At 35.7% G+C, this 57,671-nt stretch carries 55 protein-coding genes (2 of these 55 only partly in view); 28 read left to right on the top strand and 27 right to left on the bottom strand.

The window, feature by feature from the left end; genetic code table 11:
* The 8 genes from atpA to AC6CHH_RS04640 form a co-directional block, all read right to left on the bottom strand.
* Positions 1 to 165 carry the start of a F0F1 ATP synthase subunit alpha gene (atpA, locus tag AC6CHH_RS04675; RefSeq protein ID WP_498280234.1) on the bottom strand. The gene continues 1,410 nt to the left of window position 1, outside the view, so only the first 165 of its 1,575 coding nucleotides appear in the window; the start codon lies at positions 163 to 165; the stop codon falls past the left edge of the window.
* A gap of 58 nt (positions 166 to 223) precedes the next feature.
* Positions 224 to 769 (bottom strand): ATP synthase F1 subunit delta, encoded by a 546-nt coding sequence (gene atpH / locus AC6CHH_RS04670; RefSeq protein WP_498280232.1) that lies wholly within the window; start codon positions 767 to 769, stop codon positions 224 to 226.
* A gap of 30 nt (positions 770 to 799) precedes the next feature.
* Entirely contained in the window at positions 800 to 1,300 is a 501-nt protein-coding gene (locus AC6CHH_RS04665; RefSeq protein ID WP_498280230.1) for a F0F1 ATP synthase subunit B, read from the bottom strand.
* 108 nt (positions 1,301 to 1,408) lie between these two features.
* A complete protein-coding gene (gene atpE, locus AC6CHH_RS04660) occupies positions 1,409 to 1,597 on the bottom strand; it encodes an ATP synthase F0 subunit C (protein ID WP_028070619.1) in 189 nt (62 codons plus the stop codon).
* 39 nt (positions 1,598 to 1,636) lie between these two features.
* A complete protein-coding gene (gene atpB, locus AC6CHH_RS04655) occupies positions 1,637 to 2,725 on the bottom strand; it encodes a F0F1 ATP synthase subunit A (RefSeq protein WP_498280228.1) in 1,089 nt (362 codons plus the stop codon).
* An 86-nt stretch (positions 2,726 to 2,811) separates the two neighbouring features.
* The gene (locus AC6CHH_RS04650; protein WP_498280226.1) at positions 2,812 to 3,225 is read right to left on the bottom strand and encodes a hypothetical protein; all 414 of its coding nucleotides are present in this window, start codon (positions 3,223 to 3,225) and stop codon (positions 2,812 to 2,814) included.
* Positions 3,218 to 3,445 (bottom strand): AtpZ/AtpI family protein, encoded by a 228-nt coding sequence (locus tag AC6CHH_RS04645; RefSeq protein ID WP_498280224.1) that lies wholly within the window; start codon positions 3,443 to 3,445, stop codon positions 3,218 to 3,220. Before AC6CHH_RS04645 ends, AC6CHH_RS04650 begins: the two co-directional genes overlap by 8 nt.
* Before the next feature lie 33 nt (positions 3,446 to 3,478).
* Positions 3,479 to 5,716 carry a helix-turn-helix domain-containing protein gene (locus AC6CHH_RS04640; protein ID WP_498280222.1) on the bottom strand — a complete coding sequence of 746 codons (2,238 nt, stop codon included), beginning with the start codon at positions 5,714 to 5,716 and terminating at the stop codon, positions 3,479 to 3,481.
* 111 nt (positions 5,717 to 5,827) lie between these two features.
* On the opposite strand from AC6CHH_RS04640, the gene AC6CHH_RS04635 reads away from it, so the two are divergent.
* The 3 genes from AC6CHH_RS04635 (at position 5,828) to purU (ending at position 9,338) form a co-directional block, all read left to right on the top strand.
* Positions 5,828 to 6,334 carry a cupin domain-containing protein gene (locus tag AC6CHH_RS04635; RefSeq protein ID WP_498280220.1) on the top strand — a complete coding sequence of 169 codons (507 nt, stop codon included), beginning with the start codon at positions 5,828 to 5,830 and terminating at the stop codon, positions 6,332 to 6,334.
* Positions 6,335 to 6,609: 275 nt separating this feature from the next.
* Entirely contained in the window at positions 6,610 to 8,496 is a 1,887-nt protein-coding gene (locus AC6CHH_RS04630; protein ID WP_498280218.1) for a DNA topoisomerase IV subunit B, read from the top strand.
* Complete coding sequence (gene purU, locus AC6CHH_RS04625; RefSeq protein WP_498280216.1) at positions 8,496 to 9,338, top strand: formyltetrahydrofolate deformylase; 843 nt, start codon at positions 8,496 to 8,498, stop codon at positions 9,336 to 9,338. The genes AC6CHH_RS04630 and purU overlap by 1 nt, the downstream gene beginning before the upstream one ends.
* 204 nt (positions 9,339 to 9,542) lie before the next feature.
* On the opposite strand, the gene AC6CHH_RS04620 is transcribed toward purU, so the two are convergent.
* The 3 genes from AC6CHH_RS04620 to AC6CHH_RS04610 are packed head-to-tail and all read right to left on the bottom strand — an operon-like array spanning position 9,543 to position 11,995.
* Positions 9,543 to 10,439, bottom strand: a complete 897-nt coding sequence (locus tag AC6CHH_RS04620; RefSeq protein WP_498280214.1) for a class I SAM-dependent methyltransferase — start codon at positions 10,437 to 10,439, stop codon at positions 9,543 to 9,545.
* Positions 10,440 to 10,495: 56 nt separating this feature from the next.
* Positions 10,496 to 11,254, bottom strand: coding sequence for an ABC transporter ATP-binding protein (locus AC6CHH_RS04615; protein WP_498280212.1), 759 nt, complete (start codon positions 11,252 to 11,254; stop codon positions 10,496 to 10,498).
* 6 nt (positions 11,255 to 11,260) lie between these two features.
* Positions 11,261 to 11,995, bottom strand: a complete 735-nt coding sequence (locus AC6CHH_RS04610; protein ID WP_498280210.1) for an MlaE family ABC transporter permease — start codon at positions 11,993 to 11,995, stop codon at positions 11,261 to 11,263.
* A 220-nt stretch (positions 11,996 to 12,215) separates the two neighbouring features.
* Here AC6CHH_RS04610 and AC6CHH_RS04605 point away from each other — a divergent pair, with 220 nt between their 5' ends.
* Together AC6CHH_RS04605 and ispG are read left to right on the top strand one after the other, a co-directional pair.
* Entirely contained in the window at positions 12,216 to 13,124 is a 909-nt protein-coding gene (locus AC6CHH_RS04605; RefSeq protein WP_498280208.1) for a toast rack family protein, read from the top strand.
* 29 nt (positions 13,125 to 13,153) lie between these two features.
* Positions 13,154 to 15,157 carry a (E)-4-hydroxy-3-methylbut-2-enyl-diphosphate synthase gene (gene ispG, locus AC6CHH_RS04600; RefSeq protein ID WP_498280206.1) on the top strand — a complete coding sequence of 668 codons (2,004 nt, stop codon included), beginning with the start codon at positions 13,154 to 13,156 and terminating at the stop codon, positions 15,155 to 15,157.
* A 38-nt stretch (positions 15,158 to 15,195) separates the two neighbouring features.
* On the opposite strand, the gene AC6CHH_RS04595 is transcribed toward ispG, so the two are convergent.
* Positions 15,196 to 15,981, bottom strand: a complete 786-nt coding sequence (locus tag AC6CHH_RS04595; RefSeq protein WP_498280204.1) for an META domain-containing protein — start codon at positions 15,979 to 15,981, stop codon at positions 15,196 to 15,198.
* Positions 15,982 to 16,226: 245 nt separating this feature from the next.
* Between AC6CHH_RS04595 and nuoH the strand changes: the two genes are divergently transcribed.
* Genes nuoH through AC6CHH_RS04545 form a run of 10 tightly spaced genes read left to right on the top strand, consistent with a single transcriptional unit; the run spans position 16,227 to position 26,762 of the window.
* Positions 16,227 to 17,300, top strand: a complete 1,074-nt coding sequence (gene nuoH / locus AC6CHH_RS04590; protein ID WP_498280202.1) for an NADH-quinone oxidoreductase subunit NuoH — start codon at positions 16,227 to 16,229, stop codon at positions 17,298 to 17,300.
* 31 nt (positions 17,301 to 17,331) lie between these two features.
* On the top strand, positions 17,332 to 17,865 hold the full coding sequence (locus AC6CHH_RS04585) for a 4Fe-4S binding protein (protein ID WP_498280200.1): 534 nt from the start codon (positions 17,332 to 17,334) through the stop codon (positions 17,863 to 17,865).
* On the top strand, positions 17,865 to 18,410 hold the full coding sequence (locus tag AC6CHH_RS04580; protein WP_498280198.1) for an NADH-quinone oxidoreductase subunit J family protein: 546 nt from the start codon (positions 17,865 to 17,867) through the stop codon (positions 18,408 to 18,410). Before AC6CHH_RS04585 ends, AC6CHH_RS04580 begins: the two co-directional genes overlap by 1 nt.
* The gene (nuoK, locus tag AC6CHH_RS04575) at positions 18,407 to 18,715 is read left to right on the top strand and encodes an NADH-quinone oxidoreductase subunit NuoK (RefSeq protein WP_498280196.1); all 309 of its coding nucleotides are present in this window, start codon (positions 18,407 to 18,409) and stop codon (positions 18,713 to 18,715) included. Before AC6CHH_RS04580 ends, nuoK begins: the two co-directional genes overlap by 4 nt.
* Positions 18,712 to 20,718, top strand: a complete 2,007-nt coding sequence (gene nuoL, locus AC6CHH_RS04570; protein WP_498280194.1) for an NADH-quinone oxidoreductase subunit L — start codon at positions 18,712 to 18,714, stop codon at positions 20,716 to 20,718. The genes nuoK and nuoL overlap by 4 nt, the downstream gene beginning before the upstream one ends.
* A 1-nt stretch (position 20,719) precedes the next feature.
* Positions 20,720 to 22,327: a complex I subunit 4 family protein gene (locus tag AC6CHH_RS04565; RefSeq protein ID WP_498280192.1), complete on the top strand. Its 1,608-nt coding sequence runs from the start codon at positions 20,720 to 20,722 to the stop codon at positions 22,325 to 22,327.
* 9 nt (positions 22,328 to 22,336) lie between these two features.
* Positions 22,337 to 23,827 carry an NADH-quinone oxidoreductase subunit N gene (locus AC6CHH_RS04560; protein WP_498280190.1) on the top strand — a complete coding sequence of 497 codons (1,491 nt, stop codon included), beginning with the start codon at positions 22,337 to 22,339 and terminating at the stop codon, positions 23,825 to 23,827.
* Positions 23,828 to 23,852: 25 nt separating this feature from the next.
* Complete coding sequence (locus AC6CHH_RS04555) at positions 23,853 to 24,452, top strand: DUF4254 domain-containing protein (RefSeq protein WP_498280188.1); 600 nt, start codon at positions 23,853 to 23,855, stop codon at positions 24,450 to 24,452.
* A gap of 9 nt (positions 24,453 to 24,461) precedes the next feature.
* Entirely contained in the window at positions 24,462 to 25,484 is a 1,023-nt protein-coding gene (locus tag AC6CHH_RS04550; protein ID WP_498280186.1) for a glycosyltransferase family 9 protein, read from the top strand.
* Positions 25,485 to 25,523: 39 nt separating this feature from the next.
* Positions 25,524 to 26,762, top strand: coding sequence for a glycosyltransferase (locus AC6CHH_RS04545; RefSeq protein WP_498280184.1), 1,239 nt, complete (start codon positions 25,524 to 25,526; stop codon positions 26,760 to 26,762).
* Here the strand turns inward: AC6CHH_RS04545 and AC6CHH_RS04540 are convergent, their stop codons facing one another.
* Positions 26,763 to 27,569, bottom strand: a complete 807-nt coding sequence (locus tag AC6CHH_RS04540) for a glycosyltransferase family 2 protein (RefSeq protein WP_498280182.1) — start codon at positions 27,567 to 27,569, stop codon at positions 26,763 to 26,765.
* 134 nt (positions 27,570 to 27,703) lie between these two features.
* Between AC6CHH_RS04540 and AC6CHH_RS04535 the strand changes: the two genes are divergently transcribed.
* Positions 27,704 to 28,510: a glycosyltransferase family 2 protein gene (locus tag AC6CHH_RS04535; protein WP_498280180.1), complete on the top strand. Its 807-nt coding sequence runs from the start codon at positions 27,704 to 27,706 to the stop codon at positions 28,508 to 28,510.
* Positions 28,511 to 28,513: 3 nt separating this feature from the next.
* Positions 28,514 to 29,323, top strand: coding sequence for a glycosyltransferase family 2 protein (locus AC6CHH_RS04530; protein ID WP_498280178.1), 810 nt, complete (start codon positions 28,514 to 28,516; stop codon positions 29,321 to 29,323).
* 3 nt (positions 29,324 to 29,326) lie between these two features.
* Here the strand turns inward: AC6CHH_RS04530 and AC6CHH_RS04525 are convergent, their stop codons facing one another.
* Genes AC6CHH_RS04525 through AC6CHH_RS04515 form a run of 3 tightly spaced genes read right to left on the bottom strand, consistent with a single transcriptional unit; the run spans position 29,327 to position 32,786 of the window.
* On the bottom strand, positions 29,327 to 30,484 hold the full coding sequence (locus AC6CHH_RS04525) for a glycosyltransferase (RefSeq protein WP_498280176.1): 1,158 nt from the start codon (positions 30,482 to 30,484) through the stop codon (positions 29,327 to 29,329).
* Between the two features lie 20 nt (positions 30,485 to 30,504).
* The gene (locus AC6CHH_RS04520) at positions 30,505 to 31,758 is read right to left on the bottom strand and encodes a glycosyltransferase (protein ID WP_498280174.1); all 1,254 of its coding nucleotides are present in this window, start codon (positions 31,756 to 31,758) and stop codon (positions 30,505 to 30,507) included.
* Positions 31,755 to 32,786, bottom strand: coding sequence for a glycosyltransferase family 2 protein (locus tag AC6CHH_RS04515; RefSeq protein ID WP_498280172.1), 1,032 nt, complete (start codon positions 32,784 to 32,786; stop codon positions 31,755 to 31,757). The genes AC6CHH_RS04520 and AC6CHH_RS04515 overlap by 4 nt, the downstream gene beginning before the upstream one ends.
* Positions 32,787 to 33,089: 303 nt before the next feature.
* Between AC6CHH_RS04515 and AC6CHH_RS04510 the strand changes: the two genes are divergently transcribed.
* The 3 genes from AC6CHH_RS04510 to AC6CHH_RS04500 are packed head-to-tail and all read left to right on the top strand — an operon-like array spanning position 33,090 to position 36,126.
* The gene (locus tag AC6CHH_RS04510; RefSeq protein WP_498280170.1) at positions 33,090 to 33,575 is read left to right on the top strand and encodes a SixA phosphatase family protein; all 486 of its coding nucleotides are present in this window, start codon (positions 33,090 to 33,092) and stop codon (positions 33,573 to 33,575) included.
* Positions 33,576 to 33,596: 21 nt separating this feature from the next.
* On the top strand, positions 33,597 to 35,606 hold the full coding sequence (locus AC6CHH_RS04505; RefSeq protein ID WP_498280168.1) for a thioredoxin domain-containing protein: 2,010 nt from the start codon (positions 33,597 to 33,599) through the stop codon (positions 35,604 to 35,606).
* A gap of 19 nt (positions 35,607 to 35,625) precedes the next feature.
* Entirely contained in the window at positions 35,626 to 36,126 is a 501-nt protein-coding gene (locus tag AC6CHH_RS04500) for an FKBP-type peptidyl-prolyl cis-trans isomerase (RefSeq protein WP_498280166.1), read from the top strand.
* 82 nt (positions 36,127 to 36,208) lie between these two features.
* Here the strand turns inward: AC6CHH_RS04500 and mnmC2 are convergent, their stop codons facing one another.
* Entirely contained in the window at positions 36,209 to 36,874 is a 666-nt protein-coding gene (gene mnmC2 / locus AC6CHH_RS04495; protein ID WP_498280164.1) for a tRNA (5-methylaminomethyl-2-thiouridine)(34)-methyltransferase MnmC2, read from the bottom strand.
* Positions 36,875 to 36,934: 60 nt separating this feature from the next.
* On the opposite strand from mnmC2, the gene AC6CHH_RS04490 reads away from it, so the two are divergent.
* From AC6CHH_RS04490 to AC6CHH_RS04470, 5 genes are all read left to right on the top strand, one after another.
* Complete coding sequence (locus tag AC6CHH_RS04490; RefSeq protein ID WP_498280162.1) at positions 36,935 to 38,167, top strand: dicarboxylate/amino acid:cation symporter; 1,233 nt, start codon at positions 36,935 to 36,937, stop codon at positions 38,165 to 38,167.
* A 124-nt stretch (positions 38,168 to 38,291) separates the two neighbouring features.
* Entirely contained in the window at positions 38,292 to 38,711 is a 420-nt protein-coding gene (locus AC6CHH_RS04485; RefSeq protein WP_498280160.1) for a cytochrome c maturation protein CcmE domain-containing protein, read from the top strand.
* 21 nt (positions 38,712 to 38,732) lie between these two features.
* Positions 38,733 to 41,198, top strand: a complete 2,466-nt coding sequence (gene ccsA / locus AC6CHH_RS04480; RefSeq protein WP_498280158.1) for a cytochrome c biogenesis protein CcsA — start codon at positions 38,733 to 38,735, stop codon at positions 41,196 to 41,198.
* A gap of 2 nt (positions 41,199 to 41,200) precedes the next feature.
* Positions 41,201 to 41,974: a Rossmann-like and DUF2520 domain-containing protein gene (locus tag AC6CHH_RS04475; protein ID WP_498280156.1), complete on the top strand. Its 774-nt coding sequence runs from the start codon at positions 41,201 to 41,203 to the stop codon at positions 41,972 to 41,974.
* Positions 41,975 to 42,155: 181 nt separating this feature from the next.
* On the top strand, positions 42,156 to 43,709 hold the full coding sequence (locus AC6CHH_RS04470) for an FMN-binding glutamate synthase family protein (RefSeq protein WP_498280154.1): 1,554 nt from the start codon (positions 42,156 to 42,158) through the stop codon (positions 43,707 to 43,709).
* A gap of 6 nt (positions 43,710 to 43,715) precedes the next feature.
* Here the strand turns inward: AC6CHH_RS04470 and AC6CHH_RS04465 are convergent, their stop codons facing one another.
* Entirely contained in the window at positions 43,716 to 44,216 is a 501-nt protein-coding gene (locus AC6CHH_RS04465; RefSeq protein WP_498280152.1) for a MarR family winged helix-turn-helix transcriptional regulator, read from the bottom strand.
* 92 nt (positions 44,217 to 44,308) lie between these two features.
* On the opposite strand from AC6CHH_RS04465, the gene AC6CHH_RS04460 reads away from it, so the two are divergent.
* Entirely contained in the window at positions 44,309 to 44,704 is a 396-nt protein-coding gene (locus AC6CHH_RS04460; protein WP_498280150.1) for a hypothetical protein, read from the top strand.
* 6 nt (positions 44,705 to 44,710) lie between these two features.
* Here AC6CHH_RS04460 and AC6CHH_RS04455 read toward each other — a convergent pair whose 3' ends face one another.
* Together AC6CHH_RS04455 and AC6CHH_RS04450 are read right to left on the bottom strand one after the other, a co-directional pair.
* Positions 44,711 to 45,487 (bottom strand): amidohydrolase, encoded by a 777-nt coding sequence (locus tag AC6CHH_RS04455; RefSeq protein WP_498280148.1) that lies wholly within the window; start codon positions 45,485 to 45,487, stop codon positions 44,711 to 44,713.
* A gap of 71 nt (positions 45,488 to 45,558) precedes the next feature.
* On the bottom strand, positions 45,559 to 46,536 hold the full coding sequence (locus AC6CHH_RS04450; protein WP_498280146.1) for a polyprenyl synthetase family protein: 978 nt from the start codon (positions 46,534 to 46,536) through the stop codon (positions 45,559 to 45,561).
* A gap of 32 nt (positions 46,537 to 46,568) precedes the next feature.
* On the opposite strand from AC6CHH_RS04450, the gene AC6CHH_RS04445 reads away from it, so the two are divergent.
* Together AC6CHH_RS04445 and AC6CHH_RS04440 are read left to right on the top strand one after the other, a co-directional pair.
* Complete coding sequence (locus AC6CHH_RS04445) at positions 46,569 to 47,807, top strand: glycosyltransferase family 4 protein (protein WP_498280144.1); 1,239 nt, start codon at positions 46,569 to 46,571, stop codon at positions 47,805 to 47,807.
* 5 nt (positions 47,808 to 47,812) lie between these two features.
* Positions 47,813 to 48,142 carry an iron-sulfur cluster assembly protein gene (locus AC6CHH_RS04440; protein WP_498280142.1) on the top strand — a complete coding sequence of 110 codons (330 nt, stop codon included), beginning with the start codon at positions 47,813 to 47,815 and terminating at the stop codon, positions 48,140 to 48,142.
* A gap of 46 nt (positions 48,143 to 48,188) precedes the next feature.
* On the opposite strand, the gene AC6CHH_RS04435 is transcribed toward AC6CHH_RS04440, so the two are convergent.
* The 7 genes from AC6CHH_RS04435 to uvrC all read right to left on the bottom strand — a co-directional run.
* The gene (locus tag AC6CHH_RS04435) at positions 48,189 to 49,073 is read right to left on the bottom strand and encodes a hypothetical protein (protein WP_498280140.1); all 885 of its coding nucleotides are present in this window, start codon (positions 49,071 to 49,073) and stop codon (positions 48,189 to 48,191) included.
* 28 nt (positions 49,074 to 49,101) lie between these two features.
* Positions 49,102 to 50,367: a hypothetical protein gene (locus AC6CHH_RS04430; RefSeq protein WP_498280138.1), complete on the bottom strand. Its 1,266-nt coding sequence runs from the start codon at positions 50,365 to 50,367 to the stop codon at positions 49,102 to 49,104.
* A gap of 6 nt (positions 50,368 to 50,373) precedes the next feature.
* Positions 50,374 to 52,380: a hypothetical protein gene (locus tag AC6CHH_RS04425; RefSeq protein WP_498280136.1), complete on the bottom strand. Its 2,007-nt coding sequence runs from the start codon at positions 52,378 to 52,380 to the stop codon at positions 50,374 to 50,376.
* 7 nt (positions 52,381 to 52,387) lie between these two features.
* Positions 52,388 to 53,071, bottom strand: a complete 684-nt coding sequence (locus AC6CHH_RS04420; RefSeq protein ID WP_498280134.1) for a hypothetical protein — start codon at positions 53,069 to 53,071, stop codon at positions 52,388 to 52,390.
* 155 nt (positions 53,072 to 53,226) lie between these two features.
* Complete coding sequence (locus AC6CHH_RS04415) at positions 53,227 to 53,859, bottom strand: response regulator (RefSeq protein ID WP_498280132.1); 633 nt, start codon at positions 53,857 to 53,859, stop codon at positions 53,227 to 53,229.
* Positions 53,859 to 56,099, bottom strand: a complete 2,241-nt coding sequence (locus AC6CHH_RS04410) for a sensor histidine kinase (RefSeq protein ID WP_498280130.1) — start codon at positions 56,097 to 56,099, stop codon at positions 53,859 to 53,861. The genes AC6CHH_RS04415 and AC6CHH_RS04410 overlap by 1 nt, the downstream gene beginning before the upstream one ends.
* Before the next feature lie 439 nt (positions 56,100 to 56,538).
* Positions 56,539 to 57,671: the 3' portion of an excinuclease ABC subunit UvrC gene (gene uvrC, locus AC6CHH_RS04405; RefSeq protein ID WP_498280128.1), read on the bottom strand. The gene runs 679 nt beyond the window's last position; only the last 1,133 of its 1,812 coding nucleotides appear in the window; its start codon lies off the right edge, out of view — the gene reads right to left on this strand; its stop codon occupies positions 56,539 to 56,541.

Genomic DNA, 57,671 nt, shown 5'->3' with positions numbered 1-57,671 from the left:
TTCAACCAACTCACCTGATTGAACTTTGGTTAAGCCGTAAATGCGTGCGATACCATCACCAACTTGTAGTACAGTACCCACTTCTTCTAACTCGGCCGCTGACTTAAAGCCTGACAATTGCTCTCTTAGAATTGCCGAAACTTCATCTGGTCTTACCTCTATCATTGTTTAAATTCGTATAAGGGGTTTTTGATTCTATTATTTCTTATTTCTTCACCGTGGCCTAAATGCCTTGGTTCTGGAAATGTCTCTCCAATTTATTTAATTTACCTTGGATACTTACATCCAATTGTCTATCGCCAACTTTAACGATAAAGCCTCCTATCAACGATTTATCTACTTTATTTTTCAGAATAACCTGAGCGTTGATTTCTTGAGAAATTTGTTGGTTTAGAGCACTTAGATTAGCCTCCGTTAGAGGAATTGCCGAAACAACTTCAGCATGAACAATTCCTTTAAGTTCATTGTACTGGCTAATAAATTCTATAGCGGTTGGATAAACAATTTCAGAACGGCCTTTCCTAACCATAATGGCAAAAAAACTTAATATCTCTTCATTTACTTTATCTTTAAATAAAGCATTCAAGATCGCTTGTTTCTTATCTGTTTTAATAATTGGGTTATTAAGTACCGCTTGTAGTTCTGTATTGGATTTCAAAATCCCAACAATACCTTCCATATCGGCTTTAACAACATCCAGATTGTGATGTTCACTGGACAAGTCAATTAATGACTTGGCATATCTTGAAGCTACTTTAAATACTGACATACATTAATTATTAAATTTGGTGACCTTAAGTTAGTTTAATTTAACATCCTTCAACAAGTCAGATACAAGTGACTCTTGCTTGTTTTGGTCTTCAAATTCTCTTGTTAATACTTTACGTGCAATTTCTAAAGATAAGGTAGATACTTGATTTTTAACCTCAGCCATAGCTCTTAATTTCTGATCTTCAATTTCACGCTTAGCCTGTTCTATTAATTTACTACCTTCTACTTGCGCAAGATTTTTAGCTTCAGATACGATTTTATCTTTCAGTTCTTTCGCTTCCTTTAGGATTAAATCACGCTCTTCGCGAGCTTGTTTTAATAACTGTTCGTTCTCATTAGTCAAACGTGCCATTTCTAACTTTGCATTCTCTGCAGAAGCTAGGGCATTGGAAATTCCTTTTTCGCGCTCTTCTAAAGCATTCACAATTGGTTTCCAAGCAAATTTTCCTAAGATAAAGATAACTATCAATAAGATGATTAGTTGCCAAAAGAACAAACCATACGAAAAATCATTTATTAATTGCTCCATTTATATTTCTATTATTATATTTTAATATTTCTAATTTCTTGTTTTTAGTTAAACATAACTCGCAACCAACCGTTGCAAGTTATGTTTGTACTTTTAAATCAACTTGGATTATTTACCTAAGATTAAAGCACCGAATGCTAAACCTTCAACTAAGGCACCAATGATGATCATCGCAGTTTGAATTTTAGATGCTGCTTCTGGTTGACGAGCGATAGCTTCCATAGCTGAACCACCAATTTTACCTAGACCTAAACCTGCACCGATAACGATTAAACCTGCACCAATTAAATTGTACATAATGAAATTTATTTATAAAAATTTAACAAAAAATTCGAATTAATGATGTGCGTGTTCTTCTACCGCCATACCAATAAACAGGGATGACAACATGGTAAAAATAAACGCTTGCAAAAAAGCAACTAACAATTCTAAAAAGAATAAAATAAGTGTCAGTAATAATGAAACACCTATACTACCCCCAACCGTCAATTGCTGTTGAAATAAATATATAATTGCAATCAATCCCATAACAACAGAGTGACCAGCAGTAATATTCGCAAACAAACGAAGCATTAATGAAAAAGGTTTGGTAAACATACCCAATACTTCGATTGGCGCTAAAACAAATTTAAATGGAACAGGTACCCCTGGCATCCAAAAAATATGTTTCCAATAATCTTTATTCGCCTTAAAATTAGTGATAAAGAAAGTAAACAATGCCAAACAAAGGGTTACAGTAATATTACCCGTAACATTAAAACCCAGTGGGGTTAAACCCAATAAATTTAATAAGAAAATTAAGAAGAAAACAGTCAATAAATAAGGCATAAATTCCTTATAACGATGACCTATATTGGGAACAGCCATCTCATCACGCACATACAAGACTAAGGGTTCAAGGACTCTTCCGATTCCCTTTGGAAGATTATTTGCACCTTTCTTATATGTCTTGGCTAAACCAATAAAAGCAATAAATAACAATACCGCAGCTAAGATTAATCCAACAACATTTTTGGTAATTGAAAAATCCCATGGTTTTTGGTTAACTGGGTGATGTTTCTGGTCATAATTGATTGTACCAGCTGCATCTGTTTTATAGATTTTACCATGATACAATTTATAGTAGTTGCCATTTTTCTCGACAACACTTTCACCATGATTAAACTCTGCGGCAGAAAAAACTTTTAAGCCCCCATCAATTAAGATTACAGGCAAAGGGAATCCAAAATGCTCCCCGCTTTTTTCATTTTTAAAAAAATTAAAATAATAATCATCCTTTAAGTGATGTTGGACATGAGCATTAATTTTTTCAGATTGAGACTGTGGTACCGAACCGTTATCATTTTCTGAAGCAGCTGAATAAAAGGGATTAGCAGTGATCAAAACCACTGTGAACAATAAAAGGACTTTCTTAAGACTCACCATTTTATAATGTTGAATTATGACAAATTTTGCGCAAAAATACAATTTTATTTTGCATAAGTCTGCATTTGTTTAAACTTTTTAATAATTTACTTTTTAACCTCTAATTCTTGTTGATTTACAATATAATATGCAACGAAGGCATCATAGAATAAAAACAGAAAAAAAACAGCAACAAAGTTTAATTCAATGAATTCATTTTCTAACAAGTTCAATCCCGCTTGGATATAGATATAGCTCGCAATAGCTTTCAAAAATAAGCATATCATAAAGGCAAATCCAATATGCTTAGGCATCGCATAATCTACACCGATTAACATAAATAGCATAATCAAAGAATTGAATGCACATATACTATACATACCCAGTAAACTATACCCGGTGCCAATCCACCAATGATCCAAATCAGAACTACTCCAATCTCCCAAAATCATGGTATGCAGGCCAAAACCTACTCCAGTTACTAGGACAAGTATCAGGATAAATAAAAGATATTTATTCATTTTTATTGATATAGTTTACTTGTTTAATAAATTGATATAAAGAAATTCCAACACCTAAAAGCGTCATACCCTTCATCCACCATTCTCCATTGGCATGGAACCGTTCGTCCAACCAATTGCCAAGCCAATAAAAAAGGTAGATAGTTACTCCCATTTGAATAGGCATGGTGGTAAAAATCAACCATTTATTTACTTTATTATCAGAATTAAATTTCTTCAATCTTTAAAACATAGGTGATTCTCACAAAGATAATTAAATAAGGTTATCCTCCACTTTATTCGATTTTTTTATTTCCATGTATTTTTGCGCAATTCGTATTTGTGGATAGTCTACTTTAGGTCTCATCAGTTGTTTAATTTCAGTAGCCGATGCGCCTGGATTTTTTTCCAAAACAGTCACAATTTGATTCAATTCATCTTCAGCTAATAAATCAGTCACATCCACTTGCTCGCCGATAAAATGAATTAAGTGACCATAAATTGTCCCCACAACCATATCTCTTTTGCGAGCGATTTCATCAATTTCAAGTCCATCCAAATACATATCCAGAGTGATTTCTTTCGTATCTTTTTCCTTCTCCTCGACTTGCTTTACTAAAAATTCATCCTTCGGTTTGTTCCAAGATAATAACTCACCGGTAAGTTCCTCATTATTTTTATTTAGGGCCTCGGCAATGGTCTGACTATGCTTCAATTGCTCAAATTTCCGCTTAAAGTCGAGCAGAACGCTTTTCAAAGTTCCTATGTATTTCTTTGTTCTTTTCTTTACTTGCCATTCCTGAATATGCATCTGTAAAGGAACAAGACATTCTTGTTCAAAAGTAGGTAGAAACCAAGCAACTGCCGCTTTAGAACGTTCACAAATCTTATCATAATCTATTTGATCCGGGGTCCCTAACATTTTATACAATTGGGTTATAAATTTATTTGCCACACCCTCTTGATTCTTTAGTCGATCAGCTAATTCCGTTAAGAATTCGATTGCTTCTTGCTTTCCTTCGATTTTTTTCTCTTGCTGCTCAAGAATTAACCCTTGAACCTCTTCAGTCAAGTTGCTCCAACGAAAACTGTGTAACAAAATCTGACCTAAAAACCTTTTCTGACTCTCCTTTAAAATTGGGTCTAAGTCACCAACGCTCTCCATATTCCGCATAAATTCAACAACCTGGAAATCAGTCCTAATAGCATGGTTAGTAATCTTCGATCGTAACACCAAACCGTCAAGACCAGTCAACCTACTTAAGGCTACATATACCTGTCCAGCAGCAAAAGAGGTCCCGGCATCGATGATCGCCTTTTCAAAGGTTAACCCTTGACTTTTGTGAATCGTAATTGCCCAGGCAAGCCGTAAAGGAAATTGCGAAAAAGTTCCTAGAACTTCTTCTTCTATTTTATCTTCTCCTTTATTGTAAGAATAGCGAATATTTTCCCATGTTTCACGTTTAACAATAACGTCTTCTTGCTTTCCCTCAGGAAAACTAACCACGACTTGGTGATCTATCAGGTTGATTTCCTTTACTGTTCCTATCTTTCCGTTAAAATATCGTCTCTCCTCTCCAACGTCATTCTTAATAAACATAACTTGCGCGCCCTCCCTTAGACTAAGACTATCTTCGGCGGGGAACATATTGGCTTGGAATTCGTTTTTTATAATGGATTTTATTTGATGAAGTTTGGTATCCAATTTCATCAACATATCTTGATTAATTTGATCTGCCAATCGATTATGCGAGGTCAGGGTTATATATTGTTCATTTTTGGGTGCCACAAAATCCGGGCTATAATAGCCATTGAGTTCCTCTAAATCTTGATTGGTAGATTGATTATTTCTTATCTTGTTCAAGATCTCAATAAACTTTTCATCTTGTTGTCTATAAATCTTTTTTAATTCGATTAACACTGCAGGCTGTTGTTTGAAAACCTTTGCATCAAAGAAAAAAGCACTTTGATAATAGTTTTTCAAAACCTGCCATTCACGATCTTGCACTACCGGAGGTAACTGATAAAGGTCCCCTATAAATAAGAGTTGTACCCCGCCAAAAGGACGCATGTCTCTTCTTACACTTTTTAGTATAACATCAATAGCATCCAGTGTATCTGCACGAACCATAGAAACCTCATCAATTACCAAAAGCTCCAGTTCTTGCAAAATTGCCCGTCGGTTTTTAGTTAATTTTATTGTACTAAAAAGCCTATGTTTATTATATATAAATTGATCCTTGTCCTCCCATTGCAAAGGATAATCTTCAATGAAAACGCCGAATGGCAACCAAAATAGCGCATGCAATGTCGTACCACCAGCATTCATAGCTGCAACACCAGTAGGAGCAGTTATCGCCATTTTTTTATAGCTGTTTTCACGAATAAATTTCAAAAATGTTGTTTTCCCTGTCCCCGCCTTTCCTGTTAAAAAAATTGGTTGTTGAGTTTGATTGACAAAGGCAACGGCTTGGGCGAACACATTATTGGTAGTATCAAAAGTTAAAGACATACAGATTGTTATTGACCTGCAAATATAAGGCAAATCCTGCAATCGACTTTCTGAATTTGCTTGTTTTAATTCAAAACTTATCTTATCTTCACTCAAGCAAATAAAGTTACCATGACATATATTGACAAAAGTGAATTATTCCAAGAAATAGAAACAAAAATTACCGAAAAAGGCTTTAAGATTGAAAGCGTAGATCAAAATAGACCTTGGGGTGGTTTTTTTGTTATTAATGAAGACCAGGCTCAAGAATTTGCTAATCAATATTTTGAAGGCCTAGATGTAAAAGATTTACAAATATCCGGTAAATTAAGTCCAAAAATACTTGTGGTTGGACCAAATAAGCGTTTATCATGGCAATATCATCACAGAAGAGCTGAGATCTGGAGGGTAATCCGCGGTGAGGTAGGCGTTGTAACGAGTCCTACCGATGAAGAACATGAATTAAAACTATTAAAACAAGGTGATACCATCAGACTCTCACAAGGAGAGAGACACCGTTTAGTTGGATTAGATACTTATGGAGTGGTTGCTGAAATCTGGCAACATACAGATGTCGCTAACCCTTCAGATGAGGACGATATTATCCGTGTTCAGGATGATTTCGGAAGAGACATTTAATTAAAAACATTTTGAATTTAGAAACCCAGCCCTAGAGTTAAACTCCAGAACTGGGTTTTTGTTATAGAACTCTAGCGCAACAAAAACGTTTTTAAACATCAACCTAAAGAGCTTATCGTTCTACAATCTCAAACCAAGAATACATTGCGCAATTTATTCAATCACTTGACAGAATTGCTGGATTTTTCACGCTTTTTAGAATGTGCAAAAGTGTTGTGCAAAAGTCGATTAACTTTTTTATATTTTTGTGATGTTTCAATCATACTAAAATACTTATGACAACATATAATGAAGACAGCATCCGTTCCCTGGATTGGAAAGAGCATATCCGTCTAAGGCCAGGAATGTACATCGGTAAATTGGGAGATGGGTCTGCTTATGATGATGGTATATATGTATTACTCAAAGAGGTGGTAGATAATTGTATTGATGAGTTTGTGATGGGAGCAGGTAAAATTATTGAAATTTCAGTAAATGAGAACAAGGTTACTGTTCGGGATTTTGGAAGAGGAATACCAATTGGATCCGTAGTAGATGTAGTTTCAAAGATCAATACAGGCGGTAAATACGACAGCAAAGCTTTCCAAAAATCTGTCGGTTTAAATGGTGTAGGTACCAAAGCCGTAAATGCCCTCTCTAATCAATTCACCGTACAATCTTATCGTCAAAATATCACACGAATTGCACAATTCTCAAAAGGTGAATTAATTCATGATGAACAAAAAGATACAACCCAACGGAATGGGACCTCGGTAACCTTTTATCCAGACGATAGCATTTTCCGAAATTATAAGTACAGAATGGAATTTGTTGAAAACATGATTTGGAATTATGTTTTCTTAAATTCAGGTTTGACCATAAGTTTTAATGGACAGAAATTCATTTCAGAAAATGGACTTAAAGATTTATTAGAAAGGAATGTTGAAACTGATGGAATGCGCTATCCGATTATTCATTTAAAAGGCGACGATATTGAAATAGCAATGACCCATGGGCAACAATACGGTGAGGAATACTACTCCTTTGTGAATGGTCAACATACCACCCAAGGTGGAACTCATCAAGCAGCCTTTCGGGAAGCACTAGTGAAAACCATTCGTGAATTCTACAAAAAAGAATTTGAAGCATCTGACATTCGTTCATCCATCATCGGCGCTATAGCAATCAAAGTACAGGAACCTGTCTTCGAATCACAAACCAAAACAAAATTAGGCTCTCAGAGTGTCGGACCTGATGGTCCTACAGTGCGGACTTTTATAAATGACTTTATAAAAAAAGCGTTGGATGATTATTTGCATAGAAATCCATCGACAGCAGAGGCCTTACAAAAACGTATATTACAGTCTGAGCGTGAACGTAAAGACATCGCAGGTATTAAAAAGCTCGCAAACGAAAGAGCTAAGAAAGCTTCTCTACACAACCGTAAATTAAGGGATTGTAAAGTTCATTTTTCGGATAAACATGAACGAAATCAAGAAACCACTCTTTTTATAACCGAGGGCGACTCAGCAAGTGGATCCATTACTAAATCACGTGATGTCCAAACCCAAGCTGTCTTTAGTTTAAAAGGAAAACCTTTAAATTCCTATGGTCTGACAAAAAAAATAGTCTATGAGAATGAAGAGTTTAATCTTCTTCAACATGCCTTAAATATTGAAGATGGTATTGAAGGTCTTAGATACAATCACATCGTCATTGCAACAGATGCCGACGTAGATGGAATGCATATTCGGTTATTGTTGATGACTTTCTTTTTGCAATTCTTCCCTGATTTAGTAAAAGCAGGACATGTCTCCATTCTTCAAACTCCATTATTTAGGGTGCGAAACAAGAAGGAAACCATTTATTGTTATTCAGACGAAGAACGAATCAATGCAATTAATAAACTGGGAAACAAGCCAGAGATTACCCGATTTAAAGGATTAGGTGAAATTTCCCCTTCCGAATTTGGATTATTTATTGGCGAAGATATGCGTCTAGAACCGGTTATCCTTTCTAAGGACAATAAGCTTTCTCAGTTATTAGAATATTATATGGGCAAAAACACACCCGATCGTCAACAGCATATTGTCAATAATCTTCGCATTGAGTTAGATATAGAAGAGGAACTGGCAAAACAAAAACTTGAAGCTGAAAAACAACTCCTATTAGAGTCCGAATAATGAACAATCAAACACTTGTCCTTATCCAATGCCAAGATAGAGTTGGATTGGTTGCTCTAATTGCCAATGTATTGGCTCTAAACCAATTAAACATCGTGACGATGCGGGAATTTGTTGATGAAATAAACAACAAATTTTTTGTCAGAGTAGTTTGTACTGGAGCCTTAGGTGATCAAAACAAACTTCATGATGAATTGTTAAACAAACTTCCTAAAGGAGCACAGTTAACAATAAATCCAGATTTAAATAAGAAATTGATCATTCTTGTCACCAAAGAACACCATTGCTTAGCCGATATATTGATCCGTCATTTTTTCAAATCTATGCAAGCAGAAGTTGTCGCCGTGATTGGGAATCATGCTCTTCTACAGGGTTTTACTGAAAAATTCAACATTCCATTTCATCACATTTCACATCTAGATAAATCTAAAGAATCCTTTGAAATCGAGTTAGCAGAAATAATTAAAAATTACTCTTGCGATTACATTATTTTAGCGAAGTTCATGCGTATTTTATCTGCCCATTTTGTCGCTAAATTTAAAGGTAAACTCATCAACATTCATCATTCATTTTTACCCGCATTTATTGGTGCCAACCCGTACAAACAAGCTTTTGAAAGGGGAGTTAAAATTATCGGTGCCACTGCGCATTTTGTAACCAACGATCTTGATGAAGGACCAATTATTGTTCAAAACACCAAATCCATTGATCATAGTTATGATGTAAACCGTATGCGGATAGCTGGTACAGAAATAGAAAAGGCAGTCTTGAGTCAAGCCATCCAACTCCTCTGTGAGGATAAAGTTATGCTCCAAGGTAACCGAACCGTAGTTTTTAGATAACAATCAGGCATGACCACCATTTGATTGAAACAAATCATCAATAGATGGTATCATTTTAAGAGTATTTTGCGGAAACTTCCTCGTTAAAGAAATATCGGCTATTTACGTACTAGAGATGCGAATCATGACTCTACATTTCTATCCTATCAATTGATTAACAAAATAACCAATCAAAGAAATACCTATTTTATTAAATTCACTAGTTTAGGTTTTGCGAAATTTTCCAAAAACTCCTAAAGGCAATTTAGGTCCCGATGTAGCTTGTAGATAGAGTTCTCCTATCTCTAAGTTTTTCACTTCAGGAAATGCAGTCCGAATTAAATTTTCAACAATAACGGAAGAAAAACCTAAAGAGTATGTGTTTAGAATCAGGAAATGTTCTTTAGGATCTAACAATTGTACCACATCTCTCATCATTTCCATGATATGATCTTCTAGTTTCCATTTTTCACCTTTTGGACCATGTCCATAGGCTGGAGGATCCAGAATGATTCCATTATAAGTATTCCCCCTTTTTAACTCACGTTTAACAAACTTCAAGGCGTCCTCTACAACCCACCTTATATCAGAAAGACCTGAAATTTCTTGATTTTCATTTGCCCAACTCACCACTTGTTTGATAGAGTCAACATGTGTGGTGTCAGCCCCGGCAGCTTTTGCAATCAAGGACGCCCCACCGGTATAGGCAAATAAATTTAAAACTTTCGGTTTAACAGTTTTAAAAGACTTAACAGATTCGGAAATATAATCCCAATTAACAGCTTGCTCAGGAAAAATCCCTACGTGTTTAAAAGAGGTTAAAGCCAGCCGGAACTGGATAGCGACATCTTCATTTTTATAGTGTATATGCCAGCGGTCAGGTGATTTAATATTCTTTTTAAGCCATTCCCCTGAAGTAGCGGATCGACCTTTGAACTTGATATGATGTCTTTTATTCCATTCAGCTTCACTCAATGTTTTGGGCCATACAGCTTGAGGTTCTGGGCGTATTAGGATAAATTCACCAAATCTTTCTAGCTTTTCGAAATCCCCACAATCAATAAGTTCATAATCTTTCCAGAATTGTGGTGTCAAAAGTTGTATATAAGTCGTACTCTTCAAAGTATATTTTTTCTGCAAAGATAGAAATTTCAAATGAACTACTGGGCTACCTAAAGTTACAAACTCATTGTATCCCTTGCCGCTTTCATTAAAGGGCTTGCAAATACGAAATCATTCAGCTCCTTATTGTCGGATTTTAACATGTCTTGATTAGATCCTTCCCAGTATTTCTTCCCATTATATAAGAATAAAATATATTCTCCGATTCCCATAACAGAATTCATATCGTGCGTGACTACCACCGTGGTACATTTATATTCATCGGTTAGATCTTGAATCAATTCATCAATTAAAATAGAAGTTGCCGGATCAAGACCAGAATTAGGTTCATCACAAAAAAGATATTTTGGAGTCATACTGATTGCACGCGCAATACCAACTCTTTTCTTCATACCACCGGAAAGTTCCGATGGGAATAGTTTATTTTTGCCTGCCAAATTTACCCTTTCTAAACAGAAGTTTGCTTGGTCTATTTTCTCTGATTTGCTCATCTCGGTAAACATATCCAACGTAAAAGTAATGTTCTGTTCAACAGTCATTGAATCAAATAAGGCAGAGTTTTGAAACAACATCCCGATCTCTTTTCGAATAGGGACCTTCTCCTCAAAAGGCATTTTTGTAAATTCCTTGGAATTAAAAAACACCTTCCCTTGGTCGGGTTGATGTAATCCGACGATACATTTTAGCAAGGTGCTTTTTCCAGAGCCAGATCCTCCGATAATCAGACTTACTTTTCCAGGTTCAAAGATTGCATCAATGCCATCCAGCACTACGTTTTTACCAAAAGATTTATGAATATTTTTAGCTTCTATCATTCCAAGTTATAACATTAATGCTGTAATCAAATAATCACTTGCTAGTATGGCAATACAGCCGATTACAACCGCTCGTGTACCCGCCTGACCAACCTCAAGTGCTCCTCCACGAACAAAAAAACCTTTGTAAGCTGGAACCGATGTAATAATAAAACCAAAAACAGTGGCTTTCACCATGGCAACAGCTAAGGTGAATCCATTGAACCCTCCTCGGATTCCCTCAATATAATCATCTGGAGTCACGGCACCAGAAAGTGCGCCTCCCAATAATCCACCAACTAATGAGCAAGTAATAGCAACAATCACCAGAACAGGAACCATTATCACTCCCGCAAGAATTTTTGGAAGAATCAAATAGCCGGCAGCATTTATCCCCATAATCTCTAATGCATCAATTTGTTCAGTTACGCGCATTGAGCCAATTTGAGAAGAAATGGAGGACCCTACTTTTCCCATAAGCACCAAGGCAGAAATGGTTGGTCCTAGCTCCAAAATATTTGAGTCACGATTAATTTGACCGATAACAGAGGTTGGTATGAGATCTGACACCAATTGGAACGCAATCTGCATGGTCATTACAGCACCTATAAAGGTCGAGATGATGACAATCAGGCCTAGGGATCCTATACCAATATCGGACATTTCAAGAAAAATCTCCTTAAAATAGATCTTCCATTTTTCGGGTTTTCGAAAAACATTTTTTAATAATAAAATATACTCACCGAGGTAATAAAATATCATACATTGGAACAGTTACACGTCATGATTTATCGTTTTCTTCGCTCACATAGAGGTATCCCCTATTGCGTTATTTTTGAAATGTTCAAGATACAAATTCTAAATGAATTATTTTTACCGACAAAACTAAATCATTTACCGAAAAAATGGAGTCCTAAGCCTAATTCCAATTATTTAATTTGTATTATAGTGTTAGTTTTGATCTCAACAAGACAAACATACTATGAACAACAAAATAGCAACTGGTATCTGGTTAGTTTTCATCGGAATTTTAACCCTCCTATATAATTTCAAAGTTATTGATTTTAATTTCTTTGCTGCCTTGCAAATGTGGCCACTACTTTTAGTTTCCATTGGGTTGGGTCTACTTATTCAAAATAAAAAAAATGCGACGCCCATCATCATTATTGTAAATCTCATTTTATGTGCTTTCATTTTTCATAGAGGAGTGACTTCAAAAGAAACGATTTGGGAAAATTTGAATATAGATACTCATAATACCGTTTCCGAAAACTATACTTCTCAAATCTCTCATGCCTATGATAGCGTGATGCAGAACGCAAAACTAACGATTAATGGCGGTGCTTCTAAACTAAATTTAATTCCTGCTTCTAATTCAGCTAATCTTATCTATTCACAAAGCAATTTTGAGGCTCCCTCATTGCTCCTAGAAGCAAAGGGGGAGAAAAACATTCAACTAGATTTGACTACAAAAGTTAAAAACAACCAAAAAGAACAACAAAGCACTAACATTGAACTTAATGAGAATCCTGTATGGGATTTCGAATTCAACCTTGGTGCCGCTACGATTCACGGAGATCTAAAGGCTTTCAAAATAAAAGATTTGGAAGTAAATTCTGGAGCTAGCTCTCTGACGTTATATTTACCACGACCGAGTCAAGGAACTAGTAAAATTGAAATCAACACAGCTGCCTCAAAGATATTCTTATATCTTCCCAAAGAAACTCAGTGTAAGGTCCAAACCGATGCCATTTTCTCTAATAATAAATATGAGGGTATTGATGTTGTTGAGGAGGACGCAAGAAAAACTAGAAATTACGATTCGACCTCGAACAAATATGAAATGAAAATAACGGGCGCAGCAAATTCATTGTCCATTTTACGCTATTAACCTTTGAAATCGTTAACTTTGCGATGATCATGAATAGGAAGAATTCAATAATATTACCCGGAAGTTATTGCAACTCCAAAACAGAATATAGCAGGTTTTTAACCAGAGAAATTCAAATTGGTGATATTCCAATGGGAGGACATCAACCCATCCGAATTCAGAGTATGACCACCGTGGACACCATGGATACATTGGGTTCAGTTGAACAAACAATTAGAATGGTCGAATCCGGTTGTGAGTATGTTCGAATCACTGCACCAAGTATAAAAGAAGCTGAAAATCTGGCTAACATAAAACTTCAACTAAAAAATAGAGGGTACAGTGTGCCCTTAGTTGCTGATATCCACTTCACTCCCAATGCGGCTGAAGTTGCTGCTAGAATTGTAGAAAAAGTAAGAATCAATCCCGGAAATTACGCAGATAAAAAGAAATTTGATCAAATAGACTATACAGATCAAGCCTATCAAGCTGAATTAGACAGAATATACAAGAAATTTTTCCCCTTAGTCCGAATATGTAAAGAATATGGCACAGCCATGCGTATTGGAACAAATCATGGTTCCCTTTCTGATCGGATCATGTCTCGCTATGGCGATACTCCAGAAGGTATGGTGGAATCCGCTTTGGAATTCATCCGAATTTGTGAAGATTTAAACTATTATAATTTAGTGGTTTCTATGAAATCTTCAAATCCGCAAGTTATGGTTCAAGCATACCGTTTATTAGTGGAGAAAATGGTAGCCGAAAACATGAATTACCCATTACATTTGGGAGTAACTGAGGCAGGAGATGGCGAAGACGGCCGCATTAAATCTGCCGTTGGAATTGGAACACTATTGGAAGATGGTTTAGGTGACACTGTAAGGGTATCTTTAACCGAAGAGCCAGAAAAAGAAGCCCCTGTTGCCATAGCTCTAGTAAATAGGTATAGCGCTCGGGAGAAAAATAGTAGTATCCAAAGCAAAAGAGAAATTATTAAATTATCAGACAATCAAGAAATAACACCGTACCATTCCAACGAAGTGAGCGCCTTTATCGGGGGTTCCCTAGTTCCAAGGATTATTGTTGACATTTCGAAAAAGAATTTAAGAGATCCTTTTATTTTAGCAGAAGTCGGTTATAAGTACGATGCAATTTTGGATAAATACCATATGGGCGATCAGTCTGTTGATTTTGTTTATTTAGGGGATGCACTTCCTTCCTTTACAATGCCAGCCAATTTAAAACAACTTTATAATTATCCGACATGGCTTACCTTAAAAAATAAATCAAACATTCATCCTATTTATTCTTTAAAAGAATTCAATGCAGCAGAGGTTAAGGATCCGTCCATTAACTTGGTATACCTTAGTAATGATCTGCTTGCTAGTGAAGATTTTGGAAACCTACAATTGGATAAGTCGATTATATTTCTTTTAGAAACTGACCACTTACACGGGATGTCGGATCAGAGACAATTTTTCTCAAATCTCAATGAAATAGGCATTGATAATCCAGTTATTATCAAACGAAGTTATGCAATTTCGGATTTTTCAGGCCCTATTGGAGATTTAATGAATCCAGAGGAACCTATATCCAAAATACAGCTCTATGCTGGAACAGATTTTGGGGCGCTATTAATTGATGGCTTAGGATCGGGAATCTGGTTGGATTCTCCGAGTACCCCTACTGATAAAATCGCATCAATCTCCTTTGGTATTTTACAGGCAACACGTTCGAGAATTTCTAAAACAGAATACATTTCTTGTCCAAGTTGCGGTAGAACCCTTTTTGATCTCCAGGAAACTACTCAAATGATTAGAAACCGTACAAATCATTTAAAAGGTCTCAAAATAGGAATTATGGGATGCATTGTAAATGGGCCAGGAGAAATGGCTGATGCAGACTATGGATATGTTGGAGCAGGACCAGATAAGGTTACCCTTTATAGAGGGAAACAGGTTGTAAAAAAGAATGTTCCCTCTTCAAAAGCTTTGGATGAGTTGATTGAAATTATTAAAACAGATGGACTTTGGATTGAAATGGAATTGTAAACTAAAAGTCAGCTCATCCAGAGCGAATCAGTTTAGCTTTACTGAATTTTCTTAAATCTCAGAATTGCGATATCACCTTGTATTAAGGCAAGTGTATTCTCCTTAACACTAAAAATATTCACTTTTTCTAGAGATTGAAAGAATAACGGTTCTGCATTACCCTGACAAGCCATTTTGGTAGAGAGAATTGCTTTAAATCGTATTGCGCTTCCTTTCAAATCAATTTGACTAGAAAACCTATTGCAACCACCATTACCAGTAGCGTTTTTCAGATCTTTTTCAAACTTTAGTGTCGGTTTCTTGTTCATAAAAGCCTCATCAATGGACCCGGACAGTCCAGCAATATACTCTAATTCCCAAGTACCTACCAAGTCTGAATCTTCTATAGCGATCTTGAATTTCGCCAAAGGAGGATTTGATCCATTAGAAAAGGAAAGAATTCCGTTCTCCAAAGAATAGTTGGTTGCTGATTTAAAAACATTTGCCAATGCACGATCAGATTCCATATCATCACAAGCCATCATTGTTGAAATACCAATGGAAAATTTGACGTTTCTGCCTGGTAATAATTGAAATTCACCGTTCATGGTGTTACAACCTCCCGTAGCAACATACCTGTTTTCTTCTGAAAGAAATTCTAAGTATGGCATCTTATTATTGATTTGTCCATCTATTGATTTCCCTGCCAATTCAGTTAGTTGCCATTTTTTTCCTTTAATTTCAGACCATTCTGCCTGCTCTTGGGTCGTCAAATTCCTCTGTCCTACACAACTCGTCAAGACGAGTATCATCACAGCTAAAACTCCATAAAGGTTGTTTTTCATACGTTACAATATTAATTTACTTTTAAAGTTATATATTAAAATACGAAAACTGAGAGTCGATCGCTACACAGCCGCGAAGACCTTCATTAAATCGAAATTAATACCATCTGTATAACAATATCTAAATGGGTCAAAATGTTTCGTAAAATAAAAATCTACTAAACAAGTATATTTTATAAAAAGTATGGCGATTTTAATACGTTTTACTTATGTTTGTAGCCAATTAGAATTAATCTAAAAAGAGTTTGGATTCCTTACTTATCAACATACTTACACCTGTCGCAATATTTAGTTTTATTGCTTTATTTACGCTTTTTGCAGTTTACGCGGAGCGCAAAATTGCGGGTTTTGTACAAGATCGTCTCGGACCAATGGAAACAGGCAAATATGGAATATTACAAACGTTTGCCGATATTCTAAAATTACTCCAAAAAGAATTTATAACTCCATCCGCTGCTGATAAAATATTGTTTGCGGTTGCGCCAATTCTTATTTTCGTAGCCGTTTTTATCGGATTTAGCGTTGTGCCTTGGGGACCAGATTTTGTCCCTGCCAATGTTCATACTGGACTCTTTTTTATAATGGCAGTCGTTTCCATTGATGCCATTGGCATTTTAATGGCTGGTTGGGGCTCAAACAATAAGTATTCCTTATTAGGTTCAATTCGCGCAATAGCTCAAATGATTTCTTATGAATTACCTGTTGGCTTGTCCTTAATTGCAGCGGTGATGATTACACAAACGTTGAATCTGAACGATTTAGTGTTTAATCAGGGCATATGGGCCGAGCAAGATATCTACTTTCTGGGGTATTGGAAGGTGAATGAAATTGGAGGAATAGTAGCTTGGAACATATTTCAAGCACCTCATTTACTAGTAACTTACATCATATTCTTTATAGCAACTTTAGCCGAGTGTAATCGGGCACCGTTTGACATCCCAGAGGCCGAGAGTGAGCTTATCGGAGGCTTTCACACAGAGTATGGTGGTATACGTTTTGCATTTATCTTCTTAGCGGAATATGCTATGATGTTTTTAGTTGCCATGCTGGGTGTCGTTATATTTTTGGGCGGATGGAATACTCCTTTACCAAATTTAGGAACTCTCGCTTTCGCAAATTGGACAACTGGATTGTATTGGGGAATCTTTTGGACTTTATTTAAATCTTTACTAATTGTAGCGGTACAAATATGGATCCGATGGACATTACCTCGTTTTCGTGCGGATCAATTATTAACATTATGTTGGAAAATCCTAATTCCGTTGGCTTTCATTTGCATGGCTATATCTGGATTATGGAGAATTTTAATTATGCTATAAAGTGATACTAAAAACAACAATACAGGGATTAATGACCGCAATTAAGGGTCTTACTTTAACAATAAAGCATTTATTTGGTGCACGGAATGCACGCACATCGTTTGACGTTAAAAAAGAGGATTATTTTTCCCAGCAGCACGGAGTGACAACAGTTCAGTTTCCCAATGTAAAAATGCCTATCCCTGAGGTCGCCCGGTATCAATTGCAAGTTGATATTGATGATTGTATTGTTTGTGACCTATGTGCCAAAGCTTGTCCGGTTGACTGCATCACTATTGAAGCAGTAAAATCTCCAGAGGCCATTGGAAAGACTTCTGATGGAAGTGTAAAACGATTATACCCTGCTCAATTTGATATAGACATGGCAAAGTGCATGTATTGTGGATTATGCACAGTGGTTTGTCCAACGGAATGCATCATGATGACTGACAATTATGATCGTAGCACAACGAAATTAACTGATTTAATTTATAATTTTTCGGATATGAGCGATCAGGATGTCGCTCAAAGAAAAGAAGAATGGACCAAATTTCAAGCTGAAAAGGAGGCAGCCAAAAACAAATAATGGAATTAATATTATTTTATGCTTTTTCAGTACTTGCTCTTGGATCAGCACTTTTGGTGGTTAGTTTAAAAAATACGGCCAGAGCCCTATTTCTTTTTTTCATCGTTTTATTTGCAATGGCGGGTCTATTTATCTTTGCCCTTGCAGACTTTGTGGCTATTACACAAATTATGGTCTATGTTGGTGGAGTCTTAATTTTAATGATCTTTGCCTTTATGCTATCCAATAGGGAATTACTATTAGATTTGCAGAACTCCACGGGTAAATTTTTATCGCTTCCAAATTGGCAATCAATACTTCTAAGTTTAGGATTTTTAGGGGTGATGATTTATGCGATTTTGGATTGGGATAAACAGGGACCAGCCGGATGGATAATAGAAAATATAAATGAAGGACAAATTATTAAGTCATCGGATAATAATATCGAACAATTAGGTATTAAATTCATGACTCAATTCTTGCTACCATTTGAAGTTATTTCCCTGTTCTTACTTGCGGCCTTAATTGGAGCAGCTCATTTATCAAGGAAGGAGGAATTGTCTTGATTACTTTAACTCACTTTTTAATTGTAAGCGCAATTTTATTTTGTATTGGGTTGTATGCTATTCTTGCTAAAAGAAACGCTATCATGATTTTAATAGGCATAGAATTTATTATCAATGCCGCTATTTTAAACTTAGTAGCCTTTGGACGTTTCGATAAATTAAATTATGCAGGGCAAGTTTTTGCACTATTCGCTATTGTCTTAGCAGCAGCTGCTGTGGCCGTTGGTCTAGCAATTATTCTAAACCTCTACAGGCATTATAAATCCATTAATCCTGATGACATCACAGATTTAAGAGACAAATGATTGGACTAACCAACATATCTGCAATTGAAGTAAGTATTCTGGTTACAGTTTTACCATTAGCTGCTTTTTTGATTCAGGCCTTATTGGGGAGCCGATCCCAATCAGGATTGATATCAATTATTGCGATTGCCATAAGTACATTTCTATCTGCGGTATTTGTCGTGAGTCAAATATGGACGAGCCAACCCCAAACGGCAACTTATAATTGGTTTACCATAGGAGATCATACCTTCACTTTTGGAATTCTCTTGAATAATATAACAGTTTTGATGCAACTGTTAGTTTGCATAATTGCCTTAGCGGTCCATATTTATTCAAGGACGTATATGAAAGGAGATCCCGGCATCCATCGTTATTGGTTATTTTTAAGTCTTTTCTGCTTTTCCATGTTAGGATTGTGTATATCTAAGAACTTGCTAATGATGTATATTTTCTGGGAACTTGTGGGCTTTTCATCTTATCTTTTGATAGGGTTTTGGTTTACAAAAGAAGCTGCTGTTCAAGCGAATAAAAAAGCTTTTATTGTAAATCGGATTGGAGACCTTGGCTTTTTACTAGGACTTGCAACACTATACAGTCTATATGGGAGTCTTGATTTAGTTGAATTATTTGCTCAAGATGGTTCCTTTTATAACGCCTCTGAGCTACAAACGGGATGGATTAATTTTGCAGGCATCTGTTTTTTTATCGGCGCAATGGCAAAATCAGCTCAATTTCCCTTACATATTTGGTTGCCAGATGCAATGGAGGGACCGACTGCTGTGTCCTCTTTGATACATGCAGCAACCATGGTTGCTGCAGGAGTATTTTTACTGAGTAGTATTTTTCCATTATTCAGCGAACCTGTCCTTCTCCTCATTACAATTATTGGAACAACAACGGCTTTAATTTCTGCTTATTTCGCATTAGCACAAATTGATATAAAAAAAATACTAGCCTTTTCCACCATATCTCAATTGGGATTTATGATAGTTGCAATCGGCATTGGCGCTTGGGATGCAGGCCTATTTCATTTAACAACACATGCGTTCTTTAAGTGCTTATTGTTCTTAGGTGCTGGTGCCGTAATTCATGAAATGAACCATTTAAAAGAAGCCAACAAATTAGATTTTGATCCTCAGGACATTAATAATATGGGAAACTTGAGAAAATGGATGCCTAAAACGTGTGCATTAATGATCATAGCCTCGCTTGCTCTGGCCGGTTTCCCTTTAACTTCAGGGTTCCTCTCTAAAGACGCTATATTAATTTCGAGTTTTGAATGGGGCATTAATCAAGGGGGATTTTATTTACTTATTCCAATCTTATTAAGCTTAACAAGTATATTAACGGCTTTTTATATTGGCAGATTAATTTTTAAAGTATTTTTTGGTGAGTTTAAATTAAAAACACAACCTTTTCATCTGCATGAGGCGAGTTCGGGTATGCTTTGGCCGATGCTATTTTTGGGGATATTTTCTTTTTTCATTATTTTCTCGTGGAATCCTTTTTCCTACCAAACAGTCGTGATATTGAAAGGACTTTCGATTAAATACGATTTTCAGAACATTCCTGTTTTACATGTTATCCTACCAATATTTTTTTCCCTAAGTAGCTTAGTTGCTTGGAAAATTGGGTGGAATTGGTATGTTAAAGATAAATATCCTATAAAATCACAAAACAATAAATGGTTAGAATATTCTCTAAATCAAGGATATATTAATGAGCTTTACGACAAGTTATTTGTAAACAGCACGCTTTATTTTAGTAAGATTCTATATTGGTTTGACAAAAAGGTGCTCGATGGTCTAGTGAATTTCTTTGGAAGCCTCACTAAAGGTATGGCAAGAACAGCAAGCTGGTTAGATCGAAATATTGTGGACGGATTCGTCAATACAGTGGGTGGAACGACCTACTACATAGGTCATCTCCTTAGATGGGTACAAAATGGCCGACTGCAAAACTATTTTGGTTTTGCATTTACGATGGTATTAATTGGAATTATTTATTTGATATTACGATAGGATGGGACTATTATCCTTACTTATATTTTTGCCTCTATTGGCTGTATTTGCTATTTTAATGCTGCCCAACAAGTATGCACAGAGTTTTAAATACATTGCTTTGTGTATATCCATATTTCAGCTTATGCTCTCAGCTTACCTATATCAATCTTTTGATTCTGGGGCTCCCTCGCATTTCAATTCAATCTCAAGCTATCAATTCGTTGAACATTCGCCTTGGATTAGATTAGCACTGGGGTCAATAGGTAATTTAGAAATCGATTATTTAATTGGTGTAGACGGTTTCTCCCTTCCTTTAATTTTTTTGAGTTCGTTTGTTATGTTGATGGGAGTTGGTGCTTCATGGAATATCGAAAAAAGTAAAAAAGGGTTTTTCTCTTTATTGATGATTTTGAATATGGCAGTCATGGGCATCTTTTGTGCACTCGATTTCTTCCTATTTTATGTGTTTTACGAAGTTATGTTGCTTCCTTTGTACTTTTTAATCGGGATTTGGGGAGGATCAAGAAGAGAATACGCTGCCATTAAATTCTTTATTTACACGTTATTTGGATCCGTATTCATGTTGCTTGTTATTGTTGGATTATATTTTTCTGTTCAAAATCCGCAAACTGGAGCGCATACTTTCAATATGCTCCATATGATGAATCCAGAAAATTATGTACCGGGATCCTTCTTTGAATTTTTAGGTAAGTCGCATGAAATATTAGGCATACCTTCTAGAATGGTCGGATTTATTGTCTTATTTATAGCTTTTGCAATCAAAATCCCTATTTTCCCTTTACATACCTGGCTTCCAGATGCCCATGTTGAGGCCCCAACTCCTGTCTCCATCATACTAGCAGGGATACTGTTAAAAATCGGTGGATATGGAATAATCCGGGTTTGTTTAGGTATTTTTCCTGACGCCCTAGCTGATGCCAATTGGTGGTTGGGTTTAATTGGTATAGTTTCTATTGTATATGGAGCGTTAAACGCCTTAGCCCAAACTGACTTAAAGCGAATGATTGCCTATTCTTCTGTGTCACATATGGGGTTTGTACTCTTGGGCATTTCCTCTTTAACGGCAGAGGGTTTGTCAGGAGCAATGTTCCAGATGATGAGCCATGGATTCCTTTCGGCTGCATTATTTTTTTTAGTTGGGGTTTTGTACGATAGAGTTCATGACAGATACATTTATAATTTCAGAGGATTAGCCTCCATTATGCCAAAATACACAACCTATGTTGCAATTGCATTTTTTGCTTCTTTAGGTCTACCAGGGTTCTCCGCATTTATCGGAGAAGCTTTTGTAATCATCGGTACATTTAATGCAGAAAGTATACCTACAGGTATACCACGGTGGATGGCAATATTTGGCTCATTAGGGATCTTGCTGAGTGCCGCATATTTCCTATGGACCCTACAAAGGATGTTCTTTGGTCAAACTCGTTTAAAAGGAGGTAATGAATGGTTTCTAGCATTGAAGGATTTAAACGCCAGAGAACAGATTATTCTCTTTCCGACCCTAGCATTAGCCCTGGCTTTAGGCATCATGCCTTCGCTTGTATTTGGGATATTAAACGAGTCGGTTTTGGGTTTATTAGCATTAGTTACACCCTATTTGTAAGAAATCAAGATGAATGAGATTTTCCACCATATAACCGATAATATTGATCATATTCTCGGATCCGTTTCTTTACTGAAGGTTGAACTGGTTCTAGCAATCGGATTTTTATTCTCTATTGCCTGCAGTTTATTTGGGGATAAATATTGGAAATCTTCTTCTTTTTATTTGACAATTCTTTGTCTTGTAATAGCAATAGCTGCTTTGTTAAGTCAATATCATATAACAAATAGAGGCTTCTTTGGAATGTTGTATCTTGATAAATTGAGCTTTTTTACTCGATTAATGATTTTATTTTCTTTGTTGATATCGAGTATATTCCTAGAACAATACATTCACTCCTCTGGCTCAAAAAAACGGAAAGGTGATCTATATAGTATTTTATTAGCCTCTGGCATTGGTCTAAATCTTTTGACGATGACCAGCAATTGGTTAATGGCCTTTATTTCGATTGAAATGTTGTCCATATGTTCCTATATCCTAGTTGGTTATTTTTCTCAAAATAAAAACCAAGCTGAAGCCTCCATGAAATATGCTTTATTTGGCTCTGTCTGTTCAGCGGTTATGTTATATGGATTGTCTTTAGTCTATGGATTCACTGGAGAGCTGGACTTTTCAATGGCGAATCATATTCAAGGACTAATTCAAGCACCGGAGGCTATGGTCAGCATAGCCTTCTTATTTATTTTTACCGGAATTGGTTTTAAATTAAGTTTTGTTCCCTTTCATCTATGGGCCCCGGATGTGTATCAAGGTGCCCCCACTCCTATTACTGCTTTTCTATCAACGGCCCCTAAGCTGGCTACAATAGCCTTATTAGCCAGACTTGCATTGGCCTGGATAAGTACCGGATTTTATTTCAGTGAACTGACGTTTTTACTCATTACTATAGTTGCCATTGTGACCATGCTTGCGGGAAATTTGATTGCATTAAGACAGGATGATTTAAAACGAATGATGGCCTATTCTTCTATTGGCCACACAGGATTTTTACTGATGGCGGTAATTGCTTTTTGCAATGGACATCAAGATGTACTGATATTTTATTTATTGATCTATACATTGATGAATCTAGCCAGTTTTGGATTCATTGATGTTCTTGAACAACAAACGGGTAAAACCACCTTCGCTTCCATAATTGGTTTAGGGAAATACTGGCCAATTTTATTCACCTGGTTCTCAATATTAGGAATTTCATTAATAGGAATTCCTCCCACATCAGGTTTCTTTGGAAAACTATTGGTGTTTTCAACCATTTTTGAACTTTATCAACAAGCGAACGATCCTATCTTTCTTTGGCTATTGATTGTGGGTGCTTTAACATCTGTGATTTCGCTATTCTTTTATTTTAAGATTCCCTTGAATGCCTTCCTTCGATCACAAAAAGGAGAACAAATTATAAAAAAACTACCTGTAAGCTCGACTTTGATTATTGCTATCTTCCTGAGTATTTTGGTCTTAATTTTGGGTATATTTCCTTATTTGATTTTGAATTTATTCTAGAGCCGATATTCTATATATTTGTACTATGATTAGCGCAATAGCAAATAAGATATTCCAGCAGGTAATTGCAGATTACCATATCAATGATCAAATTGATCATCCTATTAATAATCCTTTTAAAGAAGATACTCTAGAACATCTTTTATACTTAAAATGTTGGATTGATACAGCTCAGTGGCATATGGAAGACGTTATTCGTAATCCTGATATTGATCCTAAGGAAGGACTGTTTTGGAAGCGTAGAATAGATAAACAAAACCAAGAGCGAACCGACATGGTAGAGTTTATTGACAGCTACTACCTCAACCTTTATAAGGATATTCAGGCTGATCATGATGCTAAATTCAATACAGAGAGTCCGGCTTGGGCAATTGATCGCTTATCGATTCTATCCCTCAAGGTGTATCATATGGAAGTTGAGACTTTAAGAACTGATGTGGATAAGGATCATATAGAAGCTTGTCGATTAAAATTGGGGATTTTATTGGAACAACGAAAGGATCTATCACAAAGTATTGATGAATTATTAGAAGATATTGGCTCTGGTAAAAAATACATGAAAGTTTATAAACAAATGAAAATGTATAATGACCCTAGTTTAAATCCAATACTTTATGGAAAATAAAAACATCATATGAAACGCATTATAGTAACCCGTTTCTCTGCGATGGGGGATGTTGCGATGGTTGCCTCGGTACTAAAAAACCTTCAGATCCAACATCCGGATATAGAGATAATTATGGTTACTAGAAAGGCATTTACACCCTTTTTTCAAGACATTCCACGTTTAAAGTTTCATTGTATTGATCCCAATTACCGTCATCAAGGGATAGTTGGAATATACCGATTGTTTAAAGAACTACAGCAATACGAGGCCCAATTTCTCGCAGACCTGCACAACAACCTAAGATCTAGGATTTTAGATTTTTTTTTCAGTTTTACTAGAAAATACAAAATTGCAATTTTAGATAAAGGAAGAGCAGAGAAAAAAGCATTAACCCGTGTAGAAAACAAAATTTTTAAACCTCTAAAACTGACCACAGAGAGATATGCGGATGTATTTAGAACCTTGGGGATTCCAATTACGTTAGCGCATAAATTAGAAAAACAGCACCGGTTAATTCCTCCTGGGATGTTACCTATTTTGGCGGCTGAAAAACCCAAACTCGGAATTGCACCTTTTGCACAACACAGATATAAAGTTTACCCATTAGATAAGATGACTACTGTTATTTCCGAATTAGCCAAAAAAAATATCCAGATTTTGATATTTGGGGGTGGAAATGAAGAAAAAAATATTGCACAAGAATGGGCTAATGAATTCCCAAATGTATATAACGCAATAGGTCAACATAATTTACAACAGGAACTGGATATCATTTCCCACTTGGATTTAATGTTAAGCATGGATAGTTCTGGTATGCACATGGCCTCATTAGTTGGGATTCGATGTGTCTCAATTTGGGGGGCTACACATCCTTACGCAGGATTTATTGGATACGGTCAGTCTGATGAAGATTGTTTGCAAATCAATCACCCTAATCGCCCAAGTTCAGTTTATGGCAATAAACCCTGTGATTGTGATGGAGTCCAAGCTATAGATTTAATCACCACACAGATGGTTATTAATAAAATAAATGGTATTTTAATGCTGTAGCACGCGAATGCTTTTATTCGTTTATTGAAAAAGAAATACATGGAGAAAATATGCTTTTTGGTGAGTCAATATGGTAGGGAGGTAAATGGTGGGGCAGAATATCATTGCAAAATGCTCGCCGAACGGTTGGTGGAAAATTATCATGTTGAAGTTTTAACGACAAAAATCATCAACTACCATACTTTCGAACCTTATTTTAAAGAATCGCAAGAAATCATCAATAAGGTTGTTATCAAACGGTTTGATTGCAAGCCTTACGATAAGGAGAAACATGCCCATTGGCATAAAAAATCAAAACTCTCGAGGAAAATACGTAGAACTTTATTTCGATCTGGTTTATCTCATAGATTAGCTTCGAACCATCCTGTTTGGAATTTTGGTATCGAAAAAGAGATCGAGGTCTTGAAATCACAAGGATTCTATTCGGAAACCTTGTTAAATTATTTACAAAAGAATAAGGATCAATACAAAGCGATTATCCTAATGTCTTACCATAATGCACACACCATTTTGGGAGCTCAAATAGCCCCCGAAAAAACTATTCTAATTCCCACATTACATGAAGAAAGCGAAGCATTCAGGTCCATCCAGACACATGTATTTACAAAGGTTCGTCATATTGGTTTTAACACGATAGAAGAAACTAATTTAGCCAAAAACATTTTTGGTAATAAAATATCTCAAAATAGTGTGATCGCCGTTGGAGTAGAAACGGAATTTGAGAATGCCATTTCGAATCATGAGATCAAAACAAAGTTTGCCCTCCCTGATCACTACCTACATTATTTTGGCAGGGTCTGCAGATCAAAATTAGATCAATTGATTCCCTGGTTTTTAAAATACAAAAAGAAATACCCCAGTGATCTGAAGCTCGTTTTAACGGGCAGGATATTTGAAGATCAAATTAAACATCCAGATTTAATTTACACTGGTTTTGTTAGTGATGAGGAAAAAATTGCAATGATTAAAAATGCCACTTTAGTGGTAAATCCATCTAAATCCGAAAGTTTGTCTTTACTATTGTTGGAGGCAATGAACCTGGGGAAAACTGCTATCGTAAATGGAAAATCAGAAGTTATGAAAGGTCATGCAATCCGTAGTGATTTTGCAGCAGAGTATTATAATAATGAGGAAGATTTTCATCAAAAAATTCACAAATACATGTTAAATCCAAGTTTAATTGAAAACAATAAAGAAAAGGCAAAAGCCTACGTTCAAACCAATTATAACTGGGAATTAATAATGAAAAGAATAAATAATTTAATCGAAAATCTGTAGCTATATTAGATGATTATCAGATATAACCTGCTGATAACCATTTAATGCTTTGATACGTTTCATTTTCCGAACATTATGTGACTCATTTTCATGAATATTTTCTTGTGCTCTTGAGGCTAATCTATGATAGATGTGGAATTGCACACATCGGAGCTTAACTGATTTTTTAAGAACACCAAGGTTGACCAATCTACTAGCGAACTCTTCATCTTCATGCCCCCATCCTTCCAAATCATTATTATAGCCATTAACATTCAAAAAATCTTCTTTCCAAAAAGCAAGATTACACCCCTTTATTCTACTTGAGTCCGCTTGTTTTTTAGTGAGGAGCCAAGAAAACAATGGAATTCTTAATGCATTAAACCTATGTTTAATACCTTTAGAATAGAATTTGAAATTAATTTGCTTTTTGCTGAACAAAGTGTGCAAATGTTCCTTCAAAATATGGGCTCTGGTTCCTCGTAAAAAGCATCCCTTCTGGCGAACAACCAAGTGATCGCTTATGAAATGTTTATCTAGAATAATATCTCCATCAATTTGAATAATGTATTCTGTTTGTGCATTAAATATTGCTTTATTTCTAATTTGAGCAAGTCTGAAACCTTCATCCTTGTGCCAAACGTGTTTTATTAAAACTGGATAATTGTTTTTAAAATCCTGGATAACAGCCTTGGTCCGATTGTCAGAACCGTCATCCGCTATAATTATTTCGGTAGGAATAACCGTCTGTTGCGTCACGCTTTTTAGGCAAAGTTCTAAAGCTTCTGGCCAATTGTAAGTGGAAATAATAAGAGAACATTTATTCATAAGGAGTGTAGACAAATTACACAAATATCATTAATTAATTTGATCTGATCAGATGTCAAATGTACTTACTATTCTGTATTTTTGTATAAATTGTATTGAAAAAACAATCCATAAACATTGGATATACGTATATAATGGTAAATACCACCACGTCTTTAATTTTATCAACCTATAACTGGCCAGAGGCTTTATATTTATGCTTACAAAGCATTAAGGAACAGAGTATATTACCTAATCAAGTTATCATTGCAGATGATGGATCAGCCCAAGAAACAAAAAATCTAATTGAAAATATCAAAGCTAGTTTCCCTGTACCGATTATTCATGTCTGGCATGAGGATTCGGGATTTCGGCTTGCACAAATTCGCAATAAAGCCTTTGCTCTCGCTGAATTTGATTATTTAATTCAAATTGATGGGGATGTTATTTTGCATAAACATTTTATTAGAGACCACCTACAAGCCTCTAAAAAAAACTATCTTCTGCAAGGCAGCCGGGTTATGCTTGGAGAGAATTATTCAAAAAAAATAATTGAAAACAAAACAAAAAAAATCAATTTATTTTCAAAAGGGAATAAACGGATTGAGAATGGTATTCGAATGCCATTGGTCTCAAACTATCTATTGAATAGATATAAAAACTCGTTTCCAATATATTATGCACGAGGAGCCAATATGTCTTTTTGGAAAAAAGACATCTATGAGGTAAATGGATACAATGAAACCTATGAAGGTTGGGGGCACGAGGACAGCGATTTAACGTTAAGGCTATTAAATAAAGGAGTAAAAAAAGCTGTCATTAAATTTGCCGCGATAGTATATCACCTACATCACCCAGAAAAACACAATTCAGAACAAGAAATACGCAATAAAGCACTTTTGATAAAAACTTTAGAAAATAAAATCATCTGGACGAAAACAGGTTTAAATCAACATGTATAGTTTATGATTAGGAAACAACAAAATGTCCCCAGCGTTAGCATTATGGTCGCTACCTACAATTGGCCAGATGCTCTACGGCTTTGCATAAAATCCATTTGGAAACAAACCCACCTCCCAGACGAGATAATTATCGCAGACGATGGTTCTGATGTGCAAACAAAAGTACTTATTGAACAGCTTCGGTTTGATTCGCCTGTTCCAATTGTTCATGTTTGGCATCCTGATCAAGGGTTCAGGTTAAGTGAAATTCGTAATAAAGCAATTCTGAAAGCCAGTTGTGAATATATTATTCAAGTTGATGGAGATATTCTGTTAGAACCTCACTTCATTTCAGATCATCTAGCGTTGGCTCAGAACGAAGCCTTTTTATGTGGTAGCAGGGTCTGGCTTTCGAAGGAACATAGCTCAGAATTATTAAACCTTACAACCCTTAGCCAAATACAAAAGTATAAGTTCCCTTTATCAACAATTTTAAATAGTATACGAAATATACCCTTATCATTTTTTTTGGCAGACCGTTACAAAAAAAATAAACCAACGGCCTTAAGAGGCTGCAATATGTCATTCTGGAAAAAAGACCTTATGGCTGTAAACGGTTATGATCAGTCCATTCAAGGATGGGGAAGTGAAGATGCGGAATTGGCAATGAGATTGATAAATTTAGGCTTGAAAAAACGATTTCTTAAATTTTCTGCAGTGGCTTACCATCTGTATCATAAAGAAAATAGTAAATCAAATCTCCAAAACAATATAAAAATTTTAAACGACACAATAACTGCACATAAAACATGGGCAGAATTCGGAATTTTTTAAAAGCTATTTTTTTAAAAATATTTCATTTAATAATTTCAATTCCCGATCCGAAGAATAGTTCTGTTTAAAGAAAGCCCTTGCCTGTTGAGAAGTTTCGGCATATAATTCTGGATTAGTCAATAAATCCTTAATCATTGAACCAAACTCCAATGAATCGTTACTCACTAAGCAACCATTATTTGTCTTATTGATAAGTCCATCAACCCCTCTTCTACTGGTAACTACTGGCAATCCATAGGATAGCGATTCCAACACTTTAATTTTGATCCCAGTTCCACTTAACATAGGACATATCGTCAATTTTGCCCTTTGATAATAGGTATCTAGCTCATCGACTACTCCCAGTTTATCAATGAATTCGTGGTCAGGAATATGTTTGCATATTTTACCAATCACCGATATTCTTATACCAGGAATGTGGGGGAGCACCTCCGATATAAGCCATTCCAGACTTTTAATATTATGTGGATTATCACTAGCAACATACAACACTTGGATATTAATTTCACGTACAGCTTTTAGTTGATGCACGGGAAATGAAACAGGCATTAACTTAACCCTGTTTTTTAAAAATTGTTCAAAGATATAATGCTCCTCCATAGAATAGCTCCATATTTCATCGAAATCCTTTAGGATGTTAATTTCTTGCTGAAATAATATTCCTATTTTTTTTTGAACATTATTTTTCTGTTGATCTATAAATTGTTTGGTAATGAAGTCGTGTGTATCAATAATTGAATAGGCCGATTTAATAGATAAATTTAGCTTACCCCATGAGGCATAACTAATTAATGAAATATCATATTGGTCCGTTATATGTCGCTTGAACTCCTTTTCAATAAACGGTGTGACCTGATTAATGAAATCTTTTGTTTGGAATAAAGTCCGCAAAACTTTGGGTATTTTATCGACCCATAAATAGTTTAAATAATTGTTTTTTTTGGGGCCTTTTTTCGGAATAAGTTTTAATTGAATGTGAGGGAATGTCTTCTTAAACAGATTCTCGCTATCGGCTTCCCAGGGTAGAAAAGAAACAAAATCAACATCCAAATTTTCATGATTTTTTTCAAAATAGGATAACAATTGGAAACAGCGCGTTGTATTACCTGCTTTATCGCTAATTGGATTATCTGGCAAAAAATACACTATTTTTTTTTTCATAAATTTTCTTTTCAATTATTTTATTGTGTTTGGATCACTTTTCGGATTAATCCAAGCCAGCCATCAATGATTATTTCTTCTTTGTAAGCGACCATTTGATGATGAGCAGATATCCCCATTTCAGTTCTTAATTTAGGTTTTGAAATTAACGTTCTTAGATGTTCTACTGCTTCCGTAAGATCTTTTGCTAAAAACCCTGTCTTCCCGTCTTCTATCTGCTGGTTTACACCGGAACAACTTATAAAACCAATACAAGGTAGCCCGACCGACATTGCCTCTCCCAGGGCTAGACTAAAACCTTCATATTTACTTAAAAACAGAAATATATCTGCTTGTCTCAATATTTCCAGGGGTTTATTCGTAAACCCTTTTAAGAAAACCCTATCTGACAAGTCGAATTTTTGAATTGAATCCCGCAAAATCTTCTCATCCTCTCCAACACCCCAAAATTCCAAGTCCCAATCTACATATTGTTTTGCAATTTCTGCAAAAGCCTTCAGCACTAAATGTTGCTGTTTACAAGCTAGTGTTAAGGACGCCAGATTAATGATTTTATATCTTTTCTTTTCTTGACAATGATCGATAACTTGATGATCAGCAACTTGAGGTATCGGATTGGCTATGGTTTGTACAATACCCTTAAATTGTTCCGGCAAATATTGATGGTAACTATCAAATAATACTTGAACGGCAGCCAATTTAGAAAAAGAATTTCTAAGAAGCTCCATCTCTAAATCTGTTCTATATCCAGTTCTATCTGTAAAATCATAATCCGGGCGTCCATTAATAGAATCAATAATTGGTATATCAAATGAATTGTCATAAGAGATTTCCAAAAGTGAACCAATTGACATGGTGATAATCAGCTCGGGGTTTAATGAATCAATAAATATTTTCCATTTTAAGGATCGCTGTTTTAAATTATAAAGATAAACTTGATCGTTATCTCTCATTGCCGATCTTCTGCGAGTAACCGAGTTTTTTAGTTTATTTATCTTTTTTTTTATTTTGTATTTCAACCACAACAATGGTTTGTTTCCTTTATAATAATAAAGAGGAAGAAGGTTAATTTGCCGCAATGAGGAATCATAAATATTCTTCAATTGGACCTTCTCATTTAAAGGAAATATAGGGTGACCTTTGATATTTTGTTGTGTGGCAACCACAATTTGGTGGCCAAGATCATCTAATCTATTTGCCAAAAAGGAACACATCTTTTCTGTCCCACCTGTACCCATTATATAATTAATGTTCTGAACTAGTAGAATTCTCATACGGAAAACCTTTCATAAATCTTCATCCTTGAACGTCTCCTGGTCGCTGAAAAAGGAATTATTTTGATTAATAAAAGACCAATTTTTTCCTTCAATCGGTAATTTTTTTTAATTCTAAGATAACAAGTATCAAAAATATAATGATCCTTTGCAGAAACAAAATTCATAAAAACTATTCCCAGTTTTTTGTAGTCTTTTTCCTGCAAATTCTGAGCTAACTTTTCCCGATAGAATCTTTGGAACAATCCAAAAAGATAAGCCTTTTGCCAACCATCCAATTTCATGGAAAGGTACCTTAGCTCTAGCAATTCATGTTTAAGAAATTGTGCTAGGTTCAAGCTATTGGATTTATAAAAATCAAACTTAATATAAAATTCATCTAGGATGACTAGCCATGAAGGAATTTGATTAATCACTGTCCAACTGTTATTATTAATTTGAATGTGATTTTGGTTTTCGTGTTGTCTATAATAATGCTTTCCGTAGGGATTAAAAGAAATTTTCTTAGTAAGCGACAATAACTGATGAGAAAGCAAACCATCTTCACACGGTTGTATCCCTTGAGGAAACCGGATATCGTTGTACTTGTTTAGGAACATTCGTCTAAGCATCATTGCGCAAGTAGGCAAGGCGGGAACATGCTTGATTCTGCGACAATAATATTCCCCAACAACTATAATATCACTTGTATTTGTTTTCACCGCATTCATCGCTGTTTCAAGGAAGTCCTTCTCCACGGTATCATCAGCATCTAAAAAATAGACATATTCACCTATTGCTTCTTGCAATCCTAAATTTCGCGCAAAAGAAACACCCCTATTTTCTGAATCAAAGAATCTAATCCGATTGTCCCTGTCTAAGTAATTTAGGCACAAAGATTTTGAAGCATCGATGCTTCCATCATTGACAAGAATGATTTCAAATTTTTTTAGTGTTTGATCAAGTATACTTTGAATTGCTTGGCCAATAAATGGCTCTGCATTATAAATTGGAATAATTACGGATACTTGAATATTATTTGAGTTCATACGAATTTTCCTATGTGAATTTGTTAATAAAGAGCAATTTCAAAAACTTGAATTAGCAAATTCACTTTTTTAATGAGGGTCTAGGGTTTTCATTTTTTGTGTGAAATTCGTTAGCTAAACCCATTCACAGCTCTTCTGTTAAGCAAAACTTTTGCCAAGTAAACGACAATTATCATATAAACGTTACAATTGAAGATTAATTCTATCCGTTTCACTTATATTATGTTAAATATTCCTTAAAAACCACCTAACATATTATCAGATTTAATAACTTTATAGCATGCTCACCACCACGTCTATAGCATGAAAACATTGTATATAATCCGTCACGCAAAAGCAGAAGATCACAGTTTTACCACTACAGATTTTCTGCGCAACTTAGCTCCATTGGGTGTAGTAAAAGCGGAGCATATTGCAAAACAGCTCTCGCATACTCTTCAGGTGGACCAAAATACACTTATTATTTCTTCTTCAGCAAATAGGGCAATACAAACAGCAAAAATTTTTGCGCCCGTCCTGGGCTATCCAATCAAAGATCTTTTAGAAGATGAGCGGATTTATGAAGGACATCACCTGGATATTCTTCACATTATTAATGAGGTGGCAGATCGGTATGATAAAGTATTAATTTTTGGACACAATCCTGGATTGTCAAATTTGATTAATTATATAAGTGACTCCTATTTAGATCTAAGTACAAGCAATGTAGTGGAATTAAAACTGGACGATCAAATTACCTTCTCGATGCTTTCATCAGGTAACTCAAAGGTAGTTAAATTATTAAAATAATTGTTTTTACCTTCGTAGAGTATGGCAAATAAACTATTGGAAGAGAACTCCCCCTATTTAAAACAACATGCACAAAATCCTGTTGATTGGCAACCATGGGGTCAAGAAGCCTTAAATGAGGCAAAGGCTAAAAACAAACTCATACTTGTTAGCATTGGGTATTCTGCCTGTCATTGGTGTCATGTGATGGAGAGGGAAAGTTTTGAAAATCCGGCTATAGCACAGACCATGAATCAGTTTTTTGTTCCGATAAAAGTTGACCGAGAAGAACGTCCAGATATAGACCAAATTTATATGATAGCCGTACAATTGATGACTAATTCTGGAGGATGGCCACTAAACTGCATTTGTTTACCAGACGGAAGACCTATTTATGGCGGAACTTACTTCAAGCCTCAGGATTGGCAACAAATGCTTCTCCAAATAGCAAAAATGTGGGAGGAGAAACCTGAGATTGCTCTAGATTATGCGCAGAGATTAACAAAAGGTATTCAAGATTCCGAAAGACTTCCAATCCAAGAAATTCCTAAACAATATACTCTTGAAGATCTTTTACAAATTGTGAATCCCTGGAAACTACGGTTTGATAAACAGAATGGAGGATATAATCGTTCTCCAAAATTTCCACTTCCAAACAACTGGATATTTCTGCTCCGTTATGGATTTTTAGTTCGTGATCAGGAACTGTTAAATCATGTACATTTTACATTAAAACAAATTGCAAGTGGTGGAATCTATGACCATATTGGTGGAGGTTTTTCACGTTATTCCGTCGATCATAAATGGCATGTTCCACATTTTGAAAAAATGCTTTATGACAACGCCCAGTTGATAAGTCTCTATAGTGAGGCTTACCAACATAGCGCAGATGTACAATATAAAAATGTTGTCGAAGAAACTATTGATTGGGCGCAAAGAGAAATGCTCGATTCCAATGGAGGATTTTATAGTGCATTAGACGCCGATAGTGAAGGTGTCGAAGGTAAATTTTACACCTTTTCAGAAAGGGAGTTTGAAATCCTAGGCAAAAACGCTGAATTAGCAAAACAATTTTTCAACATCAGTGCAGAAGGTAATTGGGAAGAAGAAAGCACCAATATTCCTTTCATATTAACAGATTATCAATCAATCATTCATGATGCTGGATTTGATAGTAAAGAATGGGAAGAATTGCAGAAAGAATTTAAATCCACATTATTAAACTACCGCAACAAAAGGATAGCGCCAGGACTAGATCATAAGCAACTCACGAGCTGGAATGCTTTGTTTTTGAAAGGATTAGTAGATTCATATCGTGTTTTTGGCACTGAAAAATATTTAGATCTTGCCATAGGTATTGCAAATTTTATTGAAAAGGAGTGTACCCTTGGAAATCAACTACTTCATCAACCAGGCGATAAAAACAGAAGTATTCTCGGCTTTTTAGATGATTATGCCTTTACAATTGAAGGATTCATTTGTTTATATGAGGCAACTTTTAATGAAATTTGGTTAAAAAAAGCGGAAAAATTAGCTCAAACGGCCATTTCTTTGTTTTATGATGAGCAGCTCAATACGTTCTATTATACCAGTGAACAAGCTGAAGAGCTTATTGCTAGAAAAAGTGAAATTATGGATAATGTAATACCCTCCTCAAGTTCCACTCTGGTTAGACAGCTATTTAAACTGGGATTACTATTCGATGATCCAACATTAACAAACATAGCAGAAAAGGTTTTTGCGAATGTGCTACCACATATAAAATCGTACGGATCTGCCTACTCAAATTGGTCTATTCAACTACTTGAATTAGTCTTTCCTGTATGGGAAATTGCTTTCACAGGAGAAGAAATTTTCACCTGGAGAAGGCAACTAGACCAGTATTATATTCCAAATAAAATTACATTAGGTGGAACAATTAGCGATCTACCTTTGTTAAAGGATAAAGCAGGTTTAAAATCAAAAGCCTACCTTTGTCAAAATAAAACGTGTAGTCTACCCAAAGGATCGATTGCAGATGTGCTAGAATTAATAAATAATAACAGGGATTAGTTCCCATAATCTAATTAGAATGGCAATAGAAAACAACAACGTGGTTACGTTGAATTACGTTCTTCATACAGTTGAAGATAATGGAGAGAAAACTTTTGTAGAAGAAACAAGCACTGAAAATCCTTTAACATTTTTATATGGAGTTGGAATGATGCTTCCAAAATTTGAAGAGAACATATCTGGCTTAACTGCTGGAGAAAAAATTTCATTCGAATTAGGCGCCGAAGATGCCTACGGTGAACGTGATGATAAAGCTGTAGCGCAATTGCCTGCAGATATGTTTAAAGAAATGGGATTACCTCCACTTGGTGAAGTTATTCCTTTGCAAGACAACCAAGGAAACCAGTTTAGAGCTGTGGTTCTTGAGGTTACCCCTGAGGTAGTTGTTGCTGATTTAAACCACCCAATGGCTGGGAAGAAATTAAACTTCGATATCGAAATTATTTCTACACGTGAGGCTACTCCGGAAGAATTATCTCACGGTCATGCCCATGGAGCTGATGGCGAAGAAGCACACTAAATAAAGATAATCAAATGGTGCTAAAGTAAAATGTTTAGCACCATTTTTTTCAACCCTCGGCATTGAAAAATATTTAAGCGCTCTAAACCAAGGTAGCACGTAACATTTCTCTTTTTCCCAGTGCACCAGGCGCCTTTTCAATTTTAAAACCTAATGACTTCATAGATCTTTTCAAGTTTCCAGTAATGGCATAAGTAACGAATACTCCCCCTTTCCGTAGAAATTGACTGACATGGGCTAAAGTTTCCATTGTCCACATTTCAGGTTGATGAATTTCAGCAAATGCATCAAAATAAATTATGTCAAAAAGCTCATCAGAATTAAAATTCATCAATTTTAGATGTGCTATTTCAAGATTAATATCCTTAGTCATTTGAACTTTATCGTTTAATGCAATAGAATAACCATCTTGAAAGGACTTCCATATAGTATCTTCAACATATCCTTCGTACCCAGATTCTATTAAAAGTTTTTGAGATAACGGATAAGCTTCAATCCCAACATAACGAAGTCCAATTGACTCTTTATGGCAAAAATCTGCTGTAAGAAGAAAATTCAATCCAGTCCCAAACCCTACTTCAAGGATAGAAACGACTTGTTTATTTTCTTTCGCTAACCAATGTTTCAGACCAGTAGCAAGAAAAACATGTAAGCTTTCTTGTAATGCTCCATGTCTAGAGTGATAGTGTTCACCTATCTCGTGTTGATATAAAGTTTTTGATCCGTCAGCAGTTTTAACAAATTCCATCTCATTTTTTTCTCAAATGTAGAATAAAAACAACTATTTTAGCATTAGCAAATTTCATAAATGAATAACATTCTTAAAAATTACGGGAATATTATCCTCCTATTAGTTGGAATAACTGTAGGTAGTTTCATAGGAATATTCCTACCTGAATTCGTCCCTGTCTTAAAACCAATTGGAGATATTTTCTTGAATCTACTCTTCGTTGCCGTTATTCCCTTGTTATTCTTTGCGATTTCTTCCTCGATAGCAAATATCGAAGACAGTAACAAACTCGGAAAAACAATAGGAATTATGACTATTGTTTTTGTCCTCACCATAATAATAGCTGCTGTGGCCACTATAGCAGGACTTTGGGTTTTCCCGGTAACTGCCGAAAAAGATGTATCAGCAGTTGTTGAATCCCTTACAACGGACACAAATGAAACCTGGGGAGATCGAATAGTAAGATTTTTATCAGTCGATGAATTTGCAAATCTTTTATCTAGGAAAAGCATATTAGCTTTTGTCATATTTTCTCTATTGGTTGGAACAGCTACACGTAAGTCTGGTCAAGCGGGTAAGGATTTCACCAATTTCCTAAATGCTGGAAATAAAGTTATGGAGAATCTTCTAATATTGATCATGAAGGCAGGTCCAATCGGACTTGGTGCTTATTTCGCATTTCAAGTAAAAACATTAGGACCTGAGCTATTTGGTTTTTATGCTAAGCCTCTAGGTTTTTATTATGGTTTTGGTCTGCTATTCTTTTTTGTATTTTATACTCTCTATGCTTTTCTTGCAAGAGGTTCTTTGGGAGTAAGTTCATTTTGGAAAAACAATATTCCACCTTCCTTAACCTCCATAAGTACCTGTAGCAGTCTAGCAACTTTACCAGCCAATCTTATTGCAGCGAGAAAAATAGGCATTCCAAAAGAAATTGCCAATATTGTCATCCCGATTGGCAATACATTATATAAAAATGGTTCTTCAATCTCTTCAATTTTAAAAATATATGTTGCTTTTTCAATATTGGGTTGGAATTTCTTCGAACCTGCAACATTAATCACTGCTGTTGGTATCACTGTATTGGTTTCCATGGTGGCTGGAGGAATTCCAAATGGGGGATTCATTGGTGAAATGTTAATGATTTCAATCTATGGCATACCAAATGAAGCTGTTCCTGCTATTTTAATCATAGGAGCTCTAGTGGATCCACTAGCAACTGTCTTGAACGCCACTGGTGACACCGTGGCTGCGATGTTAGTCACACGGTTTTCAAAAGAAAAATTCACCTCTGATCAAGCTGATTCATAATCAATTACCCAAAAACCATTTTTTAATTAAGAAAGATTCTAAATAGCTCTTATTTTTTGGCAAATTCATTCCTTGATGTACAAATATGTAAATTTGCAGTTGATCATATTTATATCAAAATAAGATGAAGAAAAGTTCAATCATTTTAATCGTTATTATTGCAATTTCCATTGCAATGATACTTGTCATATATACAGATTCTAGCACCTATTCCAATTTTGAACAAGCTCGGGAAAAGAAAACTGAATTGTATGTTGTTGGTGTTTTAAACAAAGAAAAAGAATTGATTTATAATCCAGTTAAGGATGCCAATCACTTTTCTTTCTATATGTATGACAAGGATAGCACTGAATGTCAAATCGTATTTAAAGGATCAAAACCTCAAGACATCGAAAGATCTGAACAAATTGTTTTGACTGGAAAAATGGAAGGTGAAGTTTTTCATGCTAGCAAAATTTTGATGAAATGTCCATCGAAATATAATCAGGATCAAATGGAAGTAATCGAGAGTACATCGACTCAATCAACAGCATTGATTAACTAATAAAAAATACCACAATATTATATGGACGTAAATTACGTTGGAGAAAACTTACTGCCCGGGCAAATTGGCCAGTTTTTCGTTATTTTAGCATTTGGAGCCGCTTTATTGTCTTTCATTTCGTATTTTTTTGCGTCAAAGTATCCTGAAGAGAACTCTTGGAAAACATTGGGTCGTATTGGTTTTTGGATCAACGCAACATCCATTGTTATCATAGGGGCAACCCTATTTTATATCATCTATAATCATCTCTTTGAATACCATTATGCCTATGCGCATTCCTCCATGACCCTTCCAACTCATTATATAATTTCAGCATTCTGGGAAGGACAAGAGGGAAGCTTTTGGTTATGGATGTTTTGGCAAGTTGTCTTGAGCAGTATCCTGTTATTTAAAGCCAAAAGCTGGGAAAGTCCAGTGATGACTTTTGTAATGCTTTGTCAGCTTTTCTTATCCTCCATGTTGATTGGAGTAGAAATTTTCGGAAGCCGTATCGGTAGTTCGCCTTTTATTTTATTACGAGATGCGATGAATTGGCCAATTCTACAGGACCCAGACTACCTTAGCATGGTTAAAGATGGTCGGGGATTAAATCCATTATTACAAAATTATTGGATGGTGATCCACCCTCCAACCTTATTTTTGGGTTTTGCATCAATGATTGTACCTTTTGCTTATGCAGCAGCAGGTCTTTGGCAAAAACGTTTCAAAGAATGGATAAACCCTGGATTACCTTGGGCTTTGTTTGCTGTAATGATTTTGGGTGCTGGTATAATCATGGGATCTTTTTGGGCTTATGAAGCCTTAAACTTTGGTGGATTTTGGGCTTGGGATCCTGTGGAAAACGTTTCTATAATTCCTTGGCTGACCCTGATTGCGGCTGTACACGTTATGGTTGCCTTTAAAAATACTGGACATGCCTATTTTACAGCAGCCTTTCTTTGTTTAATTAGCTTCATTCTTGTAATCTATGCTTCTTATTTAACGCGTAGTGGTATTCTTGGAGAGACTTCTGTTCACTCATTTACAAGCTTGGGAATGTCAGGTCAACTGATCTTTTTTAACATCGCTTTTTTTGTAATTATGATTTTATTACTTGTTTTTCGCAAAAAAGAGATGCCAATCACTAAAAAAGAAGAAGATATTTACTCTCGTGAATTTTGGCTATTCATAGGCGCTTTAGTACTTACAGTTGCCTGTGTACAAATGATTGCTACAACCTCAATTCCAGTATTCAATGCTATTTTCGACACTAAGGTAGCTCCCCCACTTGATCCAATTGCTCATTACAACAAATGGCAAGGTGCCTTTGCTGTTGTAGTAATGCTATTAACAGGGTTTACTCAGTTTTTAAAATACAAAAGAACGGACTCAAAAAAGTTTTGGGCCGCCACCATCGCCTCATTAATTTTTGCCTTGGTCATTGCAGCTGGAATTGTTTATGTTATGAAAGTATACACGAACATCATGTATATTTTACTCACATTTACAGCTGTATTTTGCATTTTGGTTAACGTAAAAGTACTTAGTGAATCTTTTAAAGGAAAATGGAGACTAGCTGGTTCAGCAGTTTCTCATATTGGATTTGGATTGTTACTAATAGGCGCTTTAGTCGCAGCTGCCACGAACGAGATAATATCGGTAAATAGTGCAAATTACATTGCTGTAGCTGGATTTGACGAGGTGGAAAAACCAGGCGACAACTTATTTTTAACAGAAAATGAGCCAGTCCAAATGGGCAAATATAGAATCACTTATATAGGCGATAGTGTAGCTGCCCCAAACGTATATTATAAAATAAAATACGAAGAAATCGATGAAGAAACCGCAGAGGTAAAGAACTCATTTATTTTAAGTCCATTTGCCCAAAACAACCCTCAAATGGGTGGACTCATAGGTACTCCGGGAACAAAACATTTCCTCACACATGACATCTATACCTTGATTACTGCAGCAGCTTCTGATTCTCAAAAACCTGCTCAAGGCCAACAAGAAAATCAAAGTGCTGGATTTGAAGAATACGAAGAGCCTGCTACATATCAAGTGTCAATCGGCGATACACTTCGCTACAGAAATGGATTCTACATCATAGAAGGCATTAATAAAGATGCAACGCTTGAAAACATGCCTAAAGAAGCGGATGATCTTCTGGTTGGTTTAAAAATTAGAGTAGTCGCATCTGAAGGGAAAGAATATCCAGTAGAGCCTATTTTCTTAATCAAAGCAGGCAATACTTTTGACTTCTTTAAAGATGTTCCAGAACAAGGTTTGAGGTTCAGGTTTACAAAAATATTACCAGATCAAAATAAGTTGGAATTAATGGCTTATCAAAAACCACTACCTGAGAAAAAATGGGTGGTATTTAAGGCGATTAAATTCCCCTATATAAATTTTTTCTGGTGTGGAACCATAGTCATGACCATCGGATTTTGTATGGCAATCTTTCGCAGGATAAAAGACGCAAAGTTTAAAGGTGTAAAATCCACCTGACCATGAAAATTGTATTAATCGGTAGTGGAAATATAGCAAGCCATTTAGGGAAAGCATTTACAGCATCTGGTCATACTATAAGCCAAGTATTCAGTAGAACATTAATCAATGCCACAACATTGGCTAATGTTCTTTCTGCTCAAGCCATTAATAATTTAAAGCAGTTAGATCAAAGCGCTGATTTATATTTTATAGCGGTAACTGATACTGCTATTACCAAGGTAATAAGCCAACTACCATTACACCTTCAAGGAATTGTTGTTCATTGTTCAGGAGCGAGTTCTATTGAGGTCTTGTCAATTTTTAAAAATCATGGCGTGGTATACCCTATTCAAAGCTTTTCAAAGCAGACCATCCAAGATCTATCACATACACCATTCGGAATTCAAGCAAACAATGAGTCAACACTAAATGTTCTAAGGGATTTAACGTCCAAAATTTCTCAAAAAGTATTTCTATGTTCAAACGAACAAAGAATGTCGATCCACGTAGCGGCAGTTTTTGCGAATAATTTCACCAATGCAATGTACGGAGTAGCCTATGAAATATTGAATCAGCATCAATTACCTTTTGAGCTGATCCTACCAATTATTAAAGAAACGGCTGATAAAGTACAAACGAGTGCTCCAAAACAGGTTCAAACCGGCCCCGCGCAAAGAAATGACAAAATCACAATGGAAAAGCATTTACAGTTTATTAGTTCCAATCCTGATTGGCAACTTATTTACCAAAAAATATCAACCCTTATTACAAAAACTAGAGAGAACGATTCATAAATTTAGGAATTCAGCAAATCGTCATTCTTAATCCTAAATCTTTCATTATCATCAATGAACTTACTAATTTTGCAGCTAAGATAACCCGTATTTGATTCTGAGGTTAAACGTGGCACATTTATAGATGAATCAATATTTTGGGAATAATAAATATTTTTGAAATTAGAATAATATTATTATCATGCCTTTTAGAAAACTCATCCTGGGGATCATTTTGGTTATCAACCTAATCATCATCTCATTCGGTTTAATTTTTACATCCAGTTGGTTTTGGTTATTATCGATTCCACTTCCGCTCTTAATTGTTGCGTTATACCATAGTTTTCAGACAAAACATGCTATTTTACGTAATTATCCTGTAGTTGGTTTCTTTAGATATTTTTTTGAATCTATTCGACCTGAATTAAGACAATATTTTTGGGAGTCAGATACAGACGGACGTCCATTCAATAGGCGCCAACGCTCCATTGTCTATCAACGCGCAAAAAATCAGCGTGAAACTGTTGCTTTCGGTATGCAAAGTGATCCCCAGGCCATTGGAAATGAATGGGCTGCGCACAGTATTTTTCCAGTCCATATAGAAAATCACAATCTTCGAACTTTAGTCGGCAATAGCCAGTGTAAACAGCCTTATAATTTAAGTGTGTTTAACATATCAGCTATGAGTTACGGAGCCTTAAGCCGAACTGCAATCACGGCCTTGAACAAAGGCGCTGCTTTACAAAATTTTGCTCATAACACTGGAGAGGGTGGAATTAGTCAATACCACATCAGCGGTGGAGATTTAATTTGGCAAATTGGTACTGGATATTTCGGATGTCGAGATGAAAATGGATATTTTGATCAGAATTTATTCAGAGAAAAGTCTACTCGACCTTACGTAAAAATGATTGAATTAAAGCTCTCTCAAGGAGCAAAACCAGGACATGGAGGTATTTTACCTGCTGCTAAAAATACGCCAGAGGTAGCCGCCATTCGTCATGTTGTCCCCGGAACAGATGTCATGTCTCCACCAGCTCACTCGGCTTTCAATTCAGCAACTGGTATGATGGAATTCATTCAGAAACTTCGTGAACTATCTGAATACAAACCTGTAGGCTTTAAACTATGTATTGGAGATAAACAAGAATTTATAGACATATGCCAGGCAATGCAAGAGACTCAAATTATGCCTGATTTCATATCCATTGATGGGTCAGAGGGTGGAACCGGTGCAGCTCCTTTAGAGTTTACGGACAATCTTGGAATGCCATTATTTGATGCTTTGGCCTTTGTAACTACAACCTTAATTAACTTCGGTTTAAAAAAACACATTAAAATCATCGTTTCTAGTAGAATTGTTACTGGTTTTGACATTCTGAAAGTCATTGCCTTAGGAGCTGATGCTTGTTATAGTGCAAGGGGAATGATGTTCGCATTAGGCTGCATTCAAGCTCTAAAATGTAATGAAGATGTATGCCCGGTTGGCGTCGCTACACAAAGGCCTCATCTTTACAAAGGTTTAAATGTTGATGATAAATATGTTCGGGTGGCTCAATTCCACCGGAATACGATCCGTGCAACGGTAGAAATCATGGAAGCCTGTGGCTTCAATACTTTAGAAGAGGTCTCAGCCGACAAATTTTTTAGACGGATTGATAGTCAAACGACATTAAGCTTTCAGGAGATTTATTTTAAAAACACAGGAAAATTGGTAAATAACCGAAGTGATTTTGCTCCGGAAGTATTTGACTAGTTCAACCTATTTTAAGTTATTAAAAACTATCTCTAAAATTTGTTGAGCTTGTTGCATAGATCCCCTATCTACGCCGTTCAATGCTTCAGAGATAGTTTTTTCAGCTTGTAACATACATTTTTCTTTTAATTTGTGTCCCTGTACCGTCAAGTAAATTTGATTGGTACGTTTATCTCCTGTGCTGCAAACTCTCACTAATAATTTTTGTTTTTCCAAGTTTGATATCAAACGGGAAACACTTGGCTTATCTCGAAAAGTAAGTTTTGCTATTTCTTGTTGACTCATTCCTTCTGTTTCCCATAGAAAAAAAAGCACGCTCCATTGCTCAGCTGTTATATTTAAGCCATTGGCTTTAAAGTTTCGCTGAAGTCTCCTGCCTATTGCTGTTGAAACGCGTCCAGTAAGAAAGGAATAGAATTCATTTGCATACAAAGAATGTTTAATCATTATATAAAAGGTTGGTTTGGTAATAATAAGTGTACATGCAATTAAAAAATTAATTCGCATAAAACCAAATATTTTCAATCAATAGCTCGTATTAAAGATCAAGTATCCAATTGTATGTGATTTTAACTAAAAAAATCATTAACTTTATCCATATGGATAATCCTTATATAATCGGTTTATTAGTTATTGCGGGTGTTCTTTATAAGATTTATGAATCTTTTAAAGAAGAACAAGCAAAAGCAAAATTAAGAATGGAAAAGCTTAAGAAGCAGGCTCAGGAACAAGGTCATGTTCAAATACCAACGCCTCAAGTAAAAACAAATACCGCAGAGAATGTATTTAAAAGGTCACCAACGACTTTTTCTGAAAAATTCAACTCAACTCAAGAAAAAGACAGGGAAAAAATGGGGAGTGATAAAAAAACAACAAAACTTAAAAAACTAACTCTAAATGTGCCTGAGCTTGAAATTTTAGATAATATACCTGCGTTTGACCTTCGCCAAGCTATTATTCAACAGGCAATATTAAATAGACCTCACCAAAACTAAATTAATTTAAAGGATTTTAAATTGGTCTTGATCATTTAAAAAAGGGAATTTTTCTCTGCTTTCCTCTAAATCTTTTGGGTATATTGTAAATGTATATAGATCCTCATCCTCTGGTTTGTAATATACCACGTCTCCGCTAGGAGATATACACATGGAGCCGCCTGAATAATACACTTCATTTCCGTCGTGACCGACCCGGTTTACACCAATGACAAACGCTTGATTTTCTATTGCTCGGGCAGGGATTAAAGTTCGCCAATGGGCAGACCGTTTATCTGGCCAACTCGCTGTATAAATCAATAAATCATAAGCAGAATTTTGATTTCTACTCCAGGCTGGGAATCTCAAATCGTAACAAACCATAGGACAAATTTTCCAACCTTTGAGCTGAAAAATGATCCTTGACTTACCAGCAGTAAATATCTTATGTTCTCCAGCTAAAGAAAATAAATGCCTCTTATCATAATGAACAAAACTCCCATCTGGAGACATCCATACAAATCGATTAAAATAATGATTCTCCTCCTGAATAATTAAAGATCCTGCAACCACGCAATTAAATTTTTTGGAAGTTTCATATAACCAATGCATTGTTTTCCCTGACATGGTCTCAGCACACTTCTCAACATTGGTTGTGAATCCAGTATTAAACATTTCAGGTAGTATAATAAGATCCGTTTTTTCGCGCAAAGCAGATAACCTTAATCCAAGATTCTGAAGATTTTTGTCAACATTCTCCCAGAATAGATATGCTTGAAATGTGGTTATTTTTAAAGGCTCCATTCTTTAATTATTCTCAATATTTTCTCGTATAGAATGTACCAAATTATGAAAATCTACGCATATATCATAATTTACTTGCTGCGATTCATCAGACCATCAGCTAGAGCTAATAGATCAGTCTTCTGGGTGATTGATGTCCCAACTTTCTCTAATTGACTATATGCCAAACTCATATACCTTTGTTTCATTTGTTCAGCGTATTGATCTACTTTTAACTCGGAATAAAGAGTTTTCATGCGTCTTATTTTTTCATTCCCCGCTATTGTATTATCTTCCAAAAGGGAATTAAATTCGTCAAGGTTTTCACCTGATGCCATCTGTTGTGTTCGAATCCAAAAAATTGTTTTCTTATTGCTCAGGATATCTCCTCCTACTTGTTTACCAAAGGTGGCAGGATCACCATAAACATCTAAATAATCATCTTGCAATTGGAAAGCTATCCCCAAATTGACCCCGAAATCATAAATTAGTTCCTGTTCGATTTGATCAACATTTGCTAAGATTGCTCCCATTTGCAAAGCCCCACCTAATAAAACAGACGTTTTCAAGGTAATCATATGAATATATTGGGATTCAGTAACATCTGCTTTATCCTCAAAGTCCATATCCAACTGTTGTCCTTCACAAACTTCCAAAGCAATCTTATTAAAGACATTCAGCAATGGAGCAATTTTGTCTATAGGACACTTTCCTAATTCTTGATAAGCTTTAACAAGTAAAGCATCTCCCGATAGAATGGCTACATTATCATTCCATTTCTCATGGACACTATCTTGTCCTCTGCGAAGTGGTGCTTTATCCATAATATCATCGTGTATTAAAGAAAAGTTGTGAAAGTATTCTATGGCAGCGCATGCAGGCAGAGCTTGTGCAAAATTATTCTCGCCAAAAAGTTCTGAGGCCATCAAAACCAACATGGGCCTGATTCGCTTACCCGATAAAGAAAGAATGTATCGTATAGGATCATATAAATCAGCAGGTTGATCTGGAAATTCTGCATCATGTATATATTGCGAAATCAATTTTGATAAAGGGTGCTGTTCAAACATAATAATTTAATATTCCCACGAAGATAAACAATTTGCGAGGAATTGAACTGACCGATAAGTTTGAAATTAACGTTGGTCTACGTAAATTGCAGCAATTAGACTCAAATATGCGTATACTCATAATTCACAATCAATATCAACATGTAGGGGGAGAAGATTTTGTGATGCAACAGGAAAGTGATGCATTAAGGAGGAATCATACTGTTGAGTTTTATAGCGTTAAAAACACAAAAGGATTTCAGGGGTATAAACAATACCTACTTTATCCTCTGAACTGGATTGAATCTAAGAAAATTTCTACTTTCATCGCAGATTATAAGCCAGATTTAATTCACATCCACAACTTACACTATGCCTTAGGCCCTTATTTTATACAAAACGTAAAAAAGCTAAAAATACCAATGGTTATGACTCTTCATAATTTCAGGCTAATTTGTCCATCTGCCACATTATATCATGAAGGTCACATTTATTTAAGATCATTAAACTCAGGTTTTCCCTGGGATGCTGTAAAAAAGAAAGTTTTAGAGGATTCTTTCTTTAAAACATTTTGGACAGCTCTGACCTATCGAATTCACAGAAAAATTGGTACACTAAAAAACATTGAAAAATACATTGTTTTATCTGATTTCTCTAAATCAATCTTTCAACGTTCCGAATTTGGCGTCTATATCGATAAATTCGTGGTCAAACCTAATTTTGTTAAAGTATTACAACCTACTGAGGTCATCAGGGACAATAGTTTTGTTTTTCTTGGAAGGCTCTCACAAGAAAAAGGAATAATCCCTCTTTTACATGCGTGGAAAGCCACAAACCACAAACTAAAAATTTTTGGAACCGGACCACTGCAGGAAGAAGTAGAATTAATTGTTAAAAACAATAAAAACATTATCTATTATGGATTTCAAAATAGACAAACACTTAACAATCATATCGCTGGTGCATTAGCTGTAATTGTCCCTTCATTATGCTATGAATCAATGCCTTTAGCTGTTATTGAAGCTTTTGCTTTAAGAACTCCAGTTCTTGCAAGCAATATTGGAATATTAACAGAAATGATCGTACCTTTATCTACAGGAATGTTATTTGATCCTCACGACCATAGCGATCTGGTATCCGTATTAGATAAGTGGCAACAACTGCCTATCGACTCAATAAATGAAATTAAAGAAAATTGTTACCAGCAATTTCTTGAAAATTACAGCGAGGACATCGTTATGAATAGGTTAGAAACTATATATCAGGACGTCCTTTCGAAAAATAACACATAAAAGTTATGAATATAATTGTCATGGATAAATTAGGCTTAGCGACTCAAATTGAGGAAGCCTTAGCCACAGTATACGACCCAGAATTAAAACCTGCAAACATATTGGATTTAGGTTTAGTTTATGAGATCATTACAAAGGAAAATAAACAGGCTAAAATAGTTATGACATTAACGGCACCAGGCTGTCCGGTTGCCGGTGAATTAATGACTGAAGTGCAAGAAAAAGTAGCAGCAATAGAGGGTATCGAAGAGGCTGTTGTAGAATTAACTTTTGATCCCCCTTGGACGAGAGATATGATGAGTGAAGAGGCAAAATTAGATTTGGGTTTTCTGTAATATAATGCAAAAAATTAGCCAAGCTAGAAGATGTAGATTCAAAAATCTAATGTAGCGATATAACCTCACTAATCTTATAACCATCCCAACGATATATTTGTTGGTTGGATGATTCCTTATAGTGTGGGTGTTTAGCATCAATATCGTCATTTTGTCCAACAAGCGTGTTCTTGAAAATGATCGAAGAATCCCCTTTATGTTCACTAGGGAATAGGATGTTTTCTTCTACGAAAAACACACCTGCATCTGACACACTCATCTTCTGTGGAAATTGAATGAGATTTGTTCCATTCCAGGCGAAATAATAATAAAGTGTAGGAATACCGCATGCTTCACTTAAAAATGCAATTCGATGGATATTTTCAATATTTTTCAGGCCCATGGAAGGTAATAGTTTCGTCTGAAGACCTGTTTGCCCATCTAATTGCGCGTGGAAAGCTTCTTTTGTGATAAAATCACCCTCATTGTTAAAAACTTTTACTTCACATTCGTAATATTGACTGCTGCATTCTGAAGACGAGTAGAACTTCTTCATCCCATAGATAAACAAGTTTCCATTTTGATGTTTCGTGCCATTTAAAGCGAGCAGGCCAATCCAAATAAAACCTTTACGCTTCTGGTGGTCTTTCATATAGCAGATCTCATGCCATGGCGCGTAAAACCCCCGCACCATACTACCCATAAATGCTTCACTATTGATTATCACAACCTTACCATGTATAAGTGAATCGATGACTTGAGATTGCAAATTAGGATATTCTCGGATATAAGCAACATCGGCAAAAACATATGCCGTATCCGTGTTTTGAAAATTCCACAAATTAAACTCTTCGTCTAATGCATAGGCTACAGGCTCTTGCGAATGAGTGAAACGTAATAGCCCCAAAAAGAGAAATAGCAAGTAGTATCGATTCATATTCTTGATTATCATGTCTATAATGACGGTTAAAAGGCAGGTATTAGTAGTGGATTTCTCCTTTTATGGAAAGGATACGCTTGTCTACTTGTTGGGTGATAATCCTTGCTTTAATTCGCTCCTCTTTAAGTTTCCTAAATATAGAAGTACTCCATTGACTTGGCCAGGCCTGAAAATCGACAGAGCAATAAAATGGATACAACGTTTCTTTATTAGGGGCAGGCTTGGTGATAGTTTCAAAAGTTGTATTTAATAGATAATCACCGATATGTTGTTTGTAAAATCTATAGAACATTTTATCCGGTAGAGAGAGTTGTAAAGTACTATTGTACTTCCAAGCATGTTCAATACTCGGCACCATGTTCTCTTGTACCTGTAACTCTTCTATCTGGTTGAAATCATCATCGTATGCATAAGTGATTGATGAATCTCGTTGAACAATAGAATTGCTTTTTATTTGAAGGTCAAAATAATTACCGTAACTTTTAGCTAGATGGGATACCGTAAGTCCTGTATATTTCTGCATTAAATAACCCAGCAGAGGTGTTTCTTGCAATGGCAGTACACTCCAAAGCATTAAGGTTTGTTCTGTCGTATCGAGATCACGTACCATGGGTTTATCCTGCAAATCTTGTTTTAGTCGCCAGGTACCACTAACCATGGTTTTATGTTTTTTCACAGTAGCTTCGACATATAATGCACTGTCTCTTTGGATATAGAAGAAATGTTTGCGATTCACCAAGTTTCCAAACCCTAGAAGCTCACCAACGCGTGACCAAGCATTGTGGTCCAGTAATAAATTTTGTAATTTTTCGAAATTCTTCTTCTCATCCAATCCTATTTGATAGATTAGGTATTCACGATTAAATATAACCTTAAGTTGATTGTTAAGCGTGATACTGACGATGGATTTTTGCTTGTCAATGAAATTGATTTGTTCTGGATAATGATTCGCAAAAAATGAAAAACATTCATCGAAACTATCTAGGGGCAAAATGCCATAAAATTGTCGCATATCCGGATCGATACTGAATAAATATAGTCGAGCCGGAACGGTAATTCCGGCATCGAATATAAAATTTTTCATTCGACCATTACCCTTTTCTAGCCCTAGAGAATTACTGGATCTAGAAAGGAGATTTAGTAGATTATCGAGTATTAAGTCATCAACTGCAATTGATAAAATGCTCGTGCTTGATTTACTTACAAATTGTTGATCGATTTTGTTTTTTCGAACAATGTATACTGTCCAAATCGAACCTATAATTAAAAGCAGAAATACACAAATAATGATTGCAGTTTTTTTCATCTACAGTTAATTTTCTATGGTTTCACCCACATTTTTAAGTATACGTTTGAATATGTACTGTAGTGCATTTTTATCTGTTTTTGGCAATTCCAACGATACCTCACCAAAGATCTTGTTTTTTCCTTTCATATTGGACTTCAACTGAAGATCTCCGTAAGTTGAAAGGTCTTGCAGTATTTCCTCCCAAGATGCTGTCATTGGAATTTCTAACTGACTGACAACCTTAGGAATTTCTGCAGCGTGTACAATCAAATTCGCCGAATTAGAAAATATATCTTTCCTTATTTTCGCGTTTCTGCTTGTTTTAAAACGGTTTTCTTGGATTGCTGTAATTTGTTCTGCGTCACTGCCAACAAATACCATATCCTTTTTGAAATAAATGTAGACGGGATCCATATTGTTTGGTGTTAGGATTGTATAAATACCTTTATCGTTCAGGGTAATTTGTTGTTTATCCATCCCTAAATCAAGAATATTTTTGAATAAACGCTGATCTTTCGAGGTGAACATCCATAGGAAGCTTGGAACGTATTCATCTTTTGTTTTGGTAACTTCCTGGTATTCATAATCCTGGTCATATTCATAAGCAATATATTCTTTCTTAACCTTTCGCAAATCATTTAGAAAGAAAACGTCATCGCCTCGTTTTATGTTTCCTATAGCCTTTTCATCTAAGCCAATCTCTATCGCAGTTCCAGCTAATTTCAAAAAATCTCCATTTTCTCCCAACAAAGGAGCATACCAACGTGAGAGTAATCCTGGCAATTGTTTCAGATACCCTTCCGTGCTGATATTGATCGATGCGTATGCAAGATGATTTTCAGGAAGATAATTTTTGAATTTTTTATTCATTTTCTTTGCATAAATTTTATCGAAAATTTGTGCAATTTCCTTGTCAAGACTGATATTCCCTTGTATTTTAATATTGTTTTTCTCTTGGATCAGATCCAATGTGGCGTCCTTGTACCCAAATTTTATATTTTCGAAATTAGCCCCAGAGACCGCAGATATTAAATCGTAAGGTAGGGCGTCATTATACAGATCATCCAGATTCGGAATCCAAACGCGCAGTATGTGTTTATTATCCGTCAATTTAACCGATTTGTTTTTAGCTAAATTGTCGGTAGGCTCTAGATAATTGATAAAATCACGGGATAACCAACTTGTAAACAATAGGTTTTTAATTGAGTCATTTTTAGCTTCACGAGCTTGATATGCTAATGTGGAGGCATCAAGCTGCACATCCCAAAGATCAGACGAATCAGCTTCATTCTCGGTTTCTAGGTAGCCTTCTTCATTTTCTAGCGAATCATTGAGAAGAATTTCTGCGGCTTCCTCAGCCGCTTCCAAATCAAATGCGGAATCGATTTCAAGCGTTAATTCATCGGTTTCAAATTCGGTTTCTGACCAAGAAACATCCTGGGAATCAGCCAAATCACCAGAATCTTCAGAATCCAAATAATCGTCCTCCTCAAAGGTGCTTATTGTATCGTCTAATTCGATGCCATAGCGTTCTGCTACCTCTGCATTCTTAAAATAATCGCTTTGAAAGTCACCTGTTAAGACAAGTAACGATTCTTGATTCCAAGCAGCGTGAATTTTGCCATCAGTGGAAACTCTTCTCTGGTAACCGTTGGTTTCAGGCAGCTCTTGATAACTGGAAAACATATTTTTATTCAACTGTTTATCTGCCTTTAGAGGAATTAAAATACCCTGATAATACAAGCTATCGGAACTGGCACGATATATATATGCTTGTCTATTCAGGTCGAAATCAGATTCCATAAGGCTTCCAGGATCGTAATTTACCTCGTCTGTAATACGCTGAAATACCCCTAGCTTTATGAGCGTTTCATTTAAGAGCTCCATTGAACTATTTTCCACGATCGCTCTATTGTTAATAGAAACCACGAATTGTGCGGCTGCTGGTATTTTACGGGTCAACTCCTGTGCATTCACGACCATGCTAGTGAGTGCAGAACTCGCTAGAAGAGCTAAAATTTTTATGTTCATGTTATTATTAATTATTTAAAGTGATGGTGTTTGCAAGTGAAGCTTTTCCTTCAATGAGATCAGTTGCTTTTTGTTTCAAGAATACAGCCTTTGCATTACTGGATAGCTTAGCCTTAGCATGGTTTTGAGATTTTATGACTTTATCAAATCGGATGATTTGGGTGTAAAAAGCCTGCTCAAAATATTTCCTATCGCTTTTGGATATCTTAGCATATTCTTTACCCATAGCGTGTGAATATATATATGATCTTGAGAATGTCCCCGTTTTGACATTATAATGGTAGCTGTTGTTATTACCCAGTGTGCTTTTGAAGTGCCTTCCAAGGGCCTTACTGAAAGCATTCAGTGCATTTATCGAAGAGAAGCTACAGGAAACACTCGCAATGTAATTATCGAAATCTAAACTGTATTGGACCTGGTGAATTCCCTCAGTGTTTTTTAAAATACGAATCATGTCTTGAGTTTCCGCTTGTATTTCAGCCTTTGTTGGAATTTTGATACCGTTTACACTTTTTAATTTCATTAGGGAAGCAACTTTCGTAGTGCTTTTACTAAGATTCAGGGTTGCCTTAATCGTACCCGAACCGTTACTTTTTAAAGTAATGTCCTCAACAAAGTCAAAACATCCTGTAAGCAAGCAACAGCTACAAATCAGCAAAACTACCTGAATAAATAGTCTATTAATTTTCATCTTGTGATTTTTTATCAATTTCGTTAATAAATCGGCAATACATTCAAAACTTAGTCACTTCTACCGTTTGAAAAGTGTACTAGAAATTTATTACACAAAAATACATAAAAAGAGTGTTGACAATATCCCTGAAAGCAGTGGTTTTGTTTCTTTTCTTATTTAGATAGAATCAAACCGTATTCAATGGCTAACTTAATGGCAGTGCCTAAACTTTTAGTGCCAAACTTTTCAATAAGGTTTTTGCGGTGGCTTTCTACGGTATGCGGGCTTATAAATAACTTTTCTGCAATTTGTGGTGTAGTTAACCCCGTGGAAGCGACCAATAAGATCTCTTTTTCTCGGCGAGTTAATTTTGGAATACGAACCAAACCATCTCTCACTTTTTTTCCAACAATGCTTTGGGTTTGCGAACATAGAAATTGATTTCCTCGGACAACCTCATGGATACCTGTGGTAATTTCTTCCACAGAGGTATTTTTTTGAATGTATCCACGTGCTCCTTCTTGCAACGCGCTGTTGATTACCGCATATTCATTGTGTACACTTATCATCATAATTTCCATCTTAGGATATCTCGCTTTTAACGGATTTATGAGTTCAATGCTGTTGGCATCAGGAAGGTTTATGTCCAGAAGCAGCACATCAACAGGCAGGTCTAAAAGTGCTGCCTGCATCGTTGCAGCATTCCTATAATGGCCTACAATCTCGAAAGAATCTTCTTTTTCAAGTATGTTTTTAAGCCCCTCAAGTAAAAGAGGATGGTCATCGGTAATTGCAATCTTTATCATTATGTGGTCGTCTTAGGGAACGATATTTCTACACTTGTCCCAACGTGTTTCTCTGATTGTAAATAGAACGTTCCCTTTAGAAAATCAACACGCGTTTGAATGTTAATCAAGCCTGCCGAATGGTTACCTTTAACGGCAAGTACGTCAAATCCTACACCATCATCCTCAATAGTAATAACATAGTTTTCTGCCTCCTCAACAAGCTGGATAATAATCTGACTGGAGGCGGCATGCTTTACTGCGTTATTGACGAGTTCCTGGATAATGCGATAAACCAAGAGTTGTCTTTTTTTTTCTAACCCATTTTTATAATGTAAGAATTGAACGTCTATCTCAAGCTGTCTATTGGACATACGAATGGCGTAATCCTGTAGAGCCTCATATAAGCCATATTTATACAATAAATCAGGCATTAAATTGTGTGCTACTTTACGCAGTTCCTCTACCGCTGTATCAAGCTGTGCTATTGGCTTGCGCAGGTCATGTTCATCCGGATCAATGAGTGAGGACAAACTGATTTTTGTACTAGAAAGTAAGCCCCCTAACCCATCGTGAAGATCACGGGCCATTCGCTCCCGTTCTATCTCTTGCCCCTCTAACATGGCAGTAAGGGTCGATATTTTCGCTTTTTGTCTTTCTTGATCTAAAGTTACATTATACAATTCTTTATTCTGTCTTAGGTGTTTAGTACGTTGCTTATAGGCATAAAAAAGAAGCAATACTAGGAGAACAAAAACAGAGATCAAACTAATATAATAGTTGCTTATTTTCTCCTTAAAAGAAATTTCGTTCTTGTAGTTTTCTATATCTTGTGTTCGACTTTCGGTTTCCAATCTAGATAGTTTGAGTTCCTGAGACCGCTTTTCTGATTCTAATTCTGAGAGTGCAAGCTGCTTTCTTTGATTTTCTTCATGCAGTTGCAGGTTTTCAAGTTCTTGTTGTTGTTGGATGCTACGAGCGTGCATGAGGCTGATTTGTTGTTCCTTTTTATCACCCTCAAGTTGCATGGTAACAAGTTGCTGGGTTTGGCGTTCTTTCTCAAATTGTGCCTCTAGCCTTTTTCCTAACTCGAGTTGATCTTGATTATATATGGTCTTAAACGTCTCCATATATGCTTTATGGTACCTAAGTGCCTCATCGAGATTACCCTGTTTTTCCGTGATCTCAGAGAGACCCTGGTAAATGTTTAGAACTATATTTTGATCGGTTACTGTGCTTCTTGAAACTTCCATTAGTGCATTTAACAAATAGTCTTTAGCACCTTTAATGTCCTTGTTTTTAAGCGCAATTTCTGCCATGATCCCATATGCCGAGGCTAAGTGAGTATACTGTTCGGTTTGTATTGCTTGGATTTTGGTTAATTCTGCATAATACAAAACTTTCTTTTGGTAACTATCGGGAAAGTAGTTAAAATATAGATGTGCTAAATTATTAGCAACAAATGAAAGATTAGAAGGAAAGGGAATATCAGATTTATTTTTCTCGTAGGTTTCTATAGCCTGTAGGTAGTATTTTTCCGCTTTATCACGAATCTTCCGATCGGACTGTTTCCCCAAGTATTGCTGCTCGTACATATACCCCATTAGCATGTAGGCATCAAATATTGCGATCGGATCATTTTGTTTTACAGCTAGGTCTAAAGCCAGTAAACTATATTTTTCTTGCAATTGATATTCTTGCCAGTTGGCGTAGATTGATCCCAACTCTTTGTAGAGAGACGATTTACGCGTATTTAAACTGGACGAGGGGGATGCTTTCTCGAAATAATTGATCGCATTGATAAAGCTTCTTATCGCCTCACCTTCCCAGTTACTGCGTGTTAAAATCCATCCCTCACAATAATAAACATATCCCTTAATTTCGAAGTCTTTCGATTTAGCGGCATATTGTTGCGCTTTTCTTAAATTATTGGCTGATTGTTCATGGAGGTCCGACAACTTATCATTCATCGCAGCTATTGCATATAAATTGGCGGCGTATTTCCCATCAGACTGGCTAATAGCAAGTTGCAAATTTTCTTCTAGTATCTGAGAAGCTTTATCCTCCTGTTGGTGAAAATATAATGCCGCAATATACTTATTAGCGATTGAGAACCGAGACGGATTGGAGGACTCAATACCTTCGTAATGTGATCTAAGGTTGTCTAACACCTCTTGCCCTGAAGCGCTTTTTACTAAAGACGAAAAGAATAGACTAAAAAATGCACAATAAAGAATTTGTTTAATGGGTCTTATGCTCATCCTCGCGTTTGTTCTAAAATCCAACAGTCCATATGTTAAAGTAAAACGACATAGAAGGAATTATTTTTCTAAAAGTTCAAATTAAATCTCCTTTTGGCGTGAACGAGCAAGGGAATTGATTTGGAACTAAAATTGATCTGCGAAGTTATTCTTTTTTGAAGTTAATTTTCGGAATTATTATCATTTAAATTGCTATCTAATCAGATACGATCGCTTAAAGTGCCTTAAACATTGAAGGCTTGGGGTTCCTTTAGCAGTGATAGCATTAGATTTCGCAATTTTTATCTTCACAAACTATGGCTGTGAACTAATCTCATATGGTGCACTCGAATGACTTTTAAAAACAGTCCGTATTGGGTAGTTTTCACAGGATAATCTACACCTATAAGAGGTAGATTTATCCTCTGGAACTTCTTGTTCTACGCTGTTGCATACGCGACTAAGGATTTGTTGGCTTTTCAGAAAAAAAAGTTTGAAGCGCTTTTATTTGTTTCAAATTAAGTACCTTTTTTAGTTCCTCTTCAGTTGCCTGTTTAACGCGTTTAACAGATTTAAATTCTTTTAAGACTTTTTCTACTGTTGTCTTTCCAAAACCTGGAATATTGTCCAATTCCGATACAAATGTTTTTCGACTTCGCTGGTTTCTATGGAAAGTAATGCCAAAACGGTGAGCTTCATCCCGCAAGTGTTGTATAATTTTTAATGTCTCAGATCTTTTATCTAAATACAAAGGATATTGATCACCAGGATAATACAACTCTTCCAAGCGTTTTGCTATCCCAATAACAGTTAACTCTTTTTCAATCCCCAAAAACTTTAAACTTTTTAAGGCAGCACCTAATTGTCCCTTTCCGCCATCAATGATAATTAGTTGTGGCAACGGCTCATTCTCTTCTAAAAGTCGTTTGTAACGCCTCAAAACAGCCTCCTCCATCGTCGCAAAATCATTTGGCCCTTCTACTGTTTTAACGTTAAAATGCCTATAATCCTTTTTGGAAGGTTTAGCATCTTTAAAAACAACGATTGCAGAAACTGGAAAATTCCCTTGGATATTTGAATTGTCAAAACATTCAATATGTTTAGGCAGAACGGGTAATCGTAAGTCCTTTTGCATTTGTTTGAGAATTCGTTCAGTTTTGAGATCAGGGTTTAATTTCTCATAATGGGTTAACCTCTCTTTCTTAAAATAAGCAACATTTTTCAAAGAAAGGTCTAATAACTTACGTTTTTCCCCCGATTTAGGCACGACAAATCGAATATGTTCATTCCCTTCCAGATCCAGATCAAAAGGAACAACAATTTCTCTAGAGTGACTTTGAAATCTTGATCGAATTTCAGGAATAGACAAACTAAGTAATTCGGCATCAGTTTCGTCTAATCTTTTCTTCATTTCCACAGTCTGTGTTTGGATGATTACTCCATTAACCACTTTTAAGTAGTTAACAAACGCATAGTTATCTTCGGAGGCAATACTGAAAACATCCACATTGGTAATCGAAGAATTAACAATGGTAGATTTACTCTGATAATTATCAAGCTTGTCTAGCTTCAACTTAAGAAGATGCGCACTCT

The organism is Sphingobacterium sp. GQ94, assembly GCF_059758715.1.
This window is presented reverse-complemented; position numbering and strand designations above follow the sequence as displayed.

Excerpts from the sequence above, each read along its gene's own strand:
- atpH (WP_498280232.1), bottom strand. The coding sequence starts at position 769 with ATGTCAGTATTTAAAGTAGCTTCAAGATATGCCAAGTCATTAATTGAC.
- AC6CHH_RS04485 (WP_498280160.1), top strand. The coding sequence starts at position 38,292 with ATGAAGAAAAGTTCAATCATTTTAATCGTTATTATTGCAATTTCCATT.
- AC6CHH_RS04535 (WP_498280180.1), top strand. The coding sequence starts at position 27,704 with ATGGTAAATACCACCACGTCTTTAATTTTATCAACCTATAACTGGCCA.
- AC6CHH_RS04595 (WP_498280204.1), bottom strand. The coding sequence starts at position 15,981 with ATGAAAAACAACCTTTATGGAGTTTTAGCTGTGATGATACTCGTCTTG.
- AC6CHH_RS04515 (WP_498280172.1), bottom strand. The coding sequence starts at position 32,786 with ATGAACTCAAATAATATTCAAGTATCCGTAATTATTCCAATTTATAAT.
- AC6CHH_RS04580 (WP_498280198.1), top strand. The coding sequence starts at position 17,865 with ATGGAATTAATATTATTTTATGCTTTTTCAGTACTTGCTCTTGGATCA.
- AC6CHH_RS04490 (WP_498280162.1), top strand. The coding sequence starts at position 36,935 with ATGAATAACATTCTTAAAAATTACGGGAATATTATCCTCCTATTAGTT.
- AC6CHH_RS04520 (WP_498280174.1), bottom strand. The coding sequence starts at position 31,758 with ATGAGAATTCTACTAGTTCAGAACATTAATTATATAATGGGTACAGGT.
- AC6CHH_RS04610 (WP_498280210.1), bottom strand. The coding sequence starts at position 11,995 with ATGATATTTTATTACCTCGGTGAGTATATTTTATTATTAAAAAATGTT.
- AC6CHH_RS04510 (WP_498280170.1), top strand. The coding sequence starts at position 33,090 with ATGAAAACATTGTATATAATCCGTCACGCAAAAGCAGAAGATCACAGT.
- AC6CHH_RS04440 (WP_498280142.1), top strand. The coding sequence starts at position 47,813 with ATGAATATAATTGTCATGGATAAATTAGGCTTAGCGACTCAAATTGAG.
- atpE (WP_028070619.1), bottom strand. The coding sequence starts at position 1,597 with ATGTACAATTTAATTGGTGCAGGTTTAATCGTTATCGGTGCAGGTTTA.
- AC6CHH_RS04465 (WP_498280152.1), bottom strand. The coding sequence starts at position 44,216 with ATGCGAATTAATTTTTTAATTGCATGTACACTTATTATTACCAAACCA.
- AC6CHH_RS04415 (WP_498280132.1), bottom strand. The coding sequence starts at position 53,859 with ATGATAAAGATTGCAATTACCGATGACCATCCTCTTTTACTTGAGGGG.
- AC6CHH_RS04540 (WP_498280182.1), bottom strand. The coding sequence starts at position 27,569 with ATGAATAAATGTTCTCTTATTATTTCCACTTACAATTGGCCAGAAGCT.
- AC6CHH_RS04630 (WP_498280218.1), top strand. The coding sequence starts at position 6,610 with ATGACAACATATAATGAAGACAGCATCCGTTCCCTGGATTGGAAAGAG.
- AC6CHH_RS04500 (WP_498280166.1), top strand. The coding sequence starts at position 35,626 with ATGGCAATAGAAAACAACAACGTGGTTACGTTGAATTACGTTCTTCAT.
- AC6CHH_RS04585 (WP_498280200.1), top strand. The coding sequence starts at position 17,332 with ATGACCGCAATTAAGGGTCTTACTTTAACAATAAAGCATTTATTTGGT.
- AC6CHH_RS04470 (WP_498280154.1), top strand. The coding sequence starts at position 42,156 with ATGCCTTTTAGAAAACTCATCCTGGGGATCATTTTGGTTATCAACCTA.
- ispG (WP_498280206.1), top strand. The coding sequence starts at position 13,154 with ATGAATAGGAAGAATTCAATAATATTACCCGGAAGTTATTGCAACTCC.
- AC6CHH_RS04455 (WP_498280148.1), bottom strand. The coding sequence starts at position 45,487 with ATGGAGCCTTTAAAAATAACCACATTTCAAGCATATCTATTCTGGGAG.
- nuoL (WP_498280194.1), top strand. The coding sequence starts at position 18,712 with ATGATTGGACTAACCAACATATCTGCAATTGAAGTAAGTATTCTGGTT.
- AC6CHH_RS04525 (WP_498280176.1), bottom strand. The coding sequence starts at position 30,484 with ATGAAAAAAAAAATAGTGTATTTTTTGCCAGATAATCCAATTAGCGAT.
- AC6CHH_RS04530 (WP_498280178.1), top strand. The coding sequence starts at position 28,514 with ATGATTAGGAAACAACAAAATGTCCCCAGCGTTAGCATTATGGTCGCT.
- AC6CHH_RS04450 (WP_498280146.1), bottom strand. The coding sequence starts at position 46,536 with ATGTTTGAACAGCACCCTTTATCAAAATTGATTTCGCAATATATACAT.
- atpB (WP_498280228.1), bottom strand. The coding sequence starts at position 2,725 with ATGGTGAGTCTTAAGAAAGTCCTTTTATTGTTCACAGTGGTTTTGATC.
- AC6CHH_RS04435 (WP_498280140.1), bottom strand. The coding sequence starts at position 49,073 with ATGATAATCAAGAATATGAATCGATACTACTTGCTATTTCTCTTTTTG.
- AC6CHH_RS04635 (WP_498280220.1), top strand. The coding sequence starts at position 5,828 with ATGACATATATTGACAAAAGTGAATTATTCCAAGAAATAGAAACAAAA.
- AC6CHH_RS04410 (WP_498280130.1), bottom strand. The coding sequence starts at position 56,099 with ATGAGCATAAGACCCATTAAACAAATTCTTTATTGTGCATTTTTTAGT.
- AC6CHH_RS04545 (WP_498280184.1), top strand. The coding sequence starts at position 25,524 with ATGGAGAAAATATGCTTTTTGGTGAGTCAATATGGTAGGGAGGTAAAT.
- AC6CHH_RS04475 (WP_498280156.1), top strand. The coding sequence starts at position 41,201 with ATGAAAATTGTATTAATCGGTAGTGGAAATATAGCAAGCCATTTAGGG.
- AC6CHH_RS04560 (WP_498280190.1), top strand. The coding sequence starts at position 22,337 with ATGAATGAGATTTTCCACCATATAACCGATAATATTGATCATATTCTC.
- AC6CHH_RS04420 (WP_498280134.1), bottom strand. The coding sequence starts at position 53,071 with ATGAAAATTAATAGACTATTTATTCAGGTAGTTTTGCTGATTTGTAGC.
- AC6CHH_RS04425 (WP_498280136.1), bottom strand. The coding sequence starts at position 52,380 with ATGAACATAAAAATTTTAGCTCTTCTAGCGAGTTCTGCACTCACTAGC.
- AC6CHH_RS04650 (WP_498280226.1), bottom strand. The coding sequence starts at position 3,225 with ATGAATAAATATCTTTTATTTATCCTGATACTTGTCCTAGTAACTGGA.
- AC6CHH_RS04550 (WP_498280186.1), top strand. The coding sequence starts at position 24,462 with ATGAAACGCATTATAGTAACCCGTTTCTCTGCGATGGGGGATGTTGCG.
- AC6CHH_RS04505 (WP_498280168.1), top strand. The coding sequence starts at position 33,597 with ATGGCAAATAAACTATTGGAAGAGAACTCCCCCTATTTAAAACAACAT.
- AC6CHH_RS04615 (WP_498280212.1), bottom strand. The coding sequence starts at position 11,254 with ATGATAGAAGCTAAAAATATTCATAAATCTTTTGGTAAAAACGTAGTG.
- AC6CHH_RS04605 (WP_498280208.1), top strand. The coding sequence starts at position 12,216 with ATGAACAACAAAATAGCAACTGGTATCTGGTTAGTTTTCATCGGAATT.
- AC6CHH_RS04640 (WP_498280222.1), bottom strand. The coding sequence starts at position 5,716 with ATGTCTTTAACTTTTGATACTACCAATAATGTGTTCGCCCAAGCCGTT.
- AC6CHH_RS04665 (WP_498280230.1), bottom strand. The coding sequence starts at position 1,300 with ATGGAGCAATTAATAAATGATTTTTCGTATGGTTTGTTCTTTTGGCAA.
- AC6CHH_RS04555 (WP_498280188.1), top strand. The coding sequence starts at position 23,853 with ATGATTAGCGCAATAGCAAATAAGATATTCCAGCAGGTAATTGCAGAT.
- AC6CHH_RS04565 (WP_498280192.1), top strand. The coding sequence starts at position 20,720 with ATGGGACTATTATCCTTACTTATATTTTTGCCTCTATTGGCTGTATTT.
- mnmC2 (WP_498280164.1), bottom strand. The coding sequence starts at position 36,874 with ATGGAATTTGTTAAAACTGCTGACGGATCAAAAACTTTATATCAACAC.
- purU (WP_498280216.1), top strand. The coding sequence starts at position 8,496 with ATGAACAATCAAACACTTGTCCTTATCCAATGCCAAGATAGAGTTGGA.
- AC6CHH_RS04460 (WP_498280150.1), top strand. The coding sequence starts at position 44,309 with ATGGATAATCCTTATATAATCGGTTTATTAGTTATTGCGGGTGTTCTT.
- ccsA (WP_498280158.1), top strand. The coding sequence starts at position 38,733 with ATGGACGTAAATTACGTTGGAGAAAACTTACTGCCCGGGCAAATTGGC.
- AC6CHH_RS04430 (WP_498280138.1), bottom strand. The coding sequence starts at position 50,367 with ATGAAAAAAACTGCAATCATTATTTGTGTATTTCTGCTTTTAATTATA.